This is a genomic window from Peptostreptococcus canis (assembly GCF_014229965.1).
GTDB classification, from domain to species: Bacteria; Bacillota; Clostridia; order Peptostreptococcales; family Peptostreptococcaceae; genus Peptostreptococcus; species Peptostreptococcus canis.
This window is the reverse complement of record NZ_JABGBW010000003.1, coordinates 1-57,671: the sequence shown is the minus strand read 5'-3', so window position 1 is coordinate 57,671 and position 57,671 is coordinate 1. Positions and strand designations below refer to the sequence as shown.

General features: G+C 29.6%; 51 protein-coding genes. 44 read left to right on the top strand and 7 right to left on the bottom strand.

Annotation, left to right across the window (positions count from 1 at the left end):
• The first annotated feature begins 15 nt into the window (after positions 1-15).
• The 12 genes from yihA (at position 16) to HLB29_RS05605 (ending at position 11,441) form a co-directional block, all read left to right on the top strand.
• Positions 16-639, top strand: coding sequence for a ribosome biogenesis GTP-binding protein YihA/YsxC (gene yihA, locus HLB29_RS05660; RefSeq protein WP_185624297.1), 624 nt, complete (start codon positions 16-18; stop codon positions 637-639).
• 157 nt (positions 640-796) lie between these two features.
• Entirely contained in the window at positions 797-2,143 is a 1,347-nt protein-coding gene (locus HLB29_RS05655; protein ID WP_185624193.1) for a GspE/PulE family protein, read from the top strand.
• A complete protein-coding gene (locus tag HLB29_RS05650; protein ID WP_185624192.1) occupies positions 2,088-3,140 on the top strand; it encodes a type II secretion system F family protein in 1,053 nt (350 codons plus the stop codon). Before HLB29_RS05655 ends, HLB29_RS05650 begins: the two co-directional genes overlap by 56 nt.
• A 19-nt stretch (positions 3,141-3,159) precedes the next feature.
• Positions 3,160-3,603, top strand: a complete 444-nt coding sequence (locus HLB29_RS05645; RefSeq protein ID WP_185624191.1) for a type II secretion system protein — start codon at positions 3,160-3,162, stop codon at positions 3,601-3,603.
• A 44-nt stretch (positions 3,604-3,647) separates the two neighbouring features.
• On the top strand, positions 3,648-5,033 hold the full coding sequence (locus HLB29_RS05640) for a hypothetical protein (RefSeq protein ID WP_185624190.1): 1,386 nt from the start codon (positions 3,648-3,650) through the stop codon (positions 5,031-5,033).
• A gap of 11 nt (positions 5,034-5,044) precedes the next feature.
• Positions 5,045-5,461 (top strand): hypothetical protein, encoded by a 417-nt coding sequence (locus HLB29_RS05635; protein ID WP_185624189.1) that lies wholly within the window; start codon positions 5,045-5,047, stop codon positions 5,459-5,461.
• Between the two features lie 350 nt (positions 5,462-5,811).
• Positions 5,812-7,182, top strand: coding sequence for an MATE family efflux transporter (locus HLB29_RS05630; protein ID WP_243155095.1), 1,371 nt, complete (start codon positions 5,812-5,814; stop codon positions 7,180-7,182).
• Between the two features lie 39 nt (positions 7,183-7,221).
• Positions 7,222-7,929: a thermonuclease family protein gene (locus HLB29_RS05625; RefSeq protein ID WP_185624188.1), complete on the top strand. Its 708-nt coding sequence runs from the start codon at positions 7,222-7,224 to the stop codon at positions 7,927-7,929.
• A gap of 132 nt (positions 7,930-8,061) precedes the next feature.
• On the top strand, positions 8,062-8,847 hold the full coding sequence (locus HLB29_RS05620; RefSeq protein ID WP_185624187.1) for a Cof-type HAD-IIB family hydrolase: 786 nt from the start codon (positions 8,062-8,064) through the stop codon (positions 8,845-8,847).
• Positions 8,848-9,081: 234 nt separating this feature from the next.
• Complete coding sequence (locus tag HLB29_RS05615) at positions 9,082-9,522, top strand: hypothetical protein (RefSeq protein ID WP_185624186.1); 441 nt, start codon at positions 9,082-9,084, stop codon at positions 9,520-9,522.
• Positions 9,523-9,577: 55 nt separating this feature from the next.
• The gene (locus HLB29_RS05610) at positions 9,578-10,945 is read left to right on the top strand and encodes a YjiH family protein (RefSeq protein ID WP_185624185.1); all 1,368 of its coding nucleotides are present in this window, start codon (positions 9,578-9,580) and stop codon (positions 10,943-10,945) included.
• Between the two features lie 28 nt (positions 10,946-10,973).
• Positions 10,974-11,441: a YbaK/EbsC family protein gene (locus tag HLB29_RS05605; protein ID WP_185624184.1), complete on the top strand. Its 468-nt coding sequence runs from the start codon at positions 10,974-10,976 to the stop codon at positions 11,439-11,441.
• A gap of 74 nt (positions 11,442-11,515) precedes the next feature.
• Here the strand turns inward: HLB29_RS05605 and HLB29_RS05600 are convergent, their stop codons facing one another.
• Positions 11,516-12,112 (bottom strand): biotin transporter BioY, encoded by a 597-nt coding sequence (locus tag HLB29_RS05600; RefSeq protein ID WP_243155094.1) that lies wholly within the window; start codon positions 12,110-12,112, stop codon positions 11,516-11,518.
• 366 nt (positions 12,113-12,478) lie between these two features.
• Here HLB29_RS05600 and HLB29_RS05595 point away from each other — a divergent pair, with 366 nt between their 5' ends.
• From HLB29_RS05595 to HLB29_RS05580, 4 genes are all read left to right on the top strand, one after another.
• Complete coding sequence (locus HLB29_RS05595; protein WP_185624183.1) at positions 12,479-13,405, top strand: glycyl-radical enzyme activating protein; 927 nt, start codon at positions 12,479-12,481, stop codon at positions 13,403-13,405.
• Positions 13,406-13,637: 232 nt separating this feature from the next.
• On the top strand, positions 13,638-14,384 hold the full coding sequence (locus HLB29_RS05590) for a DeoR/GlpR family DNA-binding transcription regulator (protein WP_185624182.1): 747 nt from the start codon (positions 13,638-13,640) through the stop codon (positions 14,382-14,384).
• Between the two features lie 80 nt (positions 14,385-14,464).
• Complete coding sequence (locus HLB29_RS05585) at positions 14,465-16,873, top strand: glycyl radical protein (protein ID WP_185624181.1); 2,409 nt, start codon at positions 14,465-14,467, stop codon at positions 16,871-16,873.
• An 82-nt stretch (positions 16,874-16,955) separates the two neighbouring features.
• Positions 16,956-17,609, top strand: coding sequence for a transaldolase family protein (locus HLB29_RS05580; protein ID WP_185624180.1), 654 nt, complete (start codon positions 16,956-16,958; stop codon positions 17,607-17,609).
• 36 nt (positions 17,610-17,645) lie between these two features.
• Here HLB29_RS05580 and aroF read toward each other — a convergent pair whose 3' ends face one another.
• Positions 17,646-18,455: a 3-deoxy-7-phosphoheptulonate synthase gene (aroF, locus tag HLB29_RS05575; protein WP_185624179.1), complete on the bottom strand. Its 810-nt coding sequence runs from the start codon at positions 18,453-18,455 to the stop codon at positions 17,646-17,648.
• 11 nt (positions 18,456-18,466) lie between these two features.
• Entirely contained in the window at positions 18,467-19,417 is a 951-nt protein-coding gene (locus tag HLB29_RS05570) for an L-threonine 3-dehydrogenase (RefSeq protein ID WP_185624178.1), read from the bottom strand.
• A gap of 448 nt (positions 19,418-19,865) precedes the next feature.
• Between HLB29_RS05570 and HLB29_RS05565 the strand changes: the two genes are divergently transcribed.
• Entirely contained in the window at positions 19,866-20,708 is an 843-nt protein-coding gene (locus HLB29_RS05565) for a DUF5685 family protein (protein ID WP_185624177.1), read from the top strand.
• 157 nt (positions 20,709-20,865) lie between these two features.
• Positions 20,866-22,227: an MATE family efflux transporter gene (locus tag HLB29_RS05560; RefSeq protein WP_185624176.1), complete on the top strand. Its 1,362-nt coding sequence runs from the start codon at positions 20,866-20,868 to the stop codon at positions 22,225-22,227.
• A gap of 177 nt (positions 22,228-22,404) precedes the next feature.
• On the opposite strand, the gene HLB29_RS05555 is transcribed toward HLB29_RS05560, so the two are convergent.
• Entirely contained in the window at positions 22,405-23,082 is a 678-nt protein-coding gene (locus HLB29_RS05555; protein WP_243155093.1) for a class A sortase, read from the bottom strand.
• 336 nt (positions 23,083-23,418) lie between these two features.
• Here HLB29_RS05555 and HLB29_RS05550 point away from each other — a divergent pair, with 336 nt between their 5' ends.
• The 13 genes from HLB29_RS05550 to HLB29_RS05490 all read left to right on the top strand — a co-directional run bounded on the left by HLB29_RS05550 (position 23,419) and on the right by HLB29_RS05490 (position 38,850).
• Positions 23,419-24,702 (top strand): LPXTG cell wall anchor domain-containing protein, encoded by a 1,284-nt coding sequence (locus HLB29_RS05550; protein WP_185624174.1) that lies wholly within the window; start codon positions 23,419-23,421, stop codon positions 24,700-24,702.
• A 298-nt stretch (positions 24,703-25,000) separates the two neighbouring features.
• Positions 25,001-27,415: an Ig-like domain-containing protein gene (locus tag HLB29_RS05545; RefSeq protein ID WP_185624173.1), complete on the top strand. Its 2,415-nt coding sequence runs from the start codon at positions 25,001-25,003 to the stop codon at positions 27,413-27,415.
• A 180-nt stretch (positions 27,416-27,595) separates the two neighbouring features.
• On the top strand, positions 27,596-29,182 hold the full coding sequence (locus tag HLB29_RS05540) for a SpaH/EbpB family LPXTG-anchored major pilin (RefSeq protein ID WP_185624172.1): 1,587 nt from the start codon (positions 27,596-27,598) through the stop codon (positions 29,180-29,182).
• Between the two features lie 160 nt (positions 29,183-29,342).
• Positions 29,343-30,233, top strand: coding sequence for a Cna B-type domain-containing protein (locus HLB29_RS05535; RefSeq protein WP_185624171.1), 891 nt, complete (start codon positions 29,343-29,345; stop codon positions 30,231-30,233).
• 85 nt (positions 30,234-30,318) lie between these two features.
• Entirely contained in the window at positions 30,319-31,170 is an 852-nt protein-coding gene (locus HLB29_RS05530; protein WP_185624170.1) for a class C sortase, read from the top strand.
• 46 nt (positions 31,171-31,216) lie between these two features.
• Positions 31,217-32,116, top strand: coding sequence for a class C sortase (locus HLB29_RS05525; protein WP_185624169.1), 900 nt, complete (start codon positions 31,217-31,219; stop codon positions 32,114-32,116).
• A 22-nt stretch (positions 32,117-32,138) separates the two neighbouring features.
• The gene (locus HLB29_RS05520) at positions 32,139-33,020 is read left to right on the top strand and encodes a class C sortase (RefSeq protein ID WP_185624168.1); all 882 of its coding nucleotides are present in this window, start codon (positions 32,139-32,141) and stop codon (positions 33,018-33,020) included.
• 405 nt (positions 33,021-33,425) lie between these two features.
• Entirely contained in the window at positions 33,426-34,190 is a 765-nt protein-coding gene (gene sufC, locus HLB29_RS05515) for a Fe-S cluster assembly ATPase SufC (RefSeq protein WP_185624167.1), read from the top strand.
• The gene (sufB, locus tag HLB29_RS05510; RefSeq protein ID WP_207719531.1) at positions 34,180-35,604 is read left to right on the top strand and encodes a Fe-S cluster assembly protein SufB; all 1,425 of its coding nucleotides are present in this window, start codon (positions 34,180-34,182) and stop codon (positions 35,602-35,604) included. Before sufC ends, sufB begins: the two co-directional genes overlap by 11 nt.
• An 11-nt stretch (positions 35,605-35,615) precedes the next feature.
• Positions 35,616-36,446: a SufB/SufD family protein gene (locus HLB29_RS05505; protein ID WP_185624166.1), complete on the top strand. Its 831-nt coding sequence runs from the start codon at positions 35,616-35,618 to the stop codon at positions 36,444-36,446.
• A 22-nt stretch (positions 36,447-36,468) separates the two neighbouring features.
• Positions 36,469-37,704, top strand: a complete 1,236-nt coding sequence (locus tag HLB29_RS05500; protein ID WP_185624165.1) for an aminotransferase class V-fold PLP-dependent enzyme — start codon at positions 36,469-36,471, stop codon at positions 37,702-37,704.
• Positions 37,694-38,131 carry a Fe-S cluster assembly sulfur transfer protein SufU gene (gene sufU / locus HLB29_RS05495; protein WP_185624164.1) on the top strand — a complete coding sequence of 146 codons (438 nt, stop codon included), beginning with the start codon at positions 37,694-37,696 and terminating at the stop codon, positions 38,129-38,131. Before HLB29_RS05500 ends, sufU begins: the two co-directional genes overlap by 11 nt.
• A gap of 134 nt (positions 38,132-38,265) precedes the next feature.
• A complete protein-coding gene (locus HLB29_RS05490; protein WP_185624163.1) occupies positions 38,266-38,850 on the top strand; it encodes a hypothetical protein in 585 nt (194 codons plus the stop codon).
• Between the two features lie 202 nt (positions 38,851-39,052).
• Here HLB29_RS05490 and HLB29_RS05485 read toward each other — a convergent pair whose 3' ends face one another.
• The 3 genes from HLB29_RS05485 to HLB29_RS05475 all read right to left on the bottom strand — a co-directional run bounded on the left by HLB29_RS05485 (position 39,053) and on the right by HLB29_RS05475 (position 40,758).
• Positions 39,053-39,535, bottom strand: coding sequence for a hypothetical protein (locus HLB29_RS05485; protein WP_185624162.1), 483 nt, complete (start codon positions 39,533-39,535; stop codon positions 39,053-39,055).
• Complete coding sequence (locus HLB29_RS05480) at positions 39,522-39,950, bottom strand: hypothetical protein (RefSeq protein ID WP_207719530.1); 429 nt, start codon at positions 39,948-39,950, stop codon at positions 39,522-39,524. Before HLB29_RS05480 ends, HLB29_RS05485 begins: the two co-directional genes overlap by 14 nt.
• Before the next feature lie 61 nt (positions 39,951-40,011).
• The gene (locus HLB29_RS05475) at positions 40,012-40,758 is read right to left on the bottom strand and encodes an HAD family hydrolase (RefSeq protein ID WP_185624161.1); all 747 of its coding nucleotides are present in this window, start codon (positions 40,756-40,758) and stop codon (positions 40,012-40,014) included.
• Between the two features lie 294 nt (positions 40,759-41,052).
• Between HLB29_RS05475 and HLB29_RS05470 the strand changes: the two genes are divergently transcribed.
• The 13 genes from HLB29_RS05470 (at position 41,053) to HLB29_RS05410 (ending at position 56,763) form a co-directional block, all read left to right on the top strand.
• Complete coding sequence (locus HLB29_RS05470) at positions 41,053-42,177, top strand: hypothetical protein (protein ID WP_185624160.1); 1,125 nt, start codon at positions 41,053-41,055, stop codon at positions 42,175-42,177.
• Between the two features lie 332 nt (positions 42,178-42,509).
• Positions 42,510-44,297, top strand: a complete 1,788-nt coding sequence (iorA, locus tag HLB29_RS05465; protein ID WP_185624159.1) for an indolepyruvate ferredoxin oxidoreductase subunit alpha — start codon at positions 42,510-42,512, stop codon at positions 44,295-44,297.
• Position 44,298: 1 nt separating this feature from the next.
• Complete coding sequence (locus HLB29_RS05460) at positions 44,299-44,871, top strand: indolepyruvate oxidoreductase subunit beta (protein ID WP_185624158.1); 573 nt, start codon at positions 44,299-44,301, stop codon at positions 44,869-44,871.
• A gap of 107 nt (positions 44,872-44,978) precedes the next feature.
• Complete coding sequence (locus tag HLB29_RS05455; RefSeq protein WP_185624157.1) at positions 44,979-45,875, top strand: bifunctional enoyl-CoA hydratase/phosphate acetyltransferase; 897 nt, start codon at positions 44,979-44,981, stop codon at positions 45,873-45,875.
• Between the two features lie 32 nt (positions 45,876-45,907).
• Entirely contained in the window at positions 45,908-46,960 is a 1,053-nt protein-coding gene (gene buk, locus HLB29_RS05450) for a butyrate kinase (RefSeq protein ID WP_185624156.1), read from the top strand.
• Between the two features lie 51 nt (positions 46,961-47,011).
• Complete coding sequence (locus HLB29_RS05445) at positions 47,012-47,671, top strand: helix-turn-helix transcriptional regulator (protein WP_185624155.1); 660 nt, start codon at positions 47,012-47,014, stop codon at positions 47,669-47,671.
• Positions 47,672-47,914: 243 nt separating this feature from the next.
• Complete coding sequence (locus HLB29_RS05440; protein ID WP_185624154.1) at positions 47,915-49,120, top strand: DUF1700 domain-containing protein; 1,206 nt, start codon at positions 47,915-47,917, stop codon at positions 49,118-49,120.
• Between the two features lie 223 nt (positions 49,121-49,343).
• Positions 49,344-49,562, top strand: coding sequence for a DUF1659 domain-containing protein (locus HLB29_RS05435; RefSeq protein WP_185624153.1), 219 nt, complete (start codon positions 49,344-49,346; stop codon positions 49,560-49,562).
• A 51-nt stretch (positions 49,563-49,613) separates the two neighbouring features.
• A complete protein-coding gene (locus tag HLB29_RS05430) occupies positions 49,614-49,841 on the top strand; it encodes a DUF2922 domain-containing protein (RefSeq protein ID WP_185624152.1) in 228 nt (75 codons plus the stop codon).
• 449 nt (positions 49,842-50,290) lie between these two features.
• Positions 50,291-51,205: a hypothetical protein gene (locus tag HLB29_RS05425; RefSeq protein ID WP_185624151.1), complete on the top strand. Its 915-nt coding sequence runs from the start codon at positions 50,291-50,293 to the stop codon at positions 51,203-51,205.
• A 289-nt stretch (positions 51,206-51,494) separates the two neighbouring features.
• Positions 51,495-53,768 carry a cell wall-binding repeat-containing protein gene (locus HLB29_RS05420; RefSeq protein WP_185624150.1) on the top strand — a complete coding sequence of 758 codons (2,274 nt, stop codon included), beginning with the start codon at positions 51,495-51,497 and terminating at the stop codon, positions 53,766-53,768.
• 194 nt (positions 53,769-53,962) lie between these two features.
• Positions 53,963-56,203, top strand: coding sequence for a cell wall-binding repeat-containing protein (locus HLB29_RS05415; protein WP_185624149.1), 2,241 nt, complete (start codon positions 53,963-53,965; stop codon positions 56,201-56,203).
• Between the two features lie 374 nt (positions 56,204-56,577).
• Positions 56,578-56,763, top strand: a complete 186-nt coding sequence (locus HLB29_RS05410; protein ID WP_185624148.1) for a hypothetical protein — start codon at positions 56,578-56,580, stop codon at positions 56,761-56,763.
• The last annotated feature ends 908 nt before the right edge of the window (positions 56,764-57,671 follow it).

Below are 57,671 nucleotides of genomic sequence, written 5' to 3'. Positions count from 1 at the left end.
ATGTCGAAAGAAAAAATGAAGATAAGAAGTGCTGAAATCACGATGAGTGCTGTAAATAAAAAGCAATATCCATCAGAAGGAATACCGGAAATCGCTCTAGCAGGTAGATCTAATGTGGGAAAGTCATCTGTAATCAATGGACTTTTAAACAGAAAAAATTTTGCCAGAACTTCGTCTACTCCGGGAAAAACGAGAACTATAAATTTTTATCTAATAAATAATGAGTTTTATTTTGTCGATCTTCCGGGGTATGGATATGCCAGAGTTTCCAAAACTGAAAAGGAAAAATGGGGCGGAATAATGGAAAGATATCTTGAAAATAGAGATGAGTTATGTGCAATCTTATTGTTAGTAGATATCAGACATGATCCGACGGCAGATGATAAAATGATGTATGATTGGATTAAGCATTTCGGATATAGATGTATAGTAGTTGCTACAAAAGCTGATAAAATTTCCAGGGGTCAATATCAAAAACACATTAACGCAATAAGAAATAAATTGCAAATGGATAAGGATGAAAAGGTAATGGTTACTTCATCATCAAAAAAGATAGGTATATCTGAACTTTGGGACGAAATAGTTTCAGAGTATGAAAAGAATGGATATGAAATCACCTATGAAAAAACAATTGATTAAAACAATAAATTATAATAGTGATATTTAAAAATTTTAAGCAAGTAATTTAAGAATAATGAGAAAAAGGAATGAAATTTTTGATTTTAAATTTCATTCCTTTTTTGGTGCAAAAAAAAATAAAATATGACTATATTATTTTAGGTAAGGAGATGAGTTAATGGAAAAAATCTTGTCGTCGATAATATCAGAAAAATATGCATATAAAAACTGTGTTTTTCCACTAGAAATATCTGAATCGAAATTAGTAGTGCAAATGAAAAGTTTTGATATAAATACGGTGAATACTTTAAGAGCAAATTCCGGCAGAGAGGTAGTGGTAAAATATGCTTCCGAATCTTTGATATTGGAAAATATAAGAAAAAATTATTCCAACATCAAAAGGGAAGAAGATGAACACCTTAACTCGTATATTAAAGAATTAATAGAAAATGCCGTTAATTCTAATGCAAGTGATATTCATCTAGAACCATTTAATTTGGAACTTAGAATAAGGTACAGAATAAATGGCGATTTAAACATTATAGATAAATTATCATTGGATGATTATCCCAAAATATTGACCATGATAAAATTGAGAGCCGGTTGCGATATAACGGAAAAAAGAGTTCCCCAAGATGGAAGATTTACATATTCTTCATATGAGTGCAATATTGACATCAGAGTAAGCACAGTACCAACGGTACATGGAGAAAAAACTGTTCTTAGATTATTGAATAGAAATAATTTTATAAGGACTAAGAGTGAACTTGGATTTCTACCCGATGCGGTAGAAAAAATAGATAAAATATTAGAAAATAAATCTGGAATTTTAATTGTGTCGGGAGCAACCGGGAGTGGAAAATCAACTACTGTATACTCCTTACTTAATGAACTAAATAAAATGAATATAAATATTACAACAATAGAAGATCCGGTTGAGTATAGGATGGAAGGGATTAATCAGATACAGGTGAATAGCAAAACGGGAGTAAGATTTGATAATGGATTGAGAGCTATTTTAAGGCAAGATCCTGATTGTATAGTTTTAGGTGAAATAAGGGATAATGAATCCGCAAGAATAGCAATCAGAGCTGCAATGACGGGCCATTTGGTTATAGCGTCTTTACATACAAATGATGCAATATCAAGTGTTGTAAGACTTAGAGATATGGGAATCGAACCATATTTAATTTCCTCTACACTAATAGGGGTAATTTCCCAGAAACTAGTTAAAAGGGGCTATTTAAAAAAAATTTCTCAAAGAAATAGTGATTTAAAAATAGAAAAAAGTATTAATGAAAAAAGTAGAGGTAGAAAAAATTTTGATGCAGAAAATATATCAAAAAAAGATGAAAGAATATTGATATATGAAGTTTTAACGAGTTCGCCGGAGTTTATATCGGCCGTACGGTCAGAATGTGGAAGCGATGATTTAAAAAGAATTGCAATCAAAAGTGGGATGATAACTTATGAAAAATCTATTCGGGAAAAAGCTAAAAGAGAAAGAAATAATGACCATATGTAGACAGATTTCGAATATGTCAGCATCCGGATGTGACTTCATTACAATATTTAGCGTGTTGATTAATGCATCTACAGTTAATATGTCAAAAGTACTTAGTCTGGTTAAAAAAAATATTGAGAAGGGAAGGAATCTTACACAATCTTTTGCGATGACGAATTCGTTTTCAAATTTCTTTTTAAGTATGGTATATGCGGGAGAGGTAAGTGGTAATATAGATTTTGTTTTTAATGAAATGTCAAATTACTATGATAGAGAATGTAAATTAAAAAGCAAATTAATAGGTGCTTTAACATATCCATTACTGGTAGTTATTGTTTCTATAGTTGCATTTAATTTTATTATGATATTTGTAGTGCCCAACTTCAAAATGGCATTTAATATGGATAATGATAATCTTCCGCTATATACACTCATTGTATTTAAAATATCAGAATTTTTGAGACGTAATCTTATAATATTGGCGATATTAATCACTTTGATTGCAATTTCATTATATAGTCTACTCAAAGATAATGCAAAGTTTAAAGAAAATATTGATGAAAGAATATTAAAACTTCCGGTGGTTGGAAAAATATACACGTTAATTTTGACAGATAAATTTTCACGCACTATGAGTATACTGATGAAAAGTGGAGTAAATATAGGTGAAGCAATTGATATATCTACAAGAGTTATTGATAATGTGTATGTAAGTTCAAAAATGAAATTTGCAAAACAGAGTATAGAAAGTGGGAGCAATATTTCGGTATCTTTAAAGAAAACAAGTTTATTTCCGGAGTTATTTATATCTATGATATTTTCAGGTGAAATATCGGGAAAATTTGATGAAAGTCTTTATTTGGCGGGAGTGTATTATAGCAATGAATTAGATATAAAGCTTGAACAGTATATAAAATTAATTGAGCCGATTATGATAGTAATAGTTGGTATATTAGTCGGTTTGACTATGATAGCAATACTTTCACCTATGTTTGACATGATTTCCTCTATATCTTAAGAATTATAAGGAGATAGTTATGAAAAAATTAGAGAATGAATATATTAATGGGAAATACTTTATTTATGATAATTCCAGCGAGGGAAAAAAATGCAAAAAAAGAAAGGGTTTTTCAATTATAGAGATGGTTTTGGTAGTGTCTATAATAGGAATTCTTGCAGCGATTATAACGATAAAATATTCGAATGTGCAAAATAAAGCAAGGATAAATTCAGATTATGCTAATGCTTCCAGTATAGCAACGGCAATAGTTTTAGGCAGAAATGACGGGAAGGCAAGTACAGATTTAAACACAGTGGATAAATTGGTGAATTTAGGATATCTGCCAAGTAGTCCAAAGCCACAAAGTGAAAATACAGAATCTTTTACAATCGAAGTGAATGATGATAATGATAATATTAAAGTAAAAGCGGGAGAAAAAGTATTTTATCCTAAAAAGCAAGGTGATGGTAAGGATAAATAGACTTGGTAGTATGATAAGAAGCAAATAAAAATAGGGGGAAAAGCGTGAATAAAAATACGTATATGTTGTTTGAATCACAGGGTATTAGGCTAATTATTATAAAAAAAGATAGCAGACGAAATGGTGTAGATGTACTTTTAGACACTTTTTTGCCCCTTAATTTAAAATCTCTGAATTCAAAAGACAATATAAAAGATATATCATTTCAAATAATAAACTATATAGAAAAGATAGAGAGAAAAAATAAAGTTAAAATAAATAAAATCAAATTCTTGGATCAGGGGCAGAGTATAATAACAAAAGAATTAGAAATAGTAAAAAATTCAAAAAAGAAAACCATATGTGAGTATATAGAGATAGAAATGGCGCAGTTTCTCAGCGTCGATATTTCAAAATATAATACGATATATTCAAATATAAAAGAACTTGATAAAGATTTTATGTCTATAACTGCTATTTTGTATCCTAAATATATGTTGGATATAATTGATATGATTTATAAGGTGAGAAAAATTGAGTGTACAAATTTATATCTATATTATCAAGTTAGTCAGGAAATTCTAAAAGAAAAACTTTCAGAAGAAACATGTACCGTAGTTGATTTCAGAAAAAGGGATGCCGTACTTTCTGTTATAGAAAATGGAACTACTGTAAATACGATGGTTATAGAAGAAATAGATATAGATGAAAATATTATATATTTTTTGAATAAGAAAGAAAAAGTTATTTTTTTAGGCGATGAAAAAAACGATATATGCGGAACTTTAAAAAATAGTATAGAAAATTACTCAATAATAAATGACAGCGAATACATGCATATAAAATTTCTGGAAAAAAGAAAAAATACTTCTATTTTTAGAAAGAATAGAAATAAAATAGGAATACTAAATCTTGTTGACGAATTCGATAATAATGAGTTTTACAATAGTGTTTTTAAAATTTGGTTTGTATTTATCTTAGTTATATCTATATTAACGATGAGAAATTATTTGGATATGTCAAAACTTGAACAAAACTTATCTGAAAATAATCAAGGCATAAGAAAAGAAGTAAAAGAGGATGTAAGTTTAAAGGGGTATAAAAATTTATTTGGAATAGATGTGAATGAAATAATAGAAATTACTAATTTATTGTCCGATAATATATCAGAATTTAGAGTAAATAAAGAGGGAATCAATTTATCATTTTATTGTAATGATGCCAAAGAGCTGGATAATGTAACATCAAATTCCACATTTGAAAGGATGAATATTCTATCTATTGAAAATGAAAAAGAAATAATAGAAAATTTCGGTAAAAATGATGAAAATGACAGGGAAAATAAAAATGACAATTCTGATATATCTGATATAAAAGATAAATCAAATAAGCAAAATGATAAAAAAGAAAGAAAAATCGTAAATAGAATAAGGGTCAATTTAAAAAGATAGAAAGGATATTTATGAACACTAGAAAAAAAGAAAAAATATTGATTATATTAATTCTATTTGCTGTTCCTTTATTATTTTATTTAAAGATAAATAGTAATATAGATCAAAAAAAAGAAAATATAAAGAGTAATATTGAAAAATCAAGAGTTCATAATACAGAAACCAATAAAATTGTAAAAAGGGTATCTCTAAAAAAGCAAATAGCACTTTACGAACATATCTATAGTAAATTTAATACCGCAAAAATTATAAAAAGAGAAAATGATGAAGGATGTTTTTACTCTCTTCAAATAAACGCAAAAGAAAACAGATTAAATGAAATAATGAAATTACTGGATTCATATGGTGGCAAAATTGTGATAAACAGTATAGAATATAAAAAAGAGAATCAGTATAGTAGTTTTTTTATACAACTGGAATTATGTTGATAAAAATATGGCCATTACATAGTTGATAAGGGAATAATAGAATTAAGCAATACACTTAATCGCTATTTTAGTGAAGGGTGTTTTGTTTAATTCTTTTTTTTGTATAAAATATAATAATCTATTTTACGAATTTTATAAGAGGTTTTATAGAAATTCCCTTCAAATACATTGACAAGATAAAAATATGTAGTAATATAAAAAGATGGAACTGACTTATAAATTAAAAATTTTTTTTAAGTTTGAAAAAATTTAGAAATATATATTTTTAGATTGATCAAAAAAATATTGATTTTTAAATTGGCAGCTTAAAGTTAGTTACAATATTTGAATTTAATGAATGAGGTGATATATTGATAAAAAATATGGAAAGGTCATATAATCCTTTGGAAACAGAAAAAATTTCAAAACTTTTATATAAATTTTCTGTTCCGGCCATAATAGGTATGACGGTAAATGCTCTATACAATATTGTGGATAGAATGTTCATCGGTAATAGTCCGGACTTGGGTGCTAATGGACTTGCGGCTATTACAATTTGTTTTCCTGCTATGATAGTGATGATGTCCATAGGAATTTTATTGGGACAGGGTGGAGCTACAATGTTTTCGATAAATTTAGGAAAAAGTGATAAGAAAAAAGCCGATAAAATATTAGGAAATACAACGACTTTAATGCTTATACTTTCTTTTACCATATTAATAATAGGAGAATTATTTCTGGACAGGTTACTAGTACTATTTGGAGCAAGCACTTCTATACTTCCTTTATCAAGAGATTATATGAGGATTATTTTTATAGGGTCTCCTTTTTTAATATTGGGTATGGGGACTAATCATTTTTTAAGGGCAAGCGGTAGACCAAAACTAGCCATGGTAACTATGTTTTTAGGTGCAGGAATAAATATTATTTTAGATCCAATCTTTATATTTCTATTAAGAATGGGAATGACCGGTGCAGCTCTTGCTACTATTATTTCTCAATTATTTTCTATGTCTTGGGGATTATATAATTTTATAAGAAAAGACTCTGAACATTTAATAACATTTAAAAATATGAAATTAGAATCAAATATAACTAAAAATGTATTTATACTTGGAATGCCGGGATTTTTATTGCAATTGGCAAATTCTGTATTGCTTCTTACTTTAAATTCTTCATTATTAAAGTATGGTGGCGATATTGCAGTTTCTGCAATGGGAATAGTAAATAGCGTTCAAACTTTGCTGATACTTCCAATTGTAGGCGTAAATCAAGGGTTACAACCGATAGTTAGTTTTAACTATGGCGCAAAGAAAATTGATAGAGTGAAAGAAGCTGTAAAACTTGGCATTATTACGGCAACAATTATATCTATACTTGGATTTATTTTGTCTCATGCAATACCTGATCTACTCGTTGCAATGTTTAATAGAGATGAAAAGTTACTTGAATTTGGTACATATGCTATGAAAATATGGTTTTTATGCATACCTTTAGCAGGATTCCAAATTGTAGCAGCTAATTTTTTTCAAGCTATTGGAAAAGCGAAAAAAGCCATGTTTCTTACATTGACGAGACAAATTATATTTCTTATACCGGCGATTATAGCATTTTCCAGAATATGGAAATTAAATGGAATATTATTTGCAGCTCCTTTTGCTGATTTTTTATCCGCATTAATAACTTTAATATTCTTTTTAAAATTTATAAAGGGATTTGATGAAGCAAATTATACGGTATAGATAAATTATTTTATAAAAAAAGCGATTAGGAGGAAATCCATGAATTTTAAAAAAATGATGGCATATTTATTGTCAGCGGTGTTAATCATTTCAATATCAAATTCTTATGTTGTTGATTCTGAAACCGGGCAAGTGAGTTGCGAAAAAGCAAAAGTAATCAAAGTAGTTGATGGAGATACTATAAAGGTAAATATTAATGGAAATAAGAAGACTGTTAGAATGATAGGTGTGGATACTCCGGAAACTGTACATCCTAAAAAACCGGTTATGTATTATGGACAGGAAGCAAGCAGTTATACTAAAAAGCAGCTTTCAAATAAGGTCGTTTATTTACAAAGAGATGTATCAGATACAGATAAATATAATAGATTGCTTCGATATATTTGGTTAAAGAAACCATCTACAAATCCGTCTGAAAAAGAAGTTATTATGTATATGTATAATGCTAAATTAATTAAAGATGGATATGGACAACTTGTGACTTATCCACCTGATGTAAAATATACTGATTTATTTAGAAAACTTCAGAAAAATGCATATAAAAATAAAACAGGGATGTGGAAAGAACCAAGTCGGATAGGAAACCCGGCAAATAATAAATCCAATAAGGTCATAGGCAATAAAAAAAGTAAGATATATCATACATCTGATCAAAGCTCATACAATAGTGTAAGTGATAAAAATAAGGTGATTTTTAAAAATGAAGATCAGGCTATAAAGGCCGGATATAGAAAGTCAAAAAAGTAATAAATTTAAAGGGTAGTTAATATAAAATAGTATTATTTTGTTTTGGAAAGAACAAATAATAGAATATATAATTGAAATATATGGCATGTAAAATTAGAAGATATAGCGTTTAAAATAAAAATGGAGGTAGTTATGGTTAAGGCAATATTTTTTGATATTGATGGTACACTAGTAAGTTTTGATACCCATAAGGTACCTAAAAGCACTAGGGAATCCTTACAAAAATTAAAGGAGAAGGGGATAAAATTATTTCTAGCAACAGGTAGATCTCCAATATTATTAGATAAGATTAAAAAGTTGGTCGAATTTGATTTCGATGGTTATGTATTAATAAACGGACAGTACTGTGTTCTTAATGATGAAGTAGTTCACAAGGAAAAAATTGCGAAAAAAGGATTGAAAAAATTAATATCATATCTTGACGAAAAAAATTTAGCGTGCGAATTTTTGGATGATAAGGACATATATATTAATAGAGTTAATGAAAGAGTTTTGGAATTAAGGGAATTTCTGGGTTCAACAGCTCCCGACTCAAAGCCTATAACAAGTGAGGAAATATTGAACAAAGAAATCTATCAAATGTGCGCATATATAAATAATCAGGAAGAAGAAGATTTTTTTAAAAATGCACCAGGATGTAAAGGGGCCAGATGGAATCCTTTATTTATGGATATAATGCCGGAAGATGGTGGAAAAGCCAAAGGAATAAGCAAGATTATTGGAAAATTAGGTATTAGTAAAAATGAGTGTATGGCATTTGGAGATGGTGGAAACGATATTGATATGCTTGAATATGTAGGTTTTGGTATAGCTATGGGAAATGCAAGTGACAAAGTTAAAAACTGTGCAGATCATGTGACAGAAGATGTTGACAACGATGGTATAAAACTTGCATTGGAAAAATTTAATATTATTTAGTGAAAATCTAAATAAAAATGCAAGTTCTTAATCAGAACTTGTATTTTATTTGTTTGAGATGATATAATTTATATTACAGATATAGATTATATTTTTTATACGGATTATATTATATATATAAATTATATTACCTATATATATTATAAAAATAAGAATAAAAATTTATTATCAAATATTTTTTGATATTTGAAATAAGAAATCTATTGGAAAGGATAAATATTAAGGAGAGATAGTATGGATAAGAAAGAAAAACAAAAAATTGTATTAAAAGTCTCATATTTTTTAGAAATGATTCTATCTTTAGTTATTCTTTTGGCAGTTTTTTTAGGTATTATAGATACATTAAGAATAATCTTCTCTACATATATAGTTAATTTCAATCAACCAATCGACTATGTACAAATTAATGCTATATTTGCACAGATACTTCTACTTGTCATAGGTGTGGAAATAGCGGTAATGTTGTCTTTACATAAGCAAACAGCATTTTTAGAAGTATTATTATATGGAATTGCGAGAAAGATGCTTTTAATACCGAAACATAATGGCATGGTTGAAATATTTCTTGGTGTTATTGCAATTGGTGGTCTATTCTTAATTAAGAAATACCTATTAGACAATAGGAAAACAGATTCGACAGATGAAAATAAAGAGATAAAAGATGAACTTATTTAAGTTCATCTTATATTATAAAATTTTGATTATTTATAAAGGAGTGTTTAGTGGAAAAATGAAAAGAAAGTCATATTCTATCGGCAATATACTCAAATTTATTATACCATCTTTGATTGGTATAATAATATTTATGTTGCCTATAAAAGAGTTTGATCCTGAAATAAATCAGGATAAAATAACAATCCCAATAGCTTATATAGCATCATTTATTCAAAATAATATAGGAGATATATTACCCGTACTTATATTAGCAATTATATTGATATCAACCATAGGAGCATTATTGGTTAAGTTTAAGATATATATGCCAAAAACATCTTATGGTGGAAGCCTATTTAATATATCTCCGGTGTGGTTTGTAACGAGAATATTTGCATCGATTTTTGTAGTGATGTGCTTTTTTAAGATAGGTCCGGAATATATAATTTCCGGTGACACAGGTAATTTTATTTTAAATGATCTTCTTACAACTTTAATAGTTATATTTGTATTTGCTGGATTATTACTTCCGCTTTTACTTGATTTTGGTTTGTTGGAATTTGTTGGGACATTACTGGCAAAATTTATGAGACCTGTTTTTACGTTACCCGGGAGATCTGCAGTAGATTGTTTTACATCCTGGCTAGGAGATGGGACTCTTGGTGTAATGCTTACTTCAAAGCAGTATGAAGAAGGTTTTTATTCTGAAAGAGAAGCTGCGGTTATCTCTACTACATTTTCTGCTGTTTCTATTACATTTTCGCTTATAGTACTAAAACAGGTGAATCTGGCAAATCTTTTTGTACCATATTATTTGACAATTTGCTTTGTAGGCGTAATTTGTGCAATAATTGTACCGCGAATACCGCCTTTATCTTTAAAGAAAGATAATTACATAAATTATGGAACAGCTTTGGATGAAAGTATTCCAGAGGGAGAAACATATTTTAGCTGGGCACTATCTCAGGCAATTACAAAGGCTGAAAGTCACAAAGGAATAGGCGAATTTATGAAAAATGGAATTAAAAATGCTTTGGATATGTGGTTAGCCGTATTACCGGTTGTTATGGCTTTTGGTACGATAGCACTTGTTATTTCAAACTATACACCTGTATTTGAAATAATTGGTAAACCATTTATACCTCTTCTGGAACTCTTAAAACTACCTGAGCCGGTATCTGCATCTAAAACTATGTTGGTTGGTTTTACTGATATGTTTATACCATCAATAATAGCAAGTAATGAAATAAAAAGTGAAATAACAAGATTTGTAATAGCGACTGTATCAGTAACACAGTTAATATATATGAGTGAAGTAGGGGCATTGATAATAGGCTCTAAAATTCCTATTAGATTACATGAAATATTTATAATATTTTTGGAAAGAACAGTAATATCGTTAGTAGTAGTTACTTTGGTAGCTAGATTTATATTGCATTTATAAAAAATAGAAAAATTGGGAGGATGATGAAATGTCTGTTGAAAAAGTTAAAGCATTTTTTAAAGAATATGGTATAGAAGATAAAATTCTTGAATTTGAAACTTCAAGTGCAACTGTAGAATTAGCTGCGGTAGCGGTTGGAACTAAGCCAGAGAGAATAGCCAAGACTTTATCATATAGGCTAAAAGATTCAAGTGTCATATTGATAGTTGCTGCCGGTGATGCAAGAGTGGAAAACAAAAAATATAAATCACTTTTCGGGTGTAAAGCAAAGATGCTCGGATTTGATGAGGTACAAGCTGAAATAGGTCATTCTGTTGGTGGAGTTTGTCCATTTGCCATAAATGATGGTGTGAAAGTATATTTAGATGAGTCATTAAAGAGATTTGAAACGGTATTTCCTGCTTGTGGCTCTTCAAACTCGGCTATAGAATTAAATATGGAAGAACTTGAGAAATATTCATCTGCAATAGCATGGATAGATGTATGTAGTTATTAAATAAAAAAGACTCATAAGTGTCGATTTTGTATATCGAATTTTATGAGTCTTTTTATTTTTTCAATAAAAGATAATTAGTCAAATTTTATATGATTTGCTAATTTTGTAGTGGCTATTGCAGATATAAGACAACTGAATATATCTTTTGCAAAGGCAAATGGGAATAAACTAATCAGGCATGCGTGATAAGGTATTGGATTACCTACTACATATTTTAATATAATATAAGTATAAACTGTACCTATAGCATATGTTATTATCATACCTAATAATGCGATAAAAAATAATTTTAATACAGATTCAGTTCCAACTTTTTCTCTAAGAAAACCTACAACGTATGAAGTTATTATAAATGCAAATAAATATCCGAATGTAGGCTTAAGTATATACCCCAATCCGCCACCTTCTGAAAATACTGGAAATCCAATTAATCCTATTACTACATACAATAAACATGACAGAGCTCCCCTTTTTGATCCAAGTAATAGTCCGGATAATAGTACAAAGATAAATTGCATCGTAAAAACCGTGACCGGAAGCGGTATTCTTATAAAAGCACCAATTGCTACTAGAGCAGTAAATAATGAACACATAATCATAGTTTTTGTATCAAGGAACTTTTTTCTATTGGTATTAGTTGAATTGTTATTAACAGTACCCATTTTTTCCATATATTTTTTTTCTCCTCTCAAATTGATAAAAATAGTTTACCATATAGAAGGATATTTGTAAACCTATAAAAACAATAGGTTTACAATAATAGGTAAAAATGAATATATTTTTTGGGCAAGGTTTCATTCGTAAGTTATTATATATATATTCAAAAATAATATTACTATTTTTTGAAAAATATGTTATTATTAAATCTGAAGTTATTATGAAAAATATACATTGAAAAATAACTGCTTTTGTAAAATTTTTGTTATAGATGGACTGTTTTTGAAAAAATGTATTATGGGTTTTAATGGCAGATTTTATGAAGATGAGTATATTGGAGTACTATAATAAATATAGATATATAGAAAGGGTAATTATATATGAAAAAAGCAAGGATATTTAACATACAAAAATTTAGTTTACATGACGGTCCCGGAATTAGAACGGTTGTATTTTTTAAAGGATGTCCATTGAGATGTCCCTGGTGCTCTAATCCTGAATCTCAAAAGTATGATATAGAAATGGTATGGGATAGCGAGAAATGTACTGGATGTAAAAAGTGCACTACTAATGAAAATGTAGAATTTATAAATGACAAGAAAAAACCGTACAGAAATTTAGCGGGAGAATATATGAAACTTAAAGCTATAACATATGAAGAAGGGGAAGAAATAAGGAAACTATGTCCGAATCATGCTGTTTCATATGAGGGATATGACATGTTTGTAGATGAAATATATGATGAAGTAATTAAAGATCTTCCATTCTATGAGGAATCGAATGGAGGAGTGACACTTTCGGGTGGCGAGGTGCTTCTTCAATCTGATGCTGCTATTGAATTATTGAAAAAACTAAAGCTAGATAATATACATACAGCAGCTGAAACGACATGTTATGCATCAAGTTATAAATTTAAAGAATTTGTGAAATATTTAGATTTGCTTTTATGTGATATAAAACATTGGGATAGCGAGAAAAGTAATCAAGTAACGGGCGTAGGGTTAGAAAAAATATATGAAAATATAAAATACGCCACAGGTTTGAAATATCTTGAGGTAATTGGAAGGATACCTGTAATACCGGGTTTTAATTATTCAAAAAAAGATGCTGAACAATTTGTAGAAAAGTTAAAAATGTTAGGGATAAATAAAATAAATCTTTTACCATATCATAATTTTGGGGAGAATAAATATAAAATAATGAATAAAGAATATGAACTGGCAGGAATAAAACAATTACATAAAGATGATAAAGAATTTATGGAATATACGCAGATTTTTAAAAATGCGGGAGTTATAGTAGAATAACTATATAATACATATTGTATTTACGAATGAAAGTAGATATTGACAAAAATGAAAGTAAAAATTATAATGTAAGTAAAAGTAAAAGTAAAAGTAAAAGTAAAAGTAAAAGTAAAAGTAAAAGTAAAAGTAAAAACATTATTATGGTTGTAGAAATGCGACAATTTTTCTGAAATATCGCTATGTATAGAATTGATAAAAAATATGAAGTATTTGTTAGGATGGTGTAACTAAATTGGAAAGAAGAAATAAATTATTAGAACTTATAACGGCAGAGGGCAAAATATCAGTTTCGGATTTGGCTTTAAAAACAGGTGTTTCACAGGTGACGATAAGAAAAGATTTAGATGAGCTTTCATCTAAAGGCTTAATTGCAAGAGAACATGGTTTTGCAGTAACATTAAATAATGATGATATATCAAACAGGCTATCTCACAATTACTCAACAAAAATGAAAATAGCTAAACTGGCTGCTGAATCAATTGATGATGGTGAAACTATTATGATAGAATCCGGTTCTACTTGTGCTTTGCTGGCAGAGGAGTTGTGTAAGACTAAAAAAAATATAAGAATAATAACAAATTCTATATTTATAGCAAATTTTTTAAGAGGCTACAAAAATGCAAATATTACTATTTTGGGAGGAGAGTTTCAGCCTGAATCACAAGTAAATACGGGACCTATTACAAAACTTTGTGTTCAACAATATATGGTTGATAAACTATTTGTGGGAGTTGACGGTTTTGAAGAAAGTTATGGTTTTACAGGATCTAATTTGATTAGAACGGATACTGTAAAAGATATGGCTAAGAGTGCAAAGCATATTTATATATTGACTTCTTCAGAAAAATTTGCGGATAGAGGGTTGGTAAGACAATTTAGTTTAGAGGAGATAGACAGTATATACACGGATAATTCAATTGAAAGAAAAGTAGTCGATTTGCTGCAAAACCAAGATATACAAGTCAATATAGCAAAGTAGGAAATTTAAAAATAAAGGGATTTTAAAAATATTATAGTATTTTAAACTGAAAAGGGGTCTTAATGTTAGGAGGAAATCATATGAGTAATTATTTTGGTAAATTGACCGAAAGAATGGAAAAATATAGGGATGATGTATTGGAAACCAAAAGAATGGTTTGTGTAGAAAGAGCAATTTACACGACTGAAGCATATAATGAATTTGCTGCACAGCCATTGGCAATTAAAAGGGCAAAAATGCTGGATAATATTCTTGAAAAGATGAGTATTTATATTGAAGATGAATCATTACTGGCTGGAAATCAAGCTTCTTCAAATTGTGCAGCTCCAATTTTTCCCGAGTATGCAATGGACTGGGTAATAGATGAATTGGATAAATTTTCAAAAAGAGATGGAGATGTATTTTATATTACCGAGGAAAACAAGCAGATTCTTAGAGACATAGCCCCTTTTTGGAAGGGCAAGACAGTAAAGGAAGTTGCTTTAGCTGCTATGCCTGAAGAAAGTAGGGTATTTTATGATTTGGGAATAATAAAAGCCGAAGGTAATATTACTGCTGGAGACGCACATCTGGCAGTTAATTATAGCAGAATTATAAGAGAAGGACTTAAGAGTTTTGAAGAACAAACTAAAAAAGCAATAGATAGACTAGATATTTCAAATTATGAAGATCAAGAAAAACTTCATTTCTATAAAGGAATATTGATAACGATTGAAGCAATAGTTAAATTTGCTAAAAGATATGCAGATTTGGCAAGAGAAATGGCGGATAATTCAGATTTTAAAAGGAAAGTCGAACTTTTAAGAATTGCCGAAACACTTGAAAAAGTTCCATATGAACCGGCATCTAATTTTTTTGAAGCTGTTCAATCCGTTTGGTTGGTACAATTAGTTTTACAGATTGAAAGTAATGGACACTCTCTATCCTATGGCAGAATGGATCAATATTTGTATGAGTTTTATAATAATGATATTAAAAATGGTTCGATGACTGAAGATGAAGCAGTAGAGCTGTTATCAAATCTCTGGATAAAAACTTACACTATAAATAAAATCAGATCTTGGAGCCATACTCAATATTCGGCAGGTAGTCCGCTTTATCAAAATGTTACTATTGGAGGTCAAACAATAGATGGAAAAGATGCTGTAAATGAATTAAGTTATGCTATTATAAAATCTGATGCACAGGTTCACCTTCCACAACCAAACTTAACAATAAGATATCATGCCGGATTGGATGATAGATTTATGAATGAGGCCATTGAGCTTATGAAACTAGGAACGGGAATGCCTGCTTTTAATTCTGATGAAATAATAATACCTTCTCTAATTGAAAAAGGAGTTTCAAAGGAAGATGCATATAATTATAGTGCGATCGGCTGTGTGGAAGTTGCTGTTCCCGGTAAATGGGGATATAGATGTACCGGAATGAGCTTTTTGAACTATCCTAAAGCATTATTGATAGCTATGAATGATGGGATTGATCCAAAAAGTGGACAGAGATTAATGGAAGGTACCGGTAAATTTACTGAATATAAGTCATATGATGATATGAAAAAATCATGGGATAATATTATAAAGCAATTTACAAGAGAACAAGTGATAATGGATACTTCTGTTGATAGAACTTTGGAAAAAACTACGATGGATGTTCTTTGTTCTGCTCTTGTAGATGATTGTATAGATAGAGGTAAAAGTCTAAAAGAGGGTGGAGCAGTTTATGATATGATTTCAGATCTGCAGGTTGGAATTGCAAACCTTGCCGACTCATTATCATGTATAAAAAAATGTGTCTTTGAAGATAAGAGTATAACAACAAAAGAACTTTGGGATGCTCTTATGAATAACTTTGAAGGTGAAGAAGGAAAAAGAATAAGAAATATACTTCTTGATAATCCACACAAGTTTGGTAACGATGATGATTATGTGGATAGCTTAATCAGGGAGGCTTACGATACTCATATAACGGAAATTAAAAAGTATAAAAATACCAGATTTGGCAGGGGTCCAATAGGTGGAAATTATTATGCGGGAACATCCTCAATATCTGCAAATGTGGGGCAAGGACTTGGTACTCTCGCAACTCCAGATGGTAGGCTAGCAGGCGAGCCACTGGCAGAGGGGTGTGCTCCTTGTCATAATATGGATAAAAAAGGGCCTACTTCCGTATTTAAATCAGTAGCAAAACTTCCAACTGAAGACATTACTGGTGGCGTATTGTTAAATCAGAAAGTAAATCCTCAAACTTTGTCAACTGAAGAAGATAAAATGAAGTTGATAATGCTTATAAGAACATTCTTTAATAGATTAAAGGGTTTTCATGTTCAGTACAATGTAGTCTCTAGAGAAACTTTGAGAGAAGCTCAGGTCAATCCCGAAAAACATAGGGATTTGATAGTAAGAGTTGCCGGATATTCGGCTTTCTTCAATGTACTTTCAAAAGCTACACAAGATGATATAATAGAAAGAACAGAACAGACACTGAATTAGAAACATTACAGTCAATATATTGGAAGCATTATTGTTAACGAATTGAAAATATTGCGGTTAGCATAATTAGTAAGGAGGAAAAATGTTTATAGATACAGCAAATTTGGAAGAAATAAAATTAGCTCTAAAGACAGGAACAGTAAAAGGAGTGACAACTAATCCAACTATACTGAAAAAAGTTGGCAAAAAAAGAGAAGAGCAGATATCTGATATTCTAAGTCTGGGAATAGAAAAACTATATGTTCAGACTTTGGGAGAAACGGCAGATGAGATGTTTTGCGACTATAAAATTCTTAAATCGATTGGTAAAAAGCATAATACTAAATTAGGGATAAAGGTTCCCTTATCTATTGAGGGGTTGGAGGCTGTTGCCAGAATAAAACAAGATGACAGAAATGTATCAATTCTTGGTACGGCTATATATTCCGCAGATCAGGGAATAATGGGAGCAATAGCCGGTTGCGATTTACTTGCTCCGTATGTAAATAGAATGCAAAATAATTCCATTGATTCTATTGCTGAGATATCAAAAATGAGAGAATTTATAGATTCGAGAGGTTTAGACACGCAAATTCTTGCAGCTAGTTTTAAAAATTCAAATCAAGTGGTAGATTCGTTGGTAAATGGTGCACATACCTGCACAATACCATATGAAATCATGGTACAAATGATGAATAAAGATGTGGCTATAAATGCGATAAGAGTGTTTAATCAAGATGGTAAATTAACTTTATAAGTAAATAGGGGAATGATTTGTTTCATTCCCCATTCTTTATTTTAAAGCTTGAAAAATTTTTTTGCTTTTTTCAACTAAAGTATCAAATTCTTCAGGAGTTATAGATTGCTCGCCATCTGAAAGTGCCTGTTTTGGATTATTGTGAACTTCTACCATTATTCCATTGGCACCGGAAGCTATTCCGGCTAATGACATGGGAAGAACTAAATTTGATACACCGGTTGCATGACTTGGATCCACCAAAATAGGAAGATGTGAAATTTCCCTTATAAGTGCAACTGCAGACAAATCAAGAGTATTTCGGGTTAATTCTTCAAATGTTCTGATTCCTCTTTCGCATAAAATTACATTTTCATTACCGGAGTTCATTATATACTCGGCACAAGATAGAAATTCTCTAATATTATTTGAAAAACCCCTTTTAAGTAATATTGGCTTATCGATTTTACCAAGTTCTTTAAGAAGCTCAAAGTTTTGCATATTTCTGGCACCGACTTGTAAAATATCGACATCTGAAAATAGATCGAGGTGTCTTATACCGACAATTTCAGAGATTATCGGTAGTCCGGTTTCTTTTTTTGCTAAATTCAAAAGTTCCAGACCATCTGCTGCCATTCCCTGAAAATCATAGGGAGAAGTTCTGGGTTTAAAAGCTCCACCTCTCAAAATATTTGCACCACTTTTTTTAATTTTTTTGGCTATTTCTATTATTTGTTCTTCAGATTCTACAGAACAAGGACCTGCGATTATTGTAAGATCTTTTCCTCCTATTTTCACATCACCAACGCTAATGACGGTGTCATTGGGATGTGATTTTCTATCTGATCTACATAAACTTTCTATCATTATTTCCTCCATTATTTTGACATTATTTTTCTACTTAGATGAAAAATCATATCTTCAGTCATTTTATCTAAATCATACTTTGGATTAAATCCCCATTGCTCTTTTGCAGCAGAAACATCCAGGCTGTTTGGCCAGCTTTCCGCGATAGACTGTCTTACAGGATCTACATCATAATCCATTGTAAAGTTTGGAATATGTTTAATTATACTATTTTTAATATCTTCAGGTTCAAAACTCATAGACGATACATTAAAAGCATTTCTATCTATAAGTTTATCCGGATTGGCTTCCATAATATCGATTATACAATTTATTGCATCAGGCATATACATCATATCCATATATGTTCCTTTATCAATAAAAGATGTATAATGCCCCTTCTTTAAGGCATCATAATAAATATGAACTGCATAATCAGTAGTTCCGCCACCAGGAAGAGCTTTGTATGAAATTAATCCGGGAAATCTAACACCTCTGGTATCTAATCCATACTTTAAATGATAATAGTCACATAATAATTCACCTGTAACCTTGCTTATACCATAAGCAGTAGTAGGTCTTTGAATAGTTAATTGAGGAGTATTATCCTTTGGTGTACCGGGACCAAAAGCACCTATAGAACTAGGTACAAAGAGAGAACAGTTCAGTTCTTTAGAAATTTCAAGAGCGTTGTATAATCCATTTACATTTATATCCCAAAGTAAACTGGGATTTTGTTCTCCGACTGCAGAAAGAATTGCTGCAAGGTGTATAATAGTATCGACATTTTCTTTTTTGGCAATTTCAAAAAAACTTTTTGAATCAGTACAATCTAATGAATAAAAAGGTCCTTTTTCTACTATATGTGTTTTTTTATTTCTAGCAGAAGCAATCACGTTTTCTATGCCGTATTTGCTTCTAAGTTCGTCCAATAAGTCCGTTCCTATTTGACCAGTGGCTCCCGTAACCAATATTTTTTTCATACTCATTACCTCATCTAAATTTATAAAAATAATAAAATATAATATATCAATAAATATATTATATAGTCATATTGATAGTATATAAAATACTACTGTATTATTAATTTTTATCATATATAATCAGGATATACATGACAATTATACAATATTTATTATCGTATTAATAGTAGGTTTTTGTCAAGCATACTATTATATTCTCATGTCATAACAAATACTCTACTATATTTAACGATTATTCAATGATTACATATTCTTATATAATATTGAAAAAATGTTGGTAAGTATATTTTAAATCATTTATACTATTAGTAGGGAAATAAATAGATTATACAATAATTGGCTATAAAAGGATTTATAGATAGAATGGTGGATTATAATATGTGAAGCTAGCATATATGAAATACCTATGACTTTATCTGATTTATAGGCAGATGAAAGGAATGCTTTTATGTTTGGATATGTAAGAATAAATAAAATGGATTTAACTTTTAGAGAGTATGAAAACTATAAAGCCTACTACTGCGGATTATGTAAGTATTTAAAGAGAAATCATACTGAAATATCAAGACTAACGATAAATTACGATATAACATTTCTAATACTTATTTTATCATCAGTGTATTTACCAAAAAGTGAAATATTCGAAGAAAGTTGTATAGTAAATCCAATAAAGAAGAAAAAACATATTATAAATGAAATAACTGAATACGCTGCAAGTATGAATATTTTACTTGCCAATTTCAAGATAGAAGATAATATAGAGGACGAGGGGGGATTCAAATATAAATTTGTTAAATCTGTATATCACAATAGTTTTAAAACTGCATATAAAAAATTTCCGGATAAGAATAATATAATAAAAAAATATTTAAAAAAGCTTGATTCATTAGAGAGAGATAATTGTAGAAATATAGACTTAGTATCTAATACTTTTGGGAATCTTATGGCTGAAATATTTAATTATAAAGAAGATGACTATTCAGACAGGCTAAAGGAAGTTGGTTTTAATGTGGGAAAATATATTTATATTTTGGATGCTTATGAAGATTTAGAAAAAGACTTGGAAAAAGGCAGATATAATCCGTTTACAGATTATAAAAATAAAAAAGAGGAATTAAATAAAAAGGTAGATAGGATTATTTCAATGACTTTATCCAGACTTGAAGAAGCAATTATATCTCTGGATTTGGAATTAAATAGGAGTATCATAGATAATATTATATACTCCGGAATTTATTTGAGATATAAGGGGGTTTTAAGCGGCGTATATAACAAGGAAAATCAAGTATAATATAGTGTATTTAAAAAAATAATAAAGTGAGTGAGTATGTATTTAAAAAATAATAAAGCGAGTAAATTTAAAAAGGCTATTTATTTTAACTAATAATATCAAATGAATTTGAAAAATAGTTATAGCTGATAAAAATATAGCTTTATGGAGGTATAGAATGAGTAGTGCAAATAGAAATTATGTAGAAAATAAAATGGGAGTTATGCCACTTAGAAGACTTGTTTTAAGTATGTCTGCTCCTATAATGATTTCTATGTTTATACAATCGATGTATAATCTAGTTGACAGTATATTTGTATCCAGGGTAAGCGAAGAGGCTCTTACCGCTGTTTCTCTATCATTTCCTGTGCAGCAATTTGTCATAGCTGTTGCAATAGGAACAGCTGTGGGTATGAATTCTTTTGTGTCAAGAAGTTTAGGGGCTGGAAATATAGAAAATGCAAACAAAGCAGCCGGAAATGGAATTGCTTTGACTATTATTAGCTACTTGATGTTTTTATTTATAGGATTGTTTTTATCAGATAATATAATATCACTTCAAACTGGCAGTAAAGATATAATAGAACATGGAACCATTTATTTAAAAATATGCACAGTGGGTTCATTAGGATTGATGATGCATCTTACACTGGAAAGGATATTACAGGCAATAGGAAAAACTTTTCAAACTATGATTGCACAATCTATAGGTGCAATATTAAACATTATCTTAGACCCTATTTTAATATTTGGACTATTAGGATTTCCAGCAATGGGACTGAAAGGGGCAGCTGTTGCAACTGTATTCTCACAAATAATAGGTTCACTTATCGTATTTTTTTTCTGTATAAAGCAAGAAAGTGAAGTTAAGTTATCTTTTAAATATTTAAAAATAGATTCAAGCATCACAAAACAGATATATAAGGTTGGACTTCCATCAATAATAATGATATCCATAATATCTGTAACAATTTTCAGTATTAACAAAATTTTATCCAGATTTTCAACTACAGCCGTTGCATTAATGGGAATTTATTATAGACTTCAAGGTTTTATATTTATGCCGATATTTGGTCTCAATAATGGAATCATTCCTATAATAGGATATAATTATGGTGCTAAAAATTATAAGAGAATGAAAGATACAATAAAATTAGGTATGAAGTATGGATTTATTATAATGCTAATTGGAACTATTCTAATTGAATTATTTCCAAGACAATTATTAAATTTATTTAATGCATCTAATGATATGATGAGCATTGGATTGTCAGCATTTAGAATAATGGGAATTGGATTTGTATTTGCCGGCATATCTATAATATCTTCCGGTACCTTTCAAGCATTGGGGAAGGGGATGTTAAGTTTAAAAAACACTGCGATTAGACAAATCTGTGTGCTGATACCCCTTTTGTATTTTCTATCTTTAATGAATAATATTGATGTAGTTTGGTGGGCTTTACCAATATCTGAAATTATAGCTATGATAGTTTGCAGTATAGATTTAAAAAAGACGTTAATAAATGTTAATTTTAACTAACAAAAACGTATATTTATCAACTCATAGTAACTACAAATAAAAAAACAGATTGTAAAATAAAATGTCAGTATAAATAAAAAATATCAAAACTATTGACAAAATGAATTAAACATTCAATAAAATTTAATACAAAAAAGAGCTATTTTCAGCAAAGTATAGATGAAAATAGCTCTCTTTTTATTTTAATCCTTGTAGCATTTTTTCTTGTTTGTATGGATAAAGATCTTTAAATTTACCAACTACAAAATATCTATATCCGCTTTCGTCATAATAACAAGTCATTAAAGATAATACTGCTTTACCATCTGAATGAGTAATCACAGCGTCTTGTATTAAATCGGTTCTGTCATCCGAAACTTTCATTGTCTTGAAAACAGTGTATTCATAGATATTTTTTTTGTTTGTAATTCTAAGGGTATCACCAATTTTTACATTCATAAGACCGCCAAAAAGAACTTTGTCATTTTTCATATAGTGTCCAGCCACTGCATAATTTCCAAGACCCATTCTCTGATTCGGTTTCATAGTGCAGGCTCCATACATTAGGTTATTGTTTTCTAATCCATCAAAAATAGCTATATTTTTATTTATAGACGGAATTACAAGTTGACCTACTATTTTGGTCATATCTGCCTTATCTCTATTAAGTACAACTCCATTTATATCTATAGGATCGACTTTAGAAGCATCGTAGTTTTTATTTCCGGTTTCAGCATTTTTCTCCAGTTCATGTCCGGATATTTCTTCAATTTTAATATCATCATTATTTTTCATAAGTATTAATTCTGATATTTTAGGCAAAGAAAAAAATATGACACCTAATAATATAATAAATATTGCAAATTTCTTTTTCATAAACATAAATCCTCCTAAAAAACTCAATTAAATTATATCATAATATATGTATAAAGTAATACAAATATGCTTAATATTTTAAAATATATATTTCTTTAGATTTTTTTTAGTAATAAATAATCAATAGATATTTTAATTTTAACAAAAATATGTTATTATGATAATAGGTATTATTATATAAAAATTGTACTCTTTTTATTTGTTAATACCAAAGCTAAAGAATTTCAATTTATGAAATATGAAGTTTTTTTAAGAGTACTCACTTTTATCATACATTAAAAATACTATATAATGTATGACTAAAGTATTATTCTATATAACTTAGGAGGAAGTATTATGAAAATTGGTAAGAAAATAGTTAATTTAGTATTAGCACTTGCTATTTCTGTTCCAATGGCTATGTCAACAGGAGCACTTAATTTAGCGTTTGCCGATGGAATTAGTGCAAAATTTACAAATTCCAAAAATGGTGATCCGGTAAATAATCTAACTATTGCATTTTATGAAAAAGATGTCATGGCAGGTACATCAAAGAAAATATTTACTGTTGCAACTAAGAATGATGGGAAACTGAATAAGGAAACATTAAAAGCCTTTAATGGATATGATATATCGAATGTAGTAGATTCAGATGGAAATATAAATTTAAAGGCAGGGACATACTATTATGTTGATGAAGTTCCGGCTTCTGGATTTTATAAGAAAGTTAGACCGAAAGTATTTACAGTACTGGAAGGTGGAAGTGGAAATCCTATTGATGAACAATATACTCCAATATCAGAATTAGGTCAGGCTATTGTAGAAGCAAAAAATGAGTCTGGAGAACCCCTTGAAGGGATGACATATGATCTTTATGCTTTATCAGGAAGTAATTATATAAGAATATCTACATTTAGTACTGACAAAGATGGGCTTTTAACAGAAGCCTTTGAAAGAACGAGTGAGTTGCCAGGTACAAAGGTAGATGTAAACGATGGAACAATGTTGCTATCAGGTGGTAAGTATAAACTTACAGGAAAAAACTCTGTGGGAGGTTATTCTCTTCCAAAGGAAGGTGTTTTCTTTAGTATAAACTCATCTCAAATAAAAGATTTGAATGTGAGATTTGTAAAAGATAGTTCTACTCCTGGTGGTAATGATTCAAGAAATAAAACTGGTGCCAGCATAAAAGTTTTAGATAAAAATACCAAAAAAGGAGTTCCAAATCAAGAAATAGCAGTATACTCTACTGATGTAAATGGTAAAAATGAAACTTTAATATTTGTTGGAAAAACAAATGCAGAAGGAAAGTTGGATACAACAAAAGTATCTAAAGGTGCAGAATTCTTGTTAAATGACGGAACATTAATATTAAATCCGGGAAATTATTATTATAAATTGCATAATTATGCTAATGCAAAGAAACATATTTTTAAAGTTGAATCTGGAAAGATAAATAATCAGGTTCTTTATATAAGCTTGGGAAGTAGCGGCAAGACTTCAAATAATAATATATCTAAAAATACTAAAAGAGGTGGCTTAGCAAAAACTGGTTTTGCTAATACTCTTGGATATAGTGTAGCCGGATTGGCTATGATTTCTAGCGGAGTATTTGCTCTAAGAAAGAAAACTAAAAAGTAATAAATTAATTTAATATAAAGATGATTAAACGATGTTCAGATATGATTGAATAATTATATTTGGACATCTTTTTGAGTATATGCAATAATACTTTTTATAAATCTTAAAAAAAAATTTATTTTTTTTTAGAAGAAAATTAAAAATTTTATGATATAATTATTTATGTATAGAAATATAAAACAACTCATTAGAAAATAGTAATTGCTATGGTGTTAAATAAAAAATGATTATCAAGAAAGTTTTTTGGGAATTAATAAAAATTGGGAATATAAATTATAAAAAAATAAGGGAGGTTTTTATGCTAAATATAAAAAAAAGAGTAAAGCTATTATTTCTCATATTATTAATATTTAGTATGTTTGCAAATATATACTCAAATGCTGTTTCAGACGATATAGTTGGCAATGCACAGAGTATTAGGGAGAATAGGCTTGAAGAAGTACATATTGACGAGGGATATGTAGAAGGAAATAATGAGCTATCGAAAAGTAAAAAAATAGAAGTTGATAGAGAATCAAATGACAGATTAAATATACTTAACAATGATGGCGGAAATGAAGAACTTAAAGTATTGGAATCGGTTCGGGGAAATAAAACAAAAGTGAATGTTAAAATTACGGATTTCGATATTGTTGAGAAGAAACAGGAGAGTTATGAAACACCAAAAAAGTTAATATGGTGGAAAAGTTATTATTTAAAAATGAACTGGGAAGTTCCGGGAGATTTAAGCAATCTTAAAGCAGGAGATTATTTTGAAGTAATTTTACCTGATAAACTTAGATTTCCGGATTATAAAGCGGCGACCCATTTTGATTTAATGACACCCGATGGGAAGCAACTTGTAGCAAAAGCTGTTGTTTCTCCTAATAAAGATGGAGGAGGAAAAGTAACAGTAACCTTTGAAAAATATGTGGAAAGTCCTATTGGAAAAAAAGATTTAAAAGGTACAATGTATCTTGCAGCTAATTTAATAAGTTCTTATCTTGTCAATGAGGATACGAATATAGTTCAAATAACTATTGATGGAAAGACAAAACCATTCGATAGTGATGGACCAAGGAGACCAAAAAATGAAGTTTTTGTTAAATGGAGTGAAAGATTACCTGATCAACCAGATAATAAGGAAATAAAGTGGGTACTAAGAATTAATCACAAAAAAGGAAATTTGGAAAATACCAAGATAGAAGACAAAATAGAAGTTGAAAAAGGATATGATCCAAGTTTAATAGCATACGTCCCGAATTCTTTTGAGTTACATATAGTAAAGCATGATGAATTTGGAAATGTAAAAAAAGTATACAAAAGTATAAATATCAGCTCTTATATAGAACTTAAAGATAATAATAGAAGTTTTTCTTTGAATTTAAATTCCATATGGGACAAAGAAGTAAAGCCATTAAATTTAACGGATGATGAAGGAAAACTAATAGATGGAATTAATGAAAGACAGTTAATGTTGACATATAGATCAAATTATATTAATGGTTATAGATTAAGGAATAAAGCCAAACTTATAATTGGAAAAAAAGAAGAGCCGGTAGGTTCTCATTTTGAATCAGCACAATCTGGTGGTGAGGGTTCTGCAAGTACCATTGGTAAATTAAAAATACATAAAATTGACAAGGATAATGTGACAAAATCTCTTCCAAAAGCAGAGTTTATTGTTGAAAATAAAAAAACGGGCAAGACATTTAAATTAATAACCGATGATAATGGAGAAGCCATATCTGAAGTTTTAGAACCGGGTAGTTATGACATAAAGGAAGTTATTCCTCCGCCCGGGTATATAAAAAATAATCAAACATACACATATGAGGTAAAGGGAGATAAAGTAAATCTTATAGTAATAAAGAATGAGCGATATAGAATAAATATACCCGTTGAAAAGGTATGGATAGATTTCAATGAAAGAATTATACCAAATGAAAAGACGAAAAATCATCCACCTATTACTGTTACTTTGAAGAGAAAAATTAATAATAAGGTAGATGATAAATTTTCTATAATAAGAATGCTTAAATATGATCCTAATCCGGATATATCTTGGAAATATACATTTGAAAAACTGGAATTGCAAAATGACAATGGTGAATATTATACATACTTTATTGAAGAAGATAAGAATAGTTTGACTTCAGATTTCGAGTTTAATAAGTATGATAAACAGGAATATACCGGTAAAAAAGGAGATAATGGTCTAATAAACGCTTCATTAAAAGTTTATAATAAAGAGAAAAAGAAATTATTTGATTTGCCGGTAGAAAAATTGTGGCAAAATACATCAGGACAGATAATAAAAAATGATAGTTTACCTTCAGTAGAAGTTAAATTATATAGAAAAACCGCAAATTCACCGGATGAGTTAATAAAAGTAAATGGGAAAGACAGTATAGTACTAACAAGAGACGGAAGCGGTCATTGGAAATATGTTTATAAGAATCTAGATATAAAGGATAAATCAGGGGATTATTATACATATGAAATAAGAGAAGTAGTACCAAAAGGATTCACAGAAATTTCCGAACCTAGTGAGAGAATATTGGTAATTGGTGATGGAACCGATTATACTAAGGTAGGATTAAAATTAAAAAACAAAGTGAATCCTGTATATCCTGCAACTGGCGGTATTGGTAGCATTATTTTTGTGATGATAGGTATGTCGATTACTTGTATAGGTATTCTTTATAGAAATAGAAAAGATTTAATTAACTAATATTATTTTATTTTTAATAAGTGAATGTTAATTAATCTAATAAAAAAAGTTTGTTTTTTGACTATTTTTAAATTGATATATTGATTATATATAGAAAATTAAAAGTTGTTTATTATTATTACTATATAAAATAGTAGTTTTGATGTAATAAAATATTAAATTAAAAATTGGAGGGAAAAAATGAAGAAAATTAGTAAGTTTTTAGGGATTTTAATGGCATTTGCCGTTATTATTTCATCAATGTTACCTGCTACAAAGGTAAGTGCAGTAACGGCAGCAGAAACATATGATGTTGTTTTGACAAAAATTTTGATGCCAGATGAGAATGCATTAAAAAATTGGGATGCAAAAAATCCTACACATAATGGTATTACATATGATGGAACAAAAATATCAAATGAAGAACAGTTTTTTGGAAATGGTATTAAGTATTTAAAGGGAGTTTGTTTCGAAGTACATAAGTATGATGAAAGTAAACCAGATAAAATTGGTGAATTAGTACAAAATTCCGGCACTTTTGTCAATTCTCAGTTAACAAATGAACAAGGGCAAATAAACTTTAAGGGGCTAGATGAAGGAAAGTATATAATAGTTGAGAATAAAGAAAAATCAACTATTGAAGGTAAGAAACAGTTGGCTAATTCAAAGGCTGTTCCAATGGAAATTTCTCTTCCTGCATATAATGCAGCCGGAAATAAATTTACAACGATAGACAAGAATAATCCTTTATATGTGTATCCTAAAAATACTGTTGATGAACCGGATATTCATAAGTACGTAAATGAAACTGACCAACGTGATACGGCACTTATTGGTGAAAAAAAACAATTTAGAATAACTTCTAAGATGCCAGAAGGTATAAAGGATTATAAAATATTAGAAATAGAAGATCAACTTTCAAAAGGTCTAACATATGCAGGTGAGCTAGCTGTAAATATTAAGAAAAAAGGAAATAATGTAGTTCCAGTTAACATTAATACCGACTACACAACTGATGCAGTTGAAAATACGAAAAATGCTAAGTTCAAGATTACTTTTAAAGAAACTTTTATAAAAAGCCTTGAAAAAGATGATGAAATAATTGTTACATATAAAGCTATTATAAATGAAGATGCCATAATAGGGGCAGAAAATCCTAATGAAGCAAAAATAATATATGGACATAATCCAAATGATAAAAAGGATAAGAAATCAGAAGAACCTGAATTACACACAGGTGGTAAAAGATTTGTAAAGAAAGATGCCAAGAGTGACACAAAATTAAAAGACGCAAAATTTCTTGTTTTAAACAAAGAAAAAACAAAATATTTAAAGCAAACATTAACTGGAGATAAAGTAACAAAAAATGAATGGATAGAAAAATCAGAAGTTGAAGGTAAAACTTATGAACAAATAGAAGCCGATAATAAGGTGACAATATTTAGTTCCGGTGAGAATGGTGAATTTGAAGTAGTTGGGTTGCCATTTGGTGAAAAAAATAAAAAACCGCAAGAGGCAGGTACTACAGATTACTATATCAAGGAAATTAAAGCACCTAAAGATTATGCGTTAATAACTGAGCCTCAGATGTTTACAGTAGGTTATAATAGTTATTATAATGATCCAACAAATATAAATAGCTTGACAAAAGCAGATCCAGATGTAATAAATAATAATAAGGTTACTATTCCACAGACTGGTGGTATAGGTTCGATAATTGTTATAGCCGGAGGAGTATTAATTACAACTTTAGGTATATATATGAAAAAAAGAAATTCAAGAGCATAATTTATATGTAACATAAATTTATTTTTAAATTTCGAGGGGGATTACATAAAATCAAATTAAATATTAATTGATGACGTGATTAATAATCGCCCCCTCAATCAATCACTGAAGAATTTTTTCAGTGATTGATTGAGGCAAGTGAGAGGAAGGGAGAAAAAGTATGAAAAAAATAAAATATTATTCATTAATATTGTTGATTTTTATGGTGATATTTTCTGTTTCTATAAATAAAATATATGCAAATGATACTGGTTCTATTAGCATAGTTAAATTACTAAACAAGGATGGAAAAGAAAATACTACGCCTGTATCAGGAAGCATATTTGGACTAGTAAAGATTAGTGACAAAGAAATAAGTAATGAAGAAAAAGAAAAATTAGTGAAAGAACTAGAATTAATGTCTATTGAAGATATTCAAAAAAAATATGAAACTTATGGTAAATTTATAATAAGTGATGCTACCGATAATAGTGGTCAAACTACAATATCTAACCTAAAAATAGGTTCATACTATGTTATAGAGATTGAAAAAACAGGAGATATATTGAAAAAAAGCAATAGTACATCACCTTTTATAGTTAATATTGAAAAGACAAATAAATCTATAAAAGTATATACTAAATCAACTACACCATCAAATGGAGATGAAATATCTGTAAAAAAAGTGTGGGTAGGGAGTAAGTTAAAAAAGATACAAGTTTATTTATATGCAAATAATAAAAAAATAAATGAAGTTGAATTAAGTGATACTAATGATTGGTCGTATACATTTAAATCATTAAATAAAAAAGATTCAAACGGGGAAGAAATAATTTACACTATTAAGGAACAGGTTCCAGATGGATATATATCAGATATTAAGAAAAAAGATTCAAATGTATTTATTATAACAAATACTGAAAATAACATTTCCAAAAATCCACCAAAAGAAAGTGGAAGAGGAGGTTCAATAATTAGGACTGGTGATTGGACAATATATTTAATTATAGGTTTAGGTATAATTTTGATGGCACTAGGTTATAAAGTATATAAAAAACCACATACAAAGTAAAGAAATAAAAAACATCTCATTATCTTTATTTTGGGGTGTTTTTTATTTTTAAAATTATATTCTAATTTTATGAAAGGTATTTAATATGAAACAATATCCAAAAAAAGTTAAGGAAAAGAAGAAAGTCAATAAAATAATTAATAATTTTGTTAACTTTATTATATTAGTTGGTGTATTAGTAATGATATATCCTTTTATTAGTCAATTATATTATAGTAGACTATCAAGTGATACTATTAAAGACTTTGATAAACATGTAAAAAAAATTGAAACCTATGAAATTAAGCAAAGAATGGAATTGGCAAAAGCTTATAATGATTCTTTGAGTAATATAGTAGTGGATGATCCTTACTTAAAGAAAAAATTGGAGGAAGGAAAAGCTGCTTATGCTAAGATGTTAGAAGTACATGAAAAAATAGGGCACGTATCAATACCAAAAATAAATGAAGAATTGCCTATTTATGCCGGTACTAGTGAGACTGTCTTACAGAAAGGCGTTGGGCATATGGAAGGTACATCTCTTCCAATAGGTGGCAAAGGCAGTCATACTGTATTGACAGCACATTCAGGTATACCTAAAAATAGATTATTTACAGATTTGAAAAAAGTAAAGGTAGGAGATCATTTTTATATAACAAATATAAAACAAACATTGGCATATGAAGTTGATCAAATAAAGGTAGTGGAGCCAACCAAGTTTGAAGATTTACAAATCGAATCAGATAGAGATTATGCAACATTACTAACATGTACGCCATATATGATAAATTCACATAGATTACTTGTAAGAGGACATAGAATTCCGTATAATCCTAATAAAAAAATTGATGAAGAAAACAAATCCGGTATGAATGGATTGTTAAAAATTGGGCTTATCAGTATTATTTTTATATTGATTGTATTTTTAATTTTATTTAAAAGAAAAAGAAAAAAATAGTGATATACTATTAGAACTATTTGTTGGAGGACACTATATAAGAAAGATGGGTAAAGAAAAAAGAAATATAAAGAAGGAAGATACAAAAAATAATGGCACTAAAAATAAGTTTGTTAGTAATTTATGGATAATAATAGTAGCAATAGGTGTAATAATAATAGTATATCCTTTTGTTAGCCAACAATACTATAATTATTTATCAAGACGGAATATTAGTGATTTTAAACAAACTGCAAATAAAATTGAGAGCTATGAAATAAATAAGAAAATAGAATTGGCAAATGCATATAATCAAACTTTAAAACCGGAGAATATTGGTGATCCATTTAATGAAAAAGAAAGAGCAGGAAGAGCAGAATATGCAAGAATGTTGGAAGTACATGAGAAGATTGGTTATGTAGAGATTCCTAAAATCGAACAAAATATTATAATAAAAGCCGGAACAAGTGAAACTGTATTACAAGAGTGTGCTGGGCATCTTGAGGGAACTAGCTTACCAACAGGAGGAAAAAATACTCATACAGTCATTACAGCGCATAGAGGACTACCATCTGCTAAACTTTTTACAAATTTGGATAAAGTAAGGGTAGGAGATATATTTTATATTACCAATATAAAGGAAAAATTAGCTTATAAAGTTATCCAAATAAAGGTTGTAGATCCTACTGATTTTGAACCTGTTCAAGTTAAGAAAGGGAAAGATTATGCCACACTTATGACATGCACGCCGTATATGATAAATTCTCATAGATTATTAGTAAAAGGAGAAAGAATACCTCTTCAAACTAGTAAAAAAATTGCTGATAAAAATAGGAAAGAAAGTATACTAAGAAAAATGATAAGATTTATCTTAGTATTATTGCTTGCTTTTGTATCAATTATTATATATAGAAAGAAATTGGAAAAGAGAAAAAATATTAAAAAAAAGAATGATAAAAGAATGTAATTATTAGCCGAGGAGAGAGTAATTGAAAAAAAGAAAAATAATTGGTTTATTAATTTTCATGATTGGAATTTTGATTATAACATATCCATTTTTCAGTATGTCGATAGATGATTTTGCACAATATAGAAAAAATGAAGAGTATAAAAAAGAAATAAAAAAAGAAAACAATATAACAAAACAGATCGAGATATTGAGAAATAATAAAAAATCAAAAGAAGATTTAAAAGGAAATGAAAATAGACAAATAAAAGATGTGTTTAGCAATCAAAACAACAAAATAAAAGAAAAGAGTGATTTAGAAAAAATAGGAATTGACTTGAATAAAAAGGTTGGTTTTATTTCCATACCAAAGTTGGGGCAATCATTTGATTTGTATTTGGATGCCGACTACAAAAAAATAGCAAAAGGTGTCGCAGTATTACCCGAAAGTGATTTGCCTATTGGAGGTGATGGAACAAGATGTGTAATCGCTGGGCATAGCGGTTACTATAATAAATTAATGTTTTTGAATATACACAAATTAGAAAATAATGATAAGATACTTATTAATTTTATGGGAAAAGAGCTTGAATATGAAGTTTATGGAATGGAAAAAATATATCCGGATCAAAGTGATAAACTAAGATCAGAAGAAGGTAAGGATATTTTGACTTTATTGACATGTACACAGGCACCAAGATATAATATGCGTTTGCTTGTAAATGCTAAAAGAGTAAATAAAATTTCCAAAATAGATGATAATAGTGAAATCAGTAATAGCAGCATAATAAAATACATATCAAATAAAAATATTGATTTTTCAGTTAAATTGAGAAAAATATTTCCATATATAGTTAGTACAGTAAATGTAATATTAATAGCGTTGATATTATTGAAAATAATTAGAATATTAAAAAACGGATAGAATATATTATATTGTATAAACTATATTATTATGTATTTATTAAATAAATATATCAGAATTATTCTTAAAACATTACATATTTTAGAAACATTGGTGTTGAATATAAGATTTACTTAAAAGCTATTTTTTATAAATTATAAACTTCATTTAAGTATTATAATTTATAAAAATTTAAAATAGGTTTATAAGTATATTGTTCATTACCAATGTTTTTATTGTTAAAATAAATGATAAAAAATATCATTTATTGCTATTTTTTATGTAAAATATGTAAAAAATGAAAAAAAATAAAATAAATCCTAGTAAATTAGTCGAGATTAATTGATTTTTTTGGGTAATCATAGTAATATAGTCTTGTATAAAAATGAAATTCAAGTTAAACATAAATGAAAGGTAGTGAATTCTATGAGTGATAATTTATTAGAAATAAAAGATCTAAATGTGAAGGTCGGAGAAAAGGATATATTAAAAAATGTGAATTTAGTTATCAGAAAAGGAGAAACTCATGTAATTATGGGACCAAATGGTTCTGGAAAATCTACTCTTGTAAATACTATAATGAGTAATCCAAAATATGAAGTGACTTCAGGTCAGATAATATTTGAAGATGAAGATGTAACTGATATGGCTGCTGATGAAAGGGCAAAAAAAGGTATATTTATGTCTTTTCAGCATCCTATTGAAGTGCCGGGTATTAGCGTTGAAAACTTTATCAGAACATCAAAATCATCAGTTGATAACAAGCCTGTGTCTGTATTAAAATTTAATATGGATCTTTCAAAGAGAATGAATGAATTGGAAATGAAACCGGAATATGCGGCTAGATATATGAATTATGGTTTTTCAGGAGGAGAAAAGAAAAAGACTGAGATTCTTCAAATGCAGATTTTAAATCCAAAGTTGGCTATGCTTGATGAAACTGACTCAGGGCTTGATGTTGATGCAGTTAGAATAGTATCTCAAGGAATTAAAAATTTTAAGAAAGATGATAAGTCTTTGATTATAATAACGCACCACAAGGAAATAATTGCAAACGTAGTACCTGATTACGTACATGTTATTATAGATGGTACAATAGTAAAAGAGGGCGATGCTTCTTTAATTAAAAAAATTGAAGAAGAAGGTTATGGCTGGATTAGAGATGAGGTGAATTCATCTAATGGAAACTAATAAAGAAATAAGAAAGAGAACTCAGGTTGAAGAACTTGATCGTGGAATATACGATATAAAAAATGAGTTTAAATATAAATCAAAAAGTGAAAAGGGTCTAACAGAAGAAATCGTTAGACAGATTAGTAAGGAAAAAAATGAACCGGATTGGATGCTTGAAATTAGATTAATGGCGGTTAAAAAGTTCTATGAATTGGATAATCCCACTTGGGCACCTAACTTAGATGAAGTAAATATTGATGACATTACAACATATATAAGACCGGATGCTGATTTAGTGGAAGATTGGGCTCAAGTTCCGGAAGATATAAAAAATACTTTTGATATGCTAGGAATACCGGAAGCCGAAAAAGAAAAGAATCTTTCTGGTGTAGGTGCACAGTATGATTCAGAAGTAGTATATCATAATATGCAACAAGAACTTTTAGATCAGGGGGTTATATATACAGACTTTGAAACTGCTGTAAGAGAATATCCGGAAATAGTGAAAGAATACTTCATGAAATGTATACCTTATTCCGATCATAAATATGCAGCGCTTCATTACGCAGTTTGGTCTGGTGGTTCATTTGTATATGTACCAAAGGGAGTAAGGGTAGATGTACCACTTCAGTCATACTTTAGATTGAATGCACCCGGTGCAGGACAGTTTGAACATACGTTGATAATAATTGATGAAGGTGCTTATTGTCATTTTATAGAAGGATGTTCAGCACCAAAATACAATGTAGTAAATGTACATGCCGGTGGGGTTGAACTATTCGTAAAAGAAGGTGCTACATTAAGATATTCTACAATAGAAAACTGGTCTAGAAATATGTATAATTTAAATACAAAAAGATGTATAGTCGAAAAAGATGGAAAGATTGAATGGGTATCCGGATCATTTGGTTCAAAAGTATCCTGTCTATATCCGATGAGTATATTAAAGGGTGAAAATGCGAAATCTGAATTTACGGGCATTACATTTGCAGGTAAAGGTCAGTATCTTGATACGGGTACAAAAGTGATTCATGCAGCACCAAATACATCATCGACAGTAAATTCAAAATCTATATCTAAAGACGGAGGAGTAGCCATATATAGAGGGCTTGTAAAAGTTACGAAAAATGCTACAGGTTCTAAATCTACTGTGAGTTGTGAATCATTGATGCTAGATCAGGAATCAAGATCAGATACAATTCCGGTAATCGATATAGCGACACAAGATGTAGATTTAGGTCACGAGGCAAAAATAGGAAGAATAGATGATGAGGTTATTTTCTATTTGATGTCAAGAGGTATTAGTGAAGCCGAAGCTAAATCAATGGTTGTCAGAGGTTTTGCCGAACCAATAGCAAAAGAATTACCACTTGAATATGCAGTAGAAATGAATAATTTAATAAGTCTTGAACTTGAAGGAACAATAGGTTAGGAGGATAAAACATGATTGGAAATACATTACCACTTCTTACTTGGAGATGGCTAAAGGTAAATGATGCCCTAATCGAATTGCCAGAGGTTAAAGACCAAGTAAATGAAATAATAGCAGAAGAAGGAGATGAAGTTTCAGCACTTTTTGATATTAATAAAATTGAAAACAACGAAGCTTCAAGACATACAAAAATAAATATTAAGGCAAAAAAGGACTCTATAGTAAATATATATTATGTTGCCAGATGTCATGAAGAAGTAGCAGCACTTACGGATATAAATGCGGATGTTGAAGAAAATGCCACTGTAAACTTTATCCAGGTTGAGGCTGGAGGCAAAAGAGCAGTTACTAATTATACAGCCAATTTAATAGGTAAAAAATCATCGACAAATATAGAATCAATATATTTTGTAGATGGAAGTAATAATTTAGACATTTATTATCATGTCAAGCATATTGGTGAAGAAACAACATCTGATATATTGGTGAATGGAGCCCTTAAAGATAAGGCAAAAAAGACTTTCAAGGGTACGATTGATTTTAAGAGAGGATCAAAATACTCTAAGGGAGCAGAAGAAGAATTTGCAACATTGTTAGATGAAGATGTAAGAAATATAGCAGTTCCTGTACTTCTATGTGAAGAAGATGCTGTTGAAGGTTTACATGCAGCCAGTGCAGGAAAGATAGATCAGGATAAATTATTTTACATAATGAGTAGAGGTCTAAGCATGGAAGAAGCGAAAAAAATGTTGGTTGAAACTCAGTTAGCTCCAACAATTCACAAATTACCTAATAAAAAGTTGGGTGAAGAAGTATGGAGTTATATAGAAGCTAGAATATAATAGTTTTGATAGGGGTGAGAGTATGAATAATGAACAGATAATGGAAATTAGAAAAGAGTTTCCGTTTTTAGACGAAGAAAAAATGGGAAGAAAAATAGTATATTTTGATAACGGTGCCACATCACAAAAACCAAAGTGTGTAATAGATGCCTTGTCTAATTATTATAGCTATCAAAATGCCAATCCACATCGGGGAGCACATTATTTGGGAATGTTGGCAACAGAAATGTATGAGGATGCAAGAAAGAAAGTAAAGGACTTTATAAATGCATCTTCTGTTGATGAAATAGTATTTGTCAGAAACACCACTGAGGCACTAAATTTAATTGCATACTCATATGCTTTAGATAAACTAAAAAAAGGTGACGAAATAGTCCTTTCTATATACGAACACCATAGCAATCTGGTTACATGGCAATATGTAGCACAGAAAACCGGAGCAATATTAAAATATGTATATTTAAATGAAAAACATGAACTGGATATGGAAAGCTACAAAAATATTTTAAGTGAAAAAACTAAATTAGTAGCTTTAGCCGGTGCTTCAAATACAGTTGGTGGAGTGATAGATGTAAAAGAAGTAACAAGACTTGCTCATGAAGTAGGTGCAGTAGTTTCGATAGATGCAGCTCAACTTTCACCACATTTGAGAATTGATGTTAAAGACTGGGATGTAGATTTTATTTCATTTTCCGGTCATAAGATGTATGCTCCTATGGGAATAGGTGTAATGTACTGTAAATATGAAATACTTGATTCAATGGTGCCATTTATGTATGGTGGAGACATGATAGAATATGTATATGAACAAACTACTACATATGCAAAACCGGCTGCAAAATTTGAAGCGGGAACTCAAAATGTAGGTGGTGCAATAGCTCTTGCTGCAGCTATCGATTTTATGGAAAGAATAGGCGTAGATAATATTCATAAACATGAATTGGAGTTAACTGACTATGCATATAAAAAGATGAGTGAACTTGATTTTGTTGAAATATATTCTACACCAAGTTATGTTAGATCTCCTTTAATAGCATTTAATATCAAAGGCGTACATTCACATGATGTTTCTACGGTACTAGATACATTCGATATAGCTATTAGAACAGGACATCACTGTGCAATGCCACTTCATAGTCATATACATCAAAACTCAACTTGTAGAGCAAGTTTTGCAGTATACAATACATTTGAAGAAATAGACTTCTTTATAGAAAAACTGAAAGAAGTGAGAAAGGTAATGGGATATGGATCTTAAAAGTTTATATACGGATATGTTACTTCAAGAGAGTAACAATAAAGCAAATAGGAGAGAGCTAGAATCACCAACTTTTTCAGAATTAGGGCATAATCCAAATTGTGGAGATGAAATAAATCTTCATGTAGAAATGGATGGTGAAATAATAAAGGATGCCAGCTTCACGGGAGAAGGATGTGCTATATCAAGGGCATCAACATCAATGATGATAGATTTGATAAAAGGTAAAAATATCCATGAAGCAAAAGAACTTACCGAAAAATTCATTGGGATGATAAAAAAAGAAGTGCCTGTGGATGATGACTTAATAGAAGCTTTGGGAGATGCAGTTGTTCTTGAAAATGTTTCTAATATGCCGGCCAGAGTAAAATGTGCAGTACTGGCTTGGCATACTTTAAGTAATATAATAGATAAAAATTTTAAGTAAGTTATAAATATTTTGCCAACTACATCATAGTATTAAATGATATTTCATACATAAAAGCAAATACTGGATTTTTTGAAAAAATTTATGTATAATATCAATTAATATGTGGTTTATTCTGATGATGAGGTGTAACAATGGAATTTAAAAAAAGAAAACTATTGGAATTTGATGAAAACGAAAAAAAGAGTCAGAATTTAGATGACGGTACCGGGCAATATACAGAAATTGACGAACTTCTATCGAAAAACGATGATGATTGGGGCTATGAACTCGATGATTCTGGAATGATACCGAAGCTTGAAGAATTGAAAGCTCAGGGAAGAAATAATTCTAAAGAAGAAATAGAGAAATTGACGATTAAGTTAGAAGAAAAAGAATTTTCCGACGAAAACTTATTTGAGGATAATGATGATGAATTAGAAGATAATCCTGAAGAATTTGACGAAGAGGAACCGGAATATAGTCCCGAAGAAATTGGTGAAGATGATTTGCCGGATGAGTATGAAAGTTTATATGATTTCGAGGCATTAGACAGAATGGATGATGATAATTTTTCTGATTTGAAGATAGATTTTTATGATGAAGATGAAAAAGACGAAACTTACACAGAATATAATTCATTGAAAGAGTCGAAAGTTTTAAATCAATCTATAGATAATAGTCTAAAAAGAATTGCAAATGCCCTTGAAAGAATAGCCGATTCACTTGAAAAAAGATAGCAACCGGCAAAATACTAATATTAAAAAAATTATCAGGTTGATTATTTTTTAGAAATTCGCCGAATTATTGATTTTAATAAAAATTACTAAGAATAATAAATAAAATAAACTGCTCAAATTAGGTAAAATACTAAATAGAGCAGTTTTTTTATTTATTAAATTGGACTATTTTTTAAAAGTATACTCTAAAAATGATGTATTACTATTTTATTATTTTAGGTTTTAATGTATTTATATAATAGTCAATGGCATGAGAATACACATAATCATAAATGAAGTACAATATCTCAAGTCCTAAGATGTAAATCAATTTAAAATTTACATTTATAAATCTTCTTGCCACCATATAAAGAATACTAAAAGCCATTAAAGAATACGCGATTTTAATCACGTATTGTATTTTTAATTTAAATTTAGATTCTATAATATATTTAATCACTCCATAATTGCCAAAAGTAATTATGTAAACAACGGAATGGAATTTGTTGTGTATCAAAATCGATGATAAAATTAAACTTGCAATAGTAAATACCACTCCCGTTTTTAAATTTAACTCAATAATTACAAATGCTGACATTAAAGAAGCCAAAGCAAGCAAGGAGATAGTGTTTATCGGTATGTAATTGGTACTTAGCAGGAGAATAGAATTTATTGCCAGAAAAATTCCTGATTTAGCAACATTCAATTAAATCCCCACCCATACATTCGCAACAAGAGTCGCACAGCCATAATTTACACAAGTTTTCACAGCAATCATCACCACAGCAACAACAATCACTACAGCAACAGCAGCAACCCGGATTATTCATTCTATGTCTACTGTTATTATAGAAGTTGGCACGATTGTTATAGCCATCTCTATAATTTATATATTGTTCGTATGCTTCTTTATATTCTTGATTTTCAGGATTCATATACTTTGCTCTTTTTATATAGTCCTCACCCTCTTCGTAAAAGCCTAATTTCATAGCGGATAAGCCCCTTAAAAAATACCATTCGGCATCTTTTTCTACAAACTTATTGAGTGATTCATACAATCTTCTAAAATTACCACTATTAAATAATTCTCTTTGGTAAGCATAATCGTTATATGTACTCATAATAAATTCCCCCTTTTGTATGTTTAATAGGTTTTTCACTCATTTAGTAAGTATTGCAAGTTTAATAAGTATTGCAACAGTTTTCTATATGAAGTACATTGGCAGGTACTTGATATATTACATCTTTTCTTTCTATTACTACTTTTATGTTTTTTGAAAGTTGTTCATCCTGGCTAATATGAGTAAGCAACTCTCTGGATGGATTAAAAGCTATAGGATTTCCTACTCTTTTGAGCATTGTTATATCTCCATTTGTATCACCATAAGCGAAAGATTTATCCATGTCAATATTATATTTTTCAATAAATAAATTTATAGACTCATTTTTACTACTTGAATCCCACATAGGAATTACTTCTCCAGTCATTTTCCCGTTTTCCACCAGATATTTACTCCCTATATTATCATCTACTTTGTATTTTTCCGCCATTTTATCCACTAGAAAATCGGGTGAACCGGAAATAAATATTATAATATGACCTTGTTCCTTATGCCATTTTATTTTTGAACGAGTATATTTATAGACTCTGTCGGCTTTAAGTTTTATTACTTGTTTTGTAGCAAAATCCATAAAAGACCTATTAAGTCCGGTGATGGCTTCCACATATTGATCGGATATTTCGTAAAGGTAGTCATCGTAATTACCCTGTCTTTTATCCCAATTTTTATAAGTTGTCTCAAGGTGTTCAGACCATTCTCTTGAGTCTATAATTTCATACTTAATTAATTTCTTAAAATGTTCTATCAAAAGCGAGTCTCTATATAAAGTCCCGTCAATATCAAAAAAAGCTGCTATATTCTTTAGCATATTACACCACCTTTATTTTAGTTATTATTTTATTTTAAGAATATTTGCTTGTTTTTATATAAACATTTAAAAGTTTCCTATTTTAATACATTATATCATTAAAACTTAAATAAAAGTAAAATATTTCAAATATTCTACAATATTTGCATGTTACAAAGATATTGAAAAGTAAAATAAAATAAACTTTATATGGATTTCTATAGATTGAAATATAAATGAAAGTAAAATAATTGATATATTCTACATCTTTATATATAATCAAAGTACGACTATGTGATTATAATGGAGGAAATAATGATATTTAATAAATCGTTTTGTACCAATACCAGACTTATGGGAACTATGATGTTGGCAATTGAATGGATATATGAAGAAAGTAATATATCTCATATATTTATGCTTGATTCTGAAGGTTTGGGAATATCTGATTTTTATTTACTGGAAGATATGTCTGAAGAAGATAGAAATTTATTTTATCTACAGAGATATGGAGGATTGGGTGGAGTTAATGTAGATTTAAATGAAAGGGAAGCGTGTTTCCTGGTCAAAGCCTATTTGGACAAGAACAAAAGAAATGAAAAACCAATTCCAAAAGAGTTTAATAGTGATCTGATTTCTTTTTATAGTAATATCGACGATATGAAAATGAGCATATATGATTTGATGGATAAGACTTGTAAAGATATAGAAACAGATGAGGAATTTATAAACTATATGGTCATGAGATTTATTGCGAGAGATAGGGAATGTTTGATGTATTTTTCCAATAATGAAGATGTATCTAATCTTCATATAACCAAAATAAATGGGGCATTATTGTATAATGAGATAGAAAAAAAAGGTAGTGACAGATTTGTGTGTAACTGTGTTTTCGAGGATATTGACGGATATTATGAAGCAAAGATAATAGTAAATATTGAAAAAAGAATATCAGATGATGATGGTCTGGCATATGATGATACAAAAGAAGAGTATAAATTAAGATCAATATTAATAGTAGATTCATATCCTATATATGATTTTGAAGTATTTGATATAATATCCAAACAAGAAATACTGGATATATACAATATAGTTGAAAAGGACGAACTTGATTCAAAAATTATGGATATGTATCCGGCGATACAAAAAGTCAGGTTTGAAACGGGGACTCTATATTCTCAATATTATTTTGATAATTCTCATGTAGACAGTGATATTTATGTAATAAATAATGACTTGATGTTTTTAATATTTATCAGCGAAGATAAATTGTTTTTAGCTACTTACGACGATGAGTCCAGGAAGTTTATAGATAACTTTATATCCACCAGGCTAAAAGATAGTCTGGTCAAAGAAAACGTATTTGAATTTGAGCAAAATGTCTTATATGATTTTGTAGAATCCGGAAGTTTAGACTTTTATGATTTTATAAATTAATTGATAATTAATTTTATTTAGCGAATACTTATTTTTTTATTACTGATAACGTTATAAAGTTATCAGTAATTTTTTTATTTAGGTTTTTTAGAAAAAATGCATAAAAAAAATCGATGATAAAACTTGCCTGTCAAATAAAATAATAAAAATTCTGAAAATTAAATAAATTTATAAATTGTATAAAAAAGAGTGAATTTAAACACAATGTTGACACTGGTGATTCAAGGTGATATAACTAAATTAAAGTAAGGTTAAGAGTAAAGTTTAATGTAATGGATGTTTTATTAAATTGTTATTTGTCAACATCAATAAATGTTGAAGGAGGATTTATTATGAAAAAATTGATGACTGGTGATGAAGCTATAGCTAGGGGTGTTTTTGAAGCTGGTGTAAAATTTGCAGCAGCATATCCGGGAACTCCTAGTACTGAAATTCTGGAGAATCTATCTGAAATAGACAGAAAGTATATGATTGCAGAGTGGGCTCCAAATGAAAAAGTCGCTCTTGAATCTGCAATAGGGGCAAGTGTAGCGGGGGCAAGATCTTTTGCAGCTATGAAGCATGTAGGACTTAATGTTGCGGCTGATCCATTTTTTACTGCATCATATTCGGGTGTAAATGGTGGATTGGTAATAATAACGGCTGATGAACCGGGACAGTTTTCATCTCAAAATGAACAGGATAATAGGAATTTGGCTAAAGCAGCTTTTGTTCCAATGTTTGAGCCGGCTGATAGTCAGGAATGTAAAGTAATGGTAAAGGAGGCATATAATTTAAGTGAAAAGTACGATACGCCGATAATTGTAAGAATGACGACTCGTGTCTGTCACTCAAAAGGATTGGTAGAAATAGAAGAAAGAGAAGAAGTAGGTATCAAAAAATGGGAAAAACAACCACTAAAATATGTAATGGTACCGGCAAATGCTAAAGTTAGAAAACAATACATATTCAAGAGAATGGAAGAATTATTTGACTACTCAAATAATTGTGAGTGGAACTTTGCTGAATATTATGATACGAAGTTAGGCGTAGTGGTATCGGGTGATTGTTATTTATATGCGAAAGAAGTTTTTGGTGAAGATGCGTCATATTTAAAAGTAGGATTCAGTAATCCGTTACCTGACAAATTATTTAAAGAATTTGCCTCAAAAGTTGATAAAATATATGTAATTGAAGAAAACGATCCTATAATGGAAAATCACTTAAAAGCTTTGGGAATAGAATGCCATGGAAAAGACGTATTCCCAAGACATGGAGAAATGATACCGGAAGTTATAAGACAGTCAATTCATGGAAAATCTCCAAAGGTATTTGATAAAGCCAAAGAGGTAATGATAAATCGTGCTCCTACATTCTGCGCAGGATGTCCACATAGAGGATTTTTCTATACTCTAGGCAAGAGAAAAGGAATAATGATTTCAGGAGATATAGGATGCTATACTCTAGGATACGGAGCACCATACAATGCGATGGACATGACTTTATGTATGGGTGCCAGTATAAGTATGGGACACGGTGCAGCTCAAGTATTTTCTATGGATGAAAATCAGGATGTAAAGGTAGTATCCGTAATAGGAGATTCCACTTTCTTCCATTCGGGTGTAAACTCTCTATTCGACGTAATTTACAATAATAGTAATACAGTGACTTGTATACTTGACAATAGAATTACCGGAATGACAGGACAACAGCAAAATCCTGGAACAGGTCTAACAGCCCAAGGAGATCCGGCAAGCGAAATAGATATAGAAAGCCTAGTAAAAGCTATGGGAGTAAAAAATGTAAGAAGGATAAACCCTAATAATCTTGAAGAGGTCGAATCAGCACTTGACTGGGCATTAGCTCTTGATGAACCTTCAGTAATAATAACTTGGTGGCCATGTGCTTTAAAGATTCAATCAGAACAAGATAAAAAGAACTTCCCTGGTTCATTCCAGAGTAAATTTACAGTTGATCAGGAAAAATGTATAGGATGCAGAAAATGTACGAGAACCGGATGTCCTGCTATATCATTCAAAAAAGAAATTAAAAAATCTTCAATAGATATCAATAAGTGTGTAGGATGTAGTGTATGTGCTCAGGTATGTCCTGTAGGAGCAATAGGAAAGGTGGAAAAATAATATGACAAAGAATATATTACTAACTGGAATTGGTGGTCAGGGAACTATAACTGCTAGTAAACTACTGACTATTGGTCTAATGAGTGCCGGCTATGATGTAAAAATGAGTGAAGTACATGGTATGAGCCAGAGAGAAGGTCAGGTACTTACTCACCTTAGATATGGAGATAAAGTATATTCTCCGGTTGTACCTATGGGCGAAGCAGATATAATTATGGGATTTGAAGAGCTTGAGGTTTTGAGAAATATAGACTATTTGAAAGAAGATGGAATAGTTGTATTAAACACAGCCAGGTTCAATCCGATAGGTGTATTGAGCGGGAAAGATACATATCCGTCAAACACAAAAGAACTAATAGAAGAAAGAGCCGGAAAGGTATACTCTTTTGATGCAACTGCCGAGGCAGAAAAACTTGGAAACCCTAAAGTAATGAATATAATTTTATTGGGAACAATTATAAAGAGTATGAATTTGGAAGACATTGATTGGGATAAAATTATAGAGCAGAATGTAAAACCTAAATTTGTTGAATTAAACAAAGAAGCTCTTAAAATAGGAAAAGGTTTAGTTTAAATTTAAGAGAGTATAGGTATAATAAAAATATCTATACTCTTTGTATTTAAAATATAAATACAGTAATAAGGTAATAATTAAAAAACTATATAGGTAGGAGGAACAACATGATCAAAACTTTTGACGAAGTAATAGAAAAAGTAAAAGCATTTCCAAAAATGAAAGTAGTAGGAGTATGTATGGCTGATGATGCAGCAATAGGGGGAGCATTATCCGCTGAAAAAATAGGATTAGCTACTCCGGTATTTATTGGGCATGAAGATGAAATAAGAAAAATTTTAAATGAAATGGGCGAAAAAAAAGAATATGAAATAATCAATGTAGATACTGCACAAGAAGGTGCTGAAAAAGTAGTAGAATTGGTAAGAGAAGGTAAAGTAGACTTTATACTAAAAGGACACATTGAAACTGCCGTATTAATGAGGGCGGTAGTAGATAAAGAAAAAGGATTAAGGACAGGAAGGCATATGTCACATATGTCATTTGAAGAACTGCCTACTTATCACAAGATACTTACAATTACAGATGGGGGTATGAGTACATATCCAGATGTAGATGACAAGCAAAAGATAATTGAAAATGCAGTGGAAATATACCATAGACTGGGATATGATTGTCCTAAAGTTGCCTGTTTGTCAGCGATAGAAAAGGTGAATCCTAAAATGCCGTGTACGGTGGATGCTGCGGAATTAAAGGCCAGAAACCAAAGGGGTGAGATAAAAGGTTGTATAGTGGAAGGTCCTATATCTTTTGATCTTGCATATTCTAAAAATGCGGCAAAGGTAAAAGAATATGAAAGTGAAGTGGCGGGAGATCCGGATATATTATTAGCTCCGGATATTCAGGCAGGAAATATATTAGATAAAACATTTAACTTTGCAGCAGGTGGAAGAATGGCGGGCTTCATAGTAGGAGCAAAGTGTCTGATAGTCCTTACATCCAGAAGTGCATCAGCAGAAGAAAAATATTTATCAATAGCAATGGCTGCTCTTGCCAATCAGTAGAAAAATATAAATCTAAAATTTGGAGGAAATATATGAAAATATTAATAATAAATCCGGGATCTACTTCTACAAAAGTTGGAATATATGAAGATCTGGAGGAAAAGATAATTGAAAATATAACGATAAGTGCAGAAGAATTAAGCAGGTTTAATGACTTATACGAACAAACAGATATGAGATATGAACAGGTAATAGAATTTCTCAACAGAAATAATTTAGAAGCAAAAGATATTGATGTAATAGTATCTAGAGGCGGTATGTTGCCACCGTTACATGCAGGGGCATATGTAATAGACGACAACTTATGTGATATAATGAGAAATAGACCTGCACAGTTGCACGCATCAAATTTAGGGGCATTAGTAGCTAAAAAAGTATCTGATTTGGCTGATATACCCGCATATATATACGATGCAGTATCGGTGGATGAACTGACAGATGTAGCCAGATTATCAGGTGTAAAAAAATATCCTAGAAGAAGTTTTTCGCATGCTCTAAACACAAGGGCAGTTGCTATGAGATTTTGTAAAGATCACGATATGGACTACTACAACTCAAATATAATAGTGGCTCATTTAGGTGGCGGAATATCTTTAAACTTTCAAAAAAATGGACATTTAGTGGATATATCTTCTTCAGATGAAGGACCTTTCTCCACAAATAGAGCCGGTTTTTTACCTATATATAGTTGTATTACAATAGCCAAGGAAGAAGGTCATGAAGGATTACAAAGATATGAAGATTCAACAGGAGGTCTAGTATCTTATCTAAATACAAATGATGCAAGAGAAGTTGAAAAGATGATAACAGATGGGGACAAAGAAGCTGAATTAGTATACAAGGGAATGGCTTATCAAATAGCAAAGACAATAGGTTCATTATCGGTTATAGACAATGGCAAGGTTGATGGTATAATATTAACAGGGGGAATTGCATACTCAAAGATGCTTACTCAATGGATAGTGGACAAGGTATCCTTTATAGCACCTGTGTCTATATATCCCGGTGAATTTGAAATGAAAGCTCTGGCACAAGGTGGATACAGAGTGATGATGGGGGAAGAAAAAGCAGACTATTTGAGATAGCAATCAGTTAACATGAAAGGAGATAGCAGCGATATTCGCTGTGGGTGTTTTATGGAAATAGGAAAATACGATGGTATAGTAAACAATTATGACTCATTTTTGGTATTTTTGGATACTTTAGCAGTCATTATTTCTGAAATGTTTGGTTCAAAATGTGAAGTTGTAATATCTGATTTAGATAATCCTGACCACTCTATAATATCCATTTATAACGGCGAAGTAACAGGTAGAAAGGTAGGAGATCCTTTAACTACCAGATCCGAAGAACTAATAGAAAGAAGCAAGGGCGGTTACAACATCAACTATAAAAAAGCAAATAAAAGAATAAAAAAAGAAATTAAATCATCTACAATAGTAATAAATGCATACGGAAAGAATATTTCATTTTGCATAAACTACGATTGTGATGATTTAACAGCTGTTCATGTGGCATTAAAAAAATTCTTATCTATGGGGGAACAGGCTTACGATGAATTTGATGTATTTGATAATGGACAGTTAGTAGAACAAAAATTTGAGATTGAGCTTGAAAAAATTAATAAATCAGTCGTGAGTATGAACAAGCAGGACAGATTACTCCTTATAAAAAATCTAAAAAAATCAGGAGTATTCAAAATACAAAAAAGTGTACCATATATAGCTGAAAGGCTTGGAGTTTCAAGATATACGATATATAATTATCTAAATGAAATACAAAAAAGTGGCGAATAAAAATTTTTTTTAAAAAAATTTTAAAAAAATGTTTTAAAGAAATATTTATGGGCAAATATATAATACAAACATAATAAATTAAAATACTCAATCTCCCCAAACAAGAACCTACCCCCTAGGTTCTTGTTTTATTTATGTAGAAAAATATTTTTTTGCAGAAAGACAATTTTTTTTAATAGACTTAATTGTAGAAAATATTATATAATGTATAAAAGAAAAATCAATTTTATTGGGGGTGATATTTTGAAAAAAAAGCAGTTTTTAAATTCGGTAAAAAGAAAGTTGCTTTCAATGAAAGTACCAAAAGATTTAATAAATATGATAATAGAGGAAATAAGCGTAAGGTTTGATATAATAAAAGAAAGAGGGAAAAAAGATTCTGAAGTAATACAAGAGTTAGGAGGAATAGACTATATTGCAAAGCAATATGCTCAAAAATTTGGTATTCTAAATAAAGGTCAAATATATGGTAGTAAATCTAAAACTATATATGACAGTTCAAAATCCAAATATGAAGGTATTACCAGAGCCGGAAGCAAACATAATACAGAAAATTACGAAAAATATAGTAAATATAATAAGGAAAAGTACAGCGACAAAAAGCAGTCCATTGAAAATATAAAAGGAATATACAATGAATCAAAGGAAAAATGGGATACACTTCCGGAAAAAATAGAAGAAAAAAGAGATAGATATATCACTAACACCGAAGGCAAGAAAAAAGGGATATTTAGTAATATAAAAGTACTATTACCAATAATTATATTGGTTATTACGACAACATCCAAAATAATAGACAGTGCCAATTTGAATGAGAATAAAAGTTTAGGAGCTATTCTTGAATCATTATTCAGTGGTGATTTGGGTGAAGATTCTGATGTAAACACATACATTAAATATGTAGACGAATTTAAAAAAATGAAAATATCCGCAAAAAATGTGGAGTTTTCTATTACCTATGGAGAAAGTTTTTCATACACAATGACAACAAGAGTATCTGAAGATGAATCATTAAAACAGATGTCGGTCAAGAAAAATGGGGATGCAATTGAATTTGATATAAACAGTAGTGAAGAATCGGATATTTTGGATGTAGAGATTTGTATACCAAAGGATGATATAGAAGTAGATTATAACTCGGAAGGAGGGTATCTAGGTATATACACAAATCTAAAAAAACTAAATGCCGTGACAAATAATGCAGAAATAATGATAGATGTTGCAAATACCTTTGATATGGACATAAAAAATAAAAATGGAAAAACTGAAATGACTTTCCAACACAATGATGGTATATTTAATCTACAGACAAACGGATTGATAAATGACAATGGAAATAATATTGCAAAAACCGGGGATGTAATAAAATATACAAAAGAAAAAGGTAAGAAACTGCATAAAATAAATGTAAAATCGGATATTGGAGATATATACTTCAATTATAACTAAATATGATAGACAAATGAATTCATAACGACTAGAAGATTTATTTCTAGTCGTTATTTTTGTACTTTTTTTCTAAAAACTAAATACCTAAAAAAATTTACTAAATATTTATTTTTCGGTAAAAAAAGTATCAAATAAAAAGGTAAAATCAAGTTGTAGGATAAAAAAACTACAGTCGACAAAAAAATCTGAATTCAGAAAACAAAAAATGATAGGAGGAAAAATTATGGCAGAATTAAAAAACAAAAAAGTTCAATTAAAAATCAAGTTAAATGACGGGCAAGGTAAAAATGGAAAACCTAAATACAAAAATTTAGTTTATAAAGATATAGACGCATCTATATCTGATGAAAATTTACTAAACTTAGGCAAGAAACTTGCAGGACTTCAGAAGCTGGAAGTAGAAGATATATATAAGGTACAAAGTGAAATGGTAGTAGAATAATCGAAAAAAATTTAATAACACATAATCGCAATCAGAAAAAAGGAGGAAACTATGAGCAACAAAATATTATTAATGAGATTCAAAAAAAGTGATGGTAAGGTATACTCAGTCAGAGTAAGAAATCCAAAAGAAAATGTCAGCGAAGAGGAGATAAAGGAAGTTATGGAATATATTTTGGATAACAAGGCAATAAAACCGGACGGATTAGAACTGGCGGAAACGATAGATGCCAGAATAGTATCTACAGATACCCAGGAGTTTGACCTAGTAATTATATAAATTTAGTGCTTGTATATTAAAGTTTATATAATTATAGAAAAGTATATATGAATTATAAAAAAATATATATTAATTATAAAAAAGCATATTACTTTTTGTTAAAAATTAAATAAGACACTTTAGTAACTTATGTGAGGGGTTAAAAGTTACAAAAAGATGTCAAACATTATTATTTTATCTATATCAATATAGAAAAAATATGCTTATATACAAATAAAAAAGTACTAAATACATCTAAGTGGGAATTTAGAGAAATATTTGGAAACATTTGTAATAAAGCATATAAAAAATAAAATGTAAAAAAATATAGGGGGCTTTTTCTTGCTCCCTTTATTTATTAGTACAAAAAACATTGGAATAAAACCAAATGCACACAGCCATAATCAGCTAAAGAATAAATACAATAAGACAAAAATTAAAACATATAAAAGACAAAGGAGGAAAAGGAAATGGTTTTTGGAAAGGAAATAAACAAAAACAAACAACAAACTAATGAAGGAGGAGCAATGCCGGAAATTGAAAATCAAATATGTTTTAGCAGTTTCTTTGACGAAGAAGTAGGATTTATGATGGACATTGTAAGCAGATATTTAAAGAAGGATTCATACTACTATTACAAGATAAAACCTGCTGAAGAACAAATATTTGAACTATTAAATGCAGAGGCTTTACTCGCACAAAATATCTCTATTGATAAGAAATATCTTGAAATGATAAAAAAAGAGATGGTATGTGAAAAAATTGAGATTTTATTGGCTGCAAGATTGGCTGGAAAGAGTATATTTGAAGTAGTAAACAATATGCGAGATGCATATACCATTTTAGGAGGCGATAGGGAATATGTAGGAGAAAAAGATCCTCAAAAAGGCGATATAAAAAAGCTGATAACAAAAGCTTATACGGACATATACTCGTTCACTTGTGTAGAAGCGGGAGAAATAATGGATGTAACCAAGGACACAGCATGTAGATACAAAAACAACTTTGAAAAAACGGTAAAAGATGTATATAAAACTAAATACTATAAAATGATACAGATAATAGAAGAAGACGCAGAAAAACTATTAGAAAATCAAGATAGAAAACTATATATAAGAGATAGACAAAAATCAGGGCGTTATCTGGTATTTGATTTAAATGAGCCGATTAAAGTTCCTGTTCAGCATACAGTCGTAAAAAAGAAAAAGATACAAGGAGAGATAGACAGATTTATTGAATATATGGATGATTTAAATATCAAGAAAAATATAGAAACAAATGTAAGAAAAGAAATGGAAGAAAAAATAATGAATGTAATAAATAATAGGATAATTGAATATGAATTAAGTACCAAAAATAAAAATAAATTAAAAAAGAAGAAATAAATTAAAAGACAGTCAGATACAAGAAAAATCAATGAATTAAATAATGACTGAAATATATTGATAAAATGGTAAAATTGGTGTATAATGGCTAGTGAATCAGAAAAAAAGAGCTATATTTCAACTTTTTTCTGGAAAAATAGTTTTTTTTGAAAAAAACTATTGTAATTATTACAATTTTGTAATAATATTAAGGTGTGAGAAATATATTTGTCCTTAGAGATAATATGTGACGGTATATTAAAAATGTGAAGAAATGTAATTAATAATATGTTTGGGAGGAATGATAAAAATGAAGAAACAAATAGCTGTTTTAATGGCTGCTGCTACTGCTGTAACAACTGTTGCTCCAGTACTAGCAAACGCTGAAGTTAAAAATGAGAAAATGCCAGTATCTCAAGTTAATAAGAAAATAAAAGAAGCTTTAGATACTAAGTATAAGGTTAATACTCAAGATGGTATTAACAAGGTTCCAGGAGCACCACTTACAGGCGATAATGAATATAAAAATTCTAGATATGCTGTGCTTATAAGTATTGAAGGTATGGATGCTCAGGTGAATGATCCTATAGATGGAACAATAAAGCGTGGAGATAGCTTATATAATGGAATACTATTTGATGGAGTAGATTTAAATGATGTAGAAGATAAGAAATTATATGTTGTTACAGATATTTCTAAAGCTACTAATAAGATTGAAAGTTTAGTTGCTAAGAATAATAAAATAGTTGCTTACATAGTAGATAAAGGTATAGATAAAGATGGTAATTCAACTTTCAAGACTACTAAAGCTTTATATAGTGATTTAGCAGATCTTGAAGCAGGAAGAAATGAAATTCATGGATTAGCAGCTGGACCAGTAGTTCAAAAGTATTTAGAACAGGCTGGTGTTGGTGATGTCAAGAAGGCTGAAGGAACTTTTGAGTTAAAACTTAAAAATGAAAAGAAAATAGAAATATCTATCAATGATCCTAAGGTTGATGTAACAAAGCCAGTTGATAGTAAGGGAAATACATTAGATTTTGTAAACAATCCAGATGCTGATTTATACAAAGAAGTAGTTGGTTTTAAGGCAAAAGATGATTTAGAAGAAGAAGCTTATGTAGATGTTAAAAATGGAGATACTACAGTATATACAGTATCAGAAAGTATAAGAAAAGTAGTTGATGCTTCTAAGTTGTATAGCGCAGAAACTGGATACACAAAAGAAGGTGTTGATTTTGTAAACAAGTTTGTAAATGCTAAAAAAGATCCTTATTCTTTCAATTACGATGGTGTTCACTATAAATTGAGATATAATAACTTAAAACCAAATGATGCATTACAAGCTGAAAAAGCTTTGGGTCTAAAAGACGAGACTCCTAATCCTATTGTTACAGTTAAGAAGTCTGGAGATAAATATTTATTTGAATTTTCTGCCACAGTTGTAGATGGAAATGATACAGAAGTAATTAAAGAGATAACTTTTGTTGTTGAAGGTGGAAATCAGAAGGATGTTGCTACAATTCTTAAGGATATATATGGTGATAACGAAGTTGTTGAAGGAAGATTTAAGAAATTATCTGGTTCAAACAGATATGGTACAGCTATCGAAATATCAAAGGAAACATTTAAAGCTGATGGTCCTGGAACATATGCTGATAGCGTAGTTATTGTTGGTGGAAAAGCTTTAATGGATGGTCTTGCTGCAGGTCCTATTGCTGCTGCTAACAATGCTTCAATATTACTTGCTGATCCTATGAAGGGACTAGATAAAGAAACTTTAGATGAAATAGGCAGAGCTACAGATTCAAATTTGAAAAATAAAGTTGTATACATAGTTGGTGGTGACAGTTCAGTTCCTAAGAATGTAGAAACTCAGTTGAAGGAAAAGTTTGGTGCAGTAGTTGTTAGACTTTCAGGAAAGAACAGATTTGATACTTCTTTAGAAGTTTTAAGAAGAATGAAGCATGATGGAAAAATCTCTACTGTTGTGGATGCTCATGATGTATTTTTCGTAGGTGGAGATGGTGCGGCAGATGCGATGTCAGCTGCTGGTGTGGCATCTTCAAAACTAAGAAAAGTTCGTGATGTTATTTCACCAATAGTTGTTGTACCTAAAGATGGAGTTGATAGAAGAACTAGAGATGAACTTAAAGGATATAATTTTAAAGAAGCCTTTGTTGTAGGTGGAACAAGTACATTATCTACTTCTGCATTTAAAAATCTATCTATTGCTACGCCAAATATAGAAAGAATTTCTGGTGCTAATAGATTTGCAACTAATGAAAAGTTAATAAAGAAATTCTATAATAAAGATAATACTGTTAATGGAAAAATCGAAACAAAAGGCTTATTAGTAGCAAGTGGTAAAGATCAGGCATTAGTTGATGCTCAGACATCTGCTATACTATCAGCAAAGAATGGATATCCAGTTGTATTAGGAGATTCTAAGTTAACTAAGGAACAGTTGAAATTAATGACTGGTAATGAAGCTTTAGCTGGTGTTAATAAAAATGTATATCAGATAGGTGGAGCAGTTTCTGCTGACGTTATGAAATCTGTTGTTGATAAGTTAGGTCTATAAGATTAATTTATCAATAGTACAATAAATATGAATTCACAAAATAGAGTGGTTTTACCACTCTATTTTTTATGCTATAATATAGTAGTATATCTATAATTTGGACTATTTATTTGTATTAAGGCAGTTTATACTTTAAATTAGTCTGATTATTAATAAAAATACTTATTTTAAATATATCGATAGGAGGGATGTAAATGAATCTAAAAAGACAGGCGTGTATTGTATTGGCTATTTCTAGTATGGTAGGTGTAATGACAGTCGCTACTTCAAATGCAGATGTTACAAAGGATGGTATTCAATATACCAAGAGATTTAGAGGTGCCAATAGATTTGGTACAGCGGTAGAAATATCAAAACAGAATTATCCTAATGGAGCCAAGACTTTAATCATTGCAAACGGTATGAATCCGGCAGATGCATTGTCCGGTGGTCCTCTTGCCTATAAATTTGATGCTCCTATTTTATTAGTGTCAAAGTCAATAGATGATGCTACACTTAATGAGATTGCAAGATTAAAACCTGAAAGTGTATATATATTAGGTGGTACCAGTTCCGTTTCCATTGGAATTGAGAGGGTAATCAAGAGTAAGTTATCTTCAAATGCCAAATGTGAGAGAGTTAAAGGATCAAACAGATATGAAACTTCAATGAAAGTAGCCGAATTGGTGGTTGGAAAAAATTCATCCAAAGGGGCAGGATTTGTAAATGGTATAGATAGTAAATTTCCTGATGCGTTGAGTGCAGCACCGTTGTTGGGAACTAAGGGAATGCCCTTGATTCTTACTAATGGAAAAAGCATACCTAATGGTGCCGATAAGTACAAGGCGAATAAAGGAAATTATATTATAGGCGGATCAAAGAGTATTAACATCAATGGATTAAGTGGTAAGAGATTATCCGGCAGTGATAGATATAATACTTCTGCTGTGGTTGCAAATGAAGCTTTTCCATATTCAAATCCGAATGTAGATAGTTCATGTGTTTTAGTTGATGGTAGAGATTATCCCGATGCACTTACGGCTATTTCTATATCTAAAAAGTATAATGCACCGATATTATTGGTGAATAATACTGTACCTAGAAATATTATGAATTATATAACTTCTCAAAAGAGGGATAAAGGTTATATAGCTGGCGGATACGGTTCTGTAAGTACTGCTGTGGAAAATTCTGTATCGCTTAAACTAATCGAGAATTTTAAAAAGTATAGAAATTATGAGCAGGAAAAGAAAAAAAGATTGTTAAATGATTTATCAAACTTAATGAGTAAGTATGATGAAATGGTTGCTATGTTGACTAGAAATTCAAATAATGATAATGCTATTTCAGCATATAGAAATTTGAGAAATGATATTTATAACAACTATACTAGCAAAAAGTTAAGCGATCTTGCCAACGTTAAAGTGGAAACTATTGAAGAAAAGCAAAAAGAGCTTCAGAAAAAGTTTGAAGATATTACAAATATCAATGATGAACAGTACAATAAAATTTTGAGAGAACAAATAGATAAAAGCCGTGAAAAGATAAGTGAAAATGGCGTGATGATTCCAGAAGATAGAATGACTCCTAGTCAAAAAGAGTTGTTTAAAAAGATGCAGAAAGCTACTTCTTTGCTATTAGAGGCGAATAAGAACAAGGAAAAACTTGAGCTTGCTTATGAGATTAAAAACTTCAAAGTGAGTGATTCAGGAAATTCATCAGATAGCAACGCATTGATAAAAGAAGCCAATGAACTTCTTAATAATGCGAAGAAAATTAGAACTCAGAGTCCGGAATTTTTGAGTAAGAAAAACTCTTTGGAGTGGGCTATTGACGATGCCAGAAGGTCACCTACATCACAGAATTTGCAGACTTTAAAAGATGCAATTGATGATTTTAAATATATATGCAATTCGTATCAGATGTTGGACGAGAGAATTCAGAAAGTAGAAAAGATAATTTCTGATAAAAAATCTATAATTGAATATAAGTTTAAGAGTGAGGCCTACAAAGACCTTAATTCTGTTAATGGTGATGATAAGAGTTTGATTAGAGATAAAAATACAATCGAAGCAGAAATTGTAAAAAACAAAGAACTATTGAATAATTTCAAGGATAGAAATCTATTGACAACTGCTGAAAATGCTCTAAGTAGTAAGATGGTTAATTTTAATAATAAGATTAGGAATTACGAGGAAATTAGAGATCGCTTGGATGTTACATTGAAGAAGATTGAAGATAAAAAACTTGATGAGTCTAAAGTAAAGAAACTAAAAGAGTCACAGGATGCCGGTATACAAAAAATAGTTAAAGATTATGAAGATAATCTTGAAAAAGCAAAGAAATTGACAGATTTTGACTTGAACGCAAGTATATATGATAAGTTAAGAGATCTTGATAAGCTTCTGAATAATTCTTTTAATCAGTATATAGAAAAATATAATGCTGTAAAATAGTACTCTGAAAAAGTATGAAGTATGATTTTGTAGAACAAGATTATATGTAATAAGATTTTATATAATAATTAGGAAAGGTGATATTGACCATATATTGTTATGGAAGATGTCACCTTAATGTTTTTCTTGATGCTATTAACTTGTGAAAATGATAGTAATTTATGAAAATGTAATTTTTTCTATCTAACTACAGATAACTTTATATATTTTCAATTGTTTTTAAGTCAATGCAATTTTACTTTCTTTTATAATTTTATTTTACACCAAAAAGTGATATAATTTAAAATAATAATTAAGAAATTTAATATATAAGAATATAAAATATAAAAAATCAGAGCTTGACGGATAATATTATTTATATTAAGGGGGTTGCAATGGACAGAAAATCTTTAATTTGGGGAATAGTTTTTTTCTTGTGTTCTTTAGCTTGGGGGTTCGTGGCATATAGAAATTATACAGAAACTATCTTGAAATTTTCATACTTACAAGTTGTGTTATCGGTCGGATTTATGATACTTGCTATTGCCAAATTTTATATGGGACGAAAAAATGATAGGTAAAAAATAAGTTTAATCTTCATCATGACACTCTCAGTTTATCTAATTCAAATAACTAAATAAAAAACTATAATATATGTGTTTGTTAGATTTATATAATCTAAAATCTTTAGGTGATTGTATGACACATATAAAAATTGTATGACACATATAAAAGGAGTAGGATAAATTAGAATTTGAGGAGATGAAAACTATGAATGAAGTAAATAAAACTCTTTTTATTCCTATTTATGGTTAAAAAATTCCACAAAAACTTGACACTATTCATCTTTCTTAATGGTTTGACACAACTTATAGAAAAATGATATAATAAGAACATAGAAAACTATGAATAATGTGTTCGTTAATCAAGAATATCACGGACAAAAAAGGGAAGAGCTGCAACTCTTCCCTTTAACATTATTTTTTTTATTATCAAGATATTTTATTGAATAATGTAATAAAATACCAACAATAACAGGGCAAATAATATTTCCCACTATGAATAATGTCCAATTTTTCAAGAATATCACCCCCTTTCAGAGTTGGACAATAACTATTATATCATTTATTAAGTTAATCCTAAAAGGAGTACTATTTTTATTAAAAAAAAATTTAAAAAATTTAAATGAGGTATAATTGAAATAAGAATAATTTAGATAGGAGTTTATAGATAATGCTTAAATTCTTATCCATATTGTCGACGAGTACATTTGCGGAAATAAACAAGATTGAATGGGATAGGCCCTTTTGATAAAAATGATAAAAAAGTTTCTAAAAAGTATGTCAATAACTTGTGAAAATGTCACTTTTTTTGCTTAGTTTTATCTTAGGAAAATGTCACTTTTGATGGTAGCAAAATTTAAGTTATCAAAATATTATGGTCAAGGATAAATGCACAGCAAAGCTGGCCTTGACCTATAAATATTTTA

What these genes read in the sequence shown, in the direction of transcription:
- HLB29_RS05585 (WP_185624181.1), top strand. Translation starts at nt 14,465, where the DNA reads ATGAGTAATTATTTTGGTAAATTGACCGAAAGAATGGAAAAATATAGG.
- HLB29_RS05605 (WP_185624184.1), top strand. Translation starts at nt 10,974, where the DNA reads ATGTCTGTTGAAAAAGTTAAAGCATTTTTTAAAGAATATGGTATAGAA.
- HLB29_RS05600 (WP_243155094.1), bottom strand. Translation starts at nt 12,112, where the DNA reads ATGGAAAAAATGGGTACTGTTAATAACAATTCAACTAATACCAATAGA.
- buk (WP_185624156.1), top strand. Translation starts at nt 45,908, where the DNA reads ATGAAAATATTAATAATAAATCCGGGATCTACTTCTACAAAAGTTGGA.
- HLB29_RS05425 (WP_185624151.1), top strand. Translation starts at nt 50,291, where the DNA reads ATGGTTTTTGGAAAGGAAATAAACAAAAACAAACAACAAACTAATGAA.
- HLB29_RS05435 (WP_185624153.1), top strand. Translation starts at nt 49,344, where the DNA reads ATGGCAGAATTAAAAAACAAAAAAGTTCAATTAAAAATCAAGTTAAAT.
- HLB29_RS05610 (WP_185624185.1), top strand. Translation starts at nt 9,578, where the DNA reads ATGAAAAGAAAGTCATATTCTATCGGCAATATACTCAAATTTATTATA.
- HLB29_RS05470 (WP_185624160.1), top strand. Translation starts at nt 41,053, where the DNA reads ATGATATTTAATAAATCGTTTTGTACCAATACCAGACTTATGGGAACT.
- HLB29_RS05430 (WP_185624152.1), top strand. Translation starts at nt 49,614, where the DNA reads ATGAGCAACAAAATATTATTAATGAGATTCAAAAAAAGTGATGGTAAG.
- HLB29_RS05445 (WP_185624155.1), top strand. Translation starts at nt 47,012, where the DNA reads ATGGAAATAGGAAAATACGATGGTATAGTAAACAATTATGACTCATTT.
- HLB29_RS05625 (WP_185624188.1), top strand. Translation starts at nt 7,222, where the DNA reads ATGAATTTTAAAAAAATGATGGCATATTTATTGTCAGCGGTGTTAATC.
- HLB29_RS05460 (WP_185624158.1), top strand. Translation starts at nt 44,299, where the DNA reads ATGACAAAGAATATATTACTAACTGGAATTGGTGGTCAGGGAACTATA.
- HLB29_RS05635 (WP_185624189.1), top strand. Translation starts at nt 5,045, where the DNA reads ATGAACACTAGAAAAAAAGAAAAAATATTGATTATATTAATTCTATTT.
- HLB29_RS05415 (WP_185624149.1), top strand. Translation starts at nt 53,963, where the DNA reads ATGAATCTAAAAAGACAGGCGTGTATTGTATTGGCTATTTCTAGTATG.
- yihA (WP_185624297.1), top strand. Translation starts at nt 16, where the DNA reads ATGAAGATAAGAAGTGCTGAAATCACGATGAGTGCTGTAAATAAAAAG.
- HLB29_RS05550 (WP_185624174.1), top strand. Translation starts at nt 23,419, where the DNA reads ATGAAAATTGGTAAGAAAATAGTTAATTTAGTATTAGCACTTGCTATT.
- HLB29_RS05545 (WP_185624173.1), top strand. Translation starts at nt 25,001, where the DNA reads ATGCTAAATATAAAAAAAAGAGTAAAGCTATTATTTCTCATATTATTA.
- HLB29_RS05645 (WP_185624191.1), top strand. Translation starts at nt 3,160, where the DNA reads ATGAAAAAATTAGAGAATGAATATATTAATGGGAAATACTTTATTTAT.
- HLB29_RS05475 (WP_185624161.1), bottom strand. Translation starts at nt 40,758, where the DNA reads ATGCTAAAGAATATAGCAGCTTTTTTTGATATTGACGGGACTTTATAT.
- HLB29_RS05570 (WP_185624178.1), bottom strand. Translation starts at nt 19,417, where the DNA reads ATGAAAAAAATATTGGTTACGGGAGCCACTGGTCAAATAGGAACGGAC.
- HLB29_RS05500 (WP_185624165.1), top strand. Translation starts at nt 36,469, where the DNA reads ATGAATAATGAACAGATAATGGAAATTAGAAAAGAGTTTCCGTTTTTA.
- HLB29_RS05615 (WP_185624186.1), top strand. Translation starts at nt 9,082, where the DNA reads ATGGATAAGAAAGAAAAACAAAAAATTGTATTAAAAGTCTCATATTTT.
- HLB29_RS05555 (WP_243155093.1), bottom strand. Translation starts at nt 23,082, where the DNA reads ATGAAAAAGAAATTTGCAATATTTATTATATTATTAGGTGTCATATTT.
- sufC (WP_185624167.1), top strand. Translation starts at nt 33,426, where the DNA reads ATGAGTGATAATTTATTAGAAATAAAAGATCTAAATGTGAAGGTCGGA.
- HLB29_RS05620 (WP_185624187.1), top strand. Translation starts at nt 8,062, where the DNA reads ATGGTTAAGGCAATATTTTTTGATATTGATGGTACACTAGTAAGTTTT.
- HLB29_RS05505 (WP_185624166.1), top strand. Translation starts at nt 35,616, where the DNA reads ATGATTGGAAATACATTACCACTTCTTACTTGGAGATGGCTAAAGGTA.
- HLB29_RS05580 (WP_185624180.1), top strand. Translation starts at nt 16,956, where the DNA reads ATGTTTATAGATACAGCAAATTTGGAAGAAATAAAATTAGCTCTAAAG.
- HLB29_RS05540 (WP_185624172.1), top strand. Translation starts at nt 27,596, where the DNA reads ATGAAGAAAATTAGTAAGTTTTTAGGGATTTTAATGGCATTTGCCGTT.
- HLB29_RS05490 (WP_185624163.1), top strand. Translation starts at nt 38,266, where the DNA reads ATGGAATTTAAAAAAAGAAAACTATTGGAATTTGATGAAAACGAAAAA.
- aroF (WP_185624179.1), bottom strand. Translation starts at nt 18,455, where the DNA reads ATGATAGAAAGTTTATGTAGATCAGATAGAAAATCACATCCCAATGAC.
- HLB29_RS05655 (WP_185624193.1), top strand. Translation starts at nt 797, where the DNA reads ATGGAAAAAATCTTGTCGTCGATAATATCAGAAAAATATGCATATAAA.
- HLB29_RS05650 (WP_185624192.1), top strand. Translation starts at nt 2,088, where the DNA reads ATGAAAAATCTATTCGGGAAAAAGCTAAAAGAGAAAGAAATAATGACC.
- sufU (WP_185624164.1), top strand. Translation starts at nt 37,694, where the DNA reads ATGGATCTTAAAAGTTTATATACGGATATGTTACTTCAAGAGAGTAAC.
- sufB (WP_207719531.1), top strand. Translation starts at nt 34,180, where the DNA reads ATGGAAACTAATAAAGAAATAAGAAAGAGAACTCAGGTTGAAGAACTT.
- HLB29_RS05420 (WP_185624150.1), top strand. Translation starts at nt 51,495, where the DNA reads ATGAAGAAACAAATAGCTGTTTTAATGGCTGCTGCTACTGCTGTAACA.
- HLB29_RS05525 (WP_185624169.1), top strand. Translation starts at nt 31,217, where the DNA reads ATGGGTAAAGAAAAAAGAAATATAAAGAAGGAAGATACAAAAAATAAT.
- HLB29_RS05595 (WP_185624183.1), top strand. Translation starts at nt 12,479, where the DNA reads ATGAAAAAAGCAAGGATATTTAACATACAAAAATTTAGTTTACATGAC.
- HLB29_RS05560 (WP_185624176.1), top strand. Translation starts at nt 20,866, where the DNA reads ATGAGTAGTGCAAATAGAAATTATGTAGAAAATAAAATGGGAGTTATG.
- HLB29_RS05535 (WP_185624171.1), top strand. Translation starts at nt 29,343, where the DNA reads ATGAAAAAAATAAAATATTATTCATTAATATTGTTGATTTTTATGGTG.
- HLB29_RS05410 (WP_185624148.1), top strand. Translation starts at nt 56,578, where the DNA reads ATGGACAGAAAATCTTTAATTTGGGGAATAGTTTTTTTCTTGTGTTCT.
- HLB29_RS05480 (WP_207719530.1), bottom strand. Translation starts at nt 39,950, where the DNA reads ATGAGTACATATAACGATTATGCTTACCAAAGAGAATTATTTAATAGT.
- HLB29_RS05455 (WP_185624157.1), top strand. Translation starts at nt 44,979, where the DNA reads ATGATCAAAACTTTTGACGAAGTAATAGAAAAAGTAAAAGCATTTCCA.
- HLB29_RS05565 (WP_185624177.1), top strand. Translation starts at nt 19,866, where the DNA reads ATGTTTGGATATGTAAGAATAAATAAAATGGATTTAACTTTTAGAGAG.
- HLB29_RS05530 (WP_185624170.1), top strand. Translation starts at nt 30,319, where the DNA reads ATGAAACAATATCCAAAAAAAGTTAAGGAAAAGAAGAAAGTCAATAAA.
- iorA (WP_185624159.1), top strand. Translation starts at nt 42,510, where the DNA reads ATGAAAAAATTGATGACTGGTGATGAAGCTATAGCTAGGGGTGTTTTT.